The sequence below is a fragment of the Curtobacterium sp. MCBD17_034 genome, from assembly GCF_003234515.1.
Classification (GTDB): domain Bacteria; phylum Actinomycetota; class Actinomycetes; order Actinomycetales; family Microbacteriaceae; genus Curtobacterium.
The window spans coordinates 515,318-572,760 of record NZ_QKTN01000001.1; the positions used below are offsets into that span (position 1 = coordinate 515,318).

Annotated in this window: 51 protein-coding genes, 1 tRNA gene and 3 pseudogenes (1 of these 55 cut by a window edge); 34 read left to right on the forward strand and 21 right to left on the reverse strand. The window is 68.7% G+C overall.

Annotation, left to right across the window (positions count from 1 at the left end; translation table 11 throughout):
- The 12 genes from DEI92_RS02475 to DEI92_RS02530 form a co-directional block, all read left to right on the forward strand.
- On the forward strand, positions 1-794 hold the 3' portion of the coding sequence (locus DEI92_RS02475) for a PTS transporter subunit EIIC (RefSeq protein WP_111012206.1). It extends 454 nt beyond the left edge of the window; 794 of the gene's 1,248 nt are visible here — the last part of the coding sequence; its start codon lies beyond the left edge, outside the window; the stop codon is at positions 792-794.
- A 133-nt stretch (positions 795-927) separates the two neighbouring features.
- A complete protein-coding gene (locus DEI92_RS02480; RefSeq protein WP_111012207.1) occupies positions 928-1,812 on the forward strand; it encodes a metal ABC transporter ATP-binding protein in 885 nt (294 codons plus the stop codon).
- The gene (locus DEI92_RS02485) at positions 1,809-2,741 is read left to right on the forward strand and encodes a metal ABC transporter permease (protein WP_111009721.1); all 933 of its coding nucleotides are present in this window, start codon (positions 1,809-1,811) and stop codon (positions 2,739-2,741) included. The genes DEI92_RS02480 and DEI92_RS02485 overlap by 4 nt, the downstream gene beginning before the upstream one ends.
- Positions 2,738-3,229 carry a Fur family transcriptional regulator gene (locus tag DEI92_RS02490; RefSeq protein ID WP_111012208.1) on the forward strand — a complete coding sequence of 164 codons (492 nt, stop codon included), beginning with the start codon at positions 2,738-2,740 and terminating at the stop codon, positions 3,227-3,229. The genes DEI92_RS02485 and DEI92_RS02490 overlap by 4 nt, the downstream gene beginning before the upstream one ends.
- 100 nt (positions 3,230-3,329) lie before the next feature.
- Entirely contained in the window at positions 3,330-4,061 is a 732-nt protein-coding gene (locus DEI92_RS02495) for an alpha/beta hydrolase (protein ID WP_111012209.1), read from the forward strand.
- Positions 4,062-4,128: 67 nt separating this feature from the next.
- A complete protein-coding gene (locus DEI92_RS02500; protein ID WP_111012210.1) occupies positions 4,129-5,583 on the forward strand; it encodes a lipase maturation factor family protein in 1,455 nt (484 codons plus the stop codon).
- A gap of 456 nt (positions 5,584-6,039) precedes the next feature.
- A complete protein-coding gene (rpmB, locus tag DEI92_RS02505; protein WP_111009717.1) occupies positions 6,040-6,276 on the forward strand; it encodes a 50S ribosomal protein L28 in 237 nt (78 codons plus the stop codon).
- Complete coding sequence (gene rpmG, locus DEI92_RS02510) at positions 6,276-6,446, forward strand: 50S ribosomal protein L33 (RefSeq protein WP_110823153.1); 171 nt, start codon at positions 6,276-6,278, stop codon at positions 6,444-6,446. The genes rpmB and rpmG overlap by 1 nt, the downstream gene beginning before the upstream one ends.
- Before the next feature lie 2 nt (positions 6,447-6,448).
- Positions 6,449-6,754 (forward strand): 30S ribosomal protein S14, encoded by a 306-nt coding sequence (gene rpsN / locus DEI92_RS02515; protein WP_111009716.1) that lies wholly within the window; start codon positions 6,449-6,451, stop codon positions 6,752-6,754.
- Between the two features lie 327 nt (positions 6,755-7,081).
- Positions 7,082-7,369, forward strand: coding sequence for an HU family DNA-binding protein (locus DEI92_RS02520; protein ID WP_111009715.1), 288 nt, complete (start codon positions 7,082-7,084; stop codon positions 7,367-7,369).
- 128 nt (positions 7,370-7,497) lie between these two features.
- Positions 7,498-9,462: a cytochrome c oxidase assembly protein gene (locus tag DEI92_RS02525; protein ID WP_111012211.1), complete on the forward strand. Its 1,965-nt coding sequence runs from the start codon at positions 7,498-7,500 to the stop codon at positions 9,460-9,462.
- Positions 9,459-10,754, forward strand: a complete 1,296-nt coding sequence (locus tag DEI92_RS02530) for an ATP-dependent RecD-like DNA helicase (RefSeq protein WP_111012212.1) — start codon at positions 9,459-9,461, stop codon at positions 10,752-10,754. Before DEI92_RS02525 ends, DEI92_RS02530 begins: the two co-directional genes overlap by 4 nt.
- Positions 10,755-10,911: 157 nt before the next feature.
- Here DEI92_RS02530 and DEI92_RS02535 read toward each other — a convergent pair whose 3' ends face one another.
- Positions 10,912-11,367 (reverse strand): DUF4383 domain-containing protein, encoded by a 456-nt coding sequence (locus tag DEI92_RS02535; protein ID WP_111012409.1) that lies wholly within the window; start codon positions 11,365-11,367, stop codon positions 10,912-10,914.
- Between the two features lie 169 nt (positions 11,368-11,536).
- Here DEI92_RS02535 and DEI92_RS02540 point away from each other — a divergent pair, with 169 nt between their 5' ends.
- Positions 11,537-12,439: a phosphatase PAP2 family protein gene (locus tag DEI92_RS02540; RefSeq protein ID WP_181434598.1), complete on the forward strand. Its 903-nt coding sequence runs from the start codon at positions 11,537-11,539 to the stop codon at positions 12,437-12,439.
- A 40-nt stretch (positions 12,440-12,479) separates the two neighbouring features.
- Here DEI92_RS02540 and DEI92_RS02545 read toward each other — a convergent pair whose 3' ends face one another.
- Positions 12,480-13,205 (reverse strand): SDR family oxidoreductase, encoded by a 726-nt coding sequence (locus DEI92_RS02545; protein ID WP_111012214.1) that lies wholly within the window; start codon positions 13,203-13,205, stop codon positions 12,480-12,482.
- 62 nt (positions 13,206-13,267) lie between these two features.
- On the opposite strand from DEI92_RS02545, the gene DEI92_RS02550 reads away from it, so the two are divergent.
- Positions 13,268-14,059: an SDR family NAD(P)-dependent oxidoreductase gene (locus DEI92_RS02550; RefSeq protein ID WP_111012215.1), complete on the forward strand. Its 792-nt coding sequence runs from the start codon at positions 13,268-13,270 to the stop codon at positions 14,057-14,059.
- 58 nt (positions 14,060-14,117) lie between these two features.
- On the opposite strand, the gene DEI92_RS02555 is transcribed toward DEI92_RS02550, so the two are convergent.
- From DEI92_RS02555 to DEI92_RS16420, 5 genes and pseudogenes are all read right to left on the reverse strand, one after another.
- Positions 14,118-14,327 (reverse strand): hypothetical protein, encoded by a 210-nt coding sequence (locus DEI92_RS02555; RefSeq protein WP_111012216.1) that lies wholly within the window; start codon positions 14,325-14,327, stop codon positions 14,118-14,120.
- A 73-nt stretch (positions 14,328-14,400) separates the two neighbouring features.
- Entirely contained in the window at positions 14,401-14,853 is a 453-nt protein-coding gene (locus DEI92_RS02560) for a MarR family winged helix-turn-helix transcriptional regulator (RefSeq protein ID WP_111009707.1), read from the reverse strand.
- A 565-nt stretch (positions 14,854-15,418) separates the two neighbouring features.
- The gene (locus DEI92_RS16775) at positions 15,419-15,547 is read right to left on the reverse strand and encodes a zinc-ribbon domain-containing protein (RefSeq protein ID WP_258369924.1); all 129 of its coding nucleotides are present in this window, start codon (positions 15,545-15,547) and stop codon (positions 15,419-15,421) included.
- 30 nt (positions 15,548-15,577) lie between these two features.
- Positions 15,578-15,859 (reverse strand): annotated as a pseudogene (locus DEI92_RS17000) (zinc-ribbon domain-containing protein); the annotation flags it as partial.
- Entirely contained in the window at positions 15,856-16,302 is a 447-nt protein-coding gene (locus tag DEI92_RS16420; RefSeq protein WP_181434635.1) for a hypothetical protein, read from the reverse strand. The pseudogene DEI92_RS17000 and the gene DEI92_RS16420, both read right to left, overlap by 4 nt.
- Before the next feature lie 1,553 nt (positions 16,303-17,855).
- On the opposite strand from DEI92_RS16420, the pseudogene DEI92_RS02575 reads away from it, so the two are divergent.
- Positions 17,856-18,851: pseudogene (locus DEI92_RS02575) on the forward strand (IS481 family transposase).
- Positions 18,852-19,015: 164 nt separating this feature from the next.
- On the opposite strand, the gene DEI92_RS16270 reads toward DEI92_RS02575, so the two are convergent.
- The 6 genes from DEI92_RS16270 to DEI92_RS02605 form a co-directional block, all read right to left on the reverse strand.
- Complete coding sequence (locus DEI92_RS16270) at positions 19,016-19,234, reverse strand: hypothetical protein (protein ID WP_146249080.1); 219 nt, start codon at positions 19,232-19,234, stop codon at positions 19,016-19,018.
- A gap of 100 nt (positions 19,235-19,334) precedes the next feature.
- The gene (locus DEI92_RS02580; protein ID WP_111012219.1) at positions 19,335-19,940 is read right to left on the reverse strand and encodes a hypothetical protein; all 606 of its coding nucleotides are present in this window, start codon (positions 19,938-19,940) and stop codon (positions 19,335-19,337) included.
- Between the two features lie 2 nt (positions 19,941-19,942).
- The gene (locus DEI92_RS02585) at positions 19,943-20,824 is read right to left on the reverse strand and encodes a hypothetical protein (RefSeq protein WP_111012220.1); all 882 of its coding nucleotides are present in this window, start codon (positions 20,822-20,824) and stop codon (positions 19,943-19,945) included.
- Between the two features lies 1 nt (position 20,825).
- The gene (locus tag DEI92_RS02590) at positions 20,826-21,434 is read right to left on the reverse strand and encodes a hypothetical protein (protein WP_146249081.1); all 609 of its coding nucleotides are present in this window, start codon (positions 21,432-21,434) and stop codon (positions 20,826-20,828) included.
- A gap of 587 nt (positions 21,435-22,021) precedes the next feature.
- Entirely contained in the window at positions 22,022-22,501 is a 480-nt protein-coding gene (locus tag DEI92_RS02595) for a hypothetical protein (protein ID WP_111012222.1), read from the reverse strand.
- Positions 22,502-22,914: 413 nt separating this feature from the next.
- Positions 22,915-23,100, reverse strand: a complete 186-nt coding sequence (locus tag DEI92_RS02605) for a hypothetical protein (protein ID WP_146249082.1) — start codon at positions 23,098-23,100, stop codon at positions 22,915-22,917.
- Between the two features lie 133 nt (positions 23,101-23,233).
- On the opposite strand from DEI92_RS02605, the gene DEI92_RS16275 reads away from it, so the two are divergent.
- The 5 genes from DEI92_RS16275 (at position 23,234) to DEI92_RS02620 (ending at position 26,409) form a co-directional block, all read left to right on the forward strand.
- Entirely contained in the window at positions 23,234-23,527 is a 294-nt protein-coding gene (locus tag DEI92_RS16275; protein WP_146249083.1) for a hypothetical protein, read from the forward strand.
- 212 nt (positions 23,528-23,739) lie between these two features.
- Positions 23,740-23,889, forward strand: coding sequence for a hypothetical protein (locus tag DEI92_RS16425; RefSeq protein WP_181434599.1), 150 nt, complete (start codon positions 23,740-23,742; stop codon positions 23,887-23,889).
- Between the two features lie 134 nt (positions 23,890-24,023).
- A complete protein-coding gene (locus DEI92_RS02610; protein WP_111012225.1) occupies positions 24,024-24,377 on the forward strand; it encodes an Lsr2 family protein in 354 nt (117 codons plus the stop codon).
- Positions 24,378-24,857: 480 nt separating this feature from the next.
- The gene (locus DEI92_RS02615) at positions 24,858-25,184 is read left to right on the forward strand and encodes an N-acetyltransferase (protein WP_258369928.1); all 327 of its coding nucleotides are present in this window, start codon (positions 24,858-24,860) and stop codon (positions 25,182-25,184) included.
- A 73-nt stretch (positions 25,185-25,257) separates the two neighbouring features.
- Positions 25,258-26,409: a TIR domain-containing protein gene (locus DEI92_RS02620; RefSeq protein ID WP_111012227.1), complete on the forward strand. Its 1,152-nt coding sequence runs from the start codon at positions 25,258-25,260 to the stop codon at positions 26,407-26,409.
- 1,092 nt (positions 26,410-27,501) lie between these two features.
- On the opposite strand, the gene DEI92_RS02630 is transcribed toward DEI92_RS02620, so the two are convergent.
- Positions 27,502-27,906, reverse strand: coding sequence for a very short patch repair endonuclease (locus tag DEI92_RS02630; RefSeq protein WP_111012229.1), 405 nt, complete (start codon positions 27,904-27,906; stop codon positions 27,502-27,504).
- Between the two features lie 84 nt (positions 27,907-27,990).
- Between DEI92_RS02630 and DEI92_RS02635 the strand changes: the two genes are divergently transcribed.
- Genes DEI92_RS02635 through DEI92_RS02655 form a run of 5 tightly spaced genes read left to right on the forward strand, consistent with a single transcriptional unit; the run spans position 27,991 to position 40,417 of the window.
- Positions 27,991-32,754 carry a sacsin N-terminal ATP-binding-like domain-containing protein gene (locus DEI92_RS02635; protein WP_111012230.1) on the forward strand — a complete coding sequence of 1,588 codons (4,764 nt, stop codon included), beginning with the start codon at positions 27,991-27,993 and terminating at the stop codon, positions 32,752-32,754.
- Entirely contained in the window at positions 32,751-34,268 is a 1,518-nt protein-coding gene (locus DEI92_RS02640) for an NERD domain-containing protein (protein ID WP_111012231.1), read from the forward strand. The genes DEI92_RS02635 and DEI92_RS02640 overlap by 4 nt, the downstream gene beginning before the upstream one ends.
- Complete coding sequence (locus DEI92_RS02645) at positions 34,265-37,456, forward strand: helicase-related protein (protein WP_111012232.1); 3,192 nt, start codon at positions 34,265-34,267, stop codon at positions 37,454-37,456. The genes DEI92_RS02640 and DEI92_RS02645 overlap by 4 nt, the downstream gene beginning before the upstream one ends.
- Positions 37,437-39,269, forward strand: a complete 1,833-nt coding sequence (gene drmB, locus DEI92_RS02650; RefSeq protein WP_111012410.1) for a DUF1998 domain-containing protein — start codon at positions 37,437-37,439, stop codon at positions 39,267-39,269. The genes DEI92_RS02645 and drmB overlap by 20 nt, the downstream gene beginning before the upstream one ends.
- 53 nt (positions 39,270-39,322) lie before the next feature.
- Entirely contained in the window at positions 39,323-40,417 is a 1,095-nt protein-coding gene (locus DEI92_RS02655; RefSeq protein ID WP_111012233.1) for a DNA cytosine methyltransferase, read from the forward strand.
- Between the two features lie 579 nt (positions 40,418-40,996).
- Here DEI92_RS02655 and DEI92_RS02660 read toward each other — a convergent pair.
- Positions 40,997-41,070, reverse strand: a tRNA-Gly gene (locus DEI92_RS02660).
- Between the two features lie 279 nt (positions 41,071-41,349).
- On the opposite strand from DEI92_RS02660, the gene DEI92_RS02665 reads away from it, so the two are divergent.
- Both DEI92_RS02665 and DEI92_RS02670 read left to right on the forward strand, forming a co-directional pair.
- The gene (locus DEI92_RS02665; protein ID WP_111012234.1) at positions 41,350-42,402 is read left to right on the forward strand and encodes a DUF6177 family protein; all 1,053 of its coding nucleotides are present in this window, start codon (positions 41,350-41,352) and stop codon (positions 42,400-42,402) included.
- Positions 42,392-42,739 (forward strand): hypothetical protein, encoded by a 348-nt coding sequence (locus tag DEI92_RS02670; protein ID WP_146242778.1) that lies wholly within the window; start codon positions 42,392-42,394, stop codon positions 42,737-42,739. The genes DEI92_RS02665 and DEI92_RS02670 overlap by 11 nt, the downstream gene beginning before the upstream one ends.
- Before the next feature lie 55 nt (positions 42,740-42,794).
- On the opposite strand, the gene DEI92_RS02675 is transcribed toward DEI92_RS02670, so the two are convergent.
- Positions 42,795-44,936, reverse strand: a complete 2,142-nt coding sequence (locus DEI92_RS02675) for a cytochrome c oxidase assembly protein (RefSeq protein WP_111012236.1) — start codon at positions 44,934-44,936, stop codon at positions 42,795-42,797.
- 203 nt (positions 44,937-45,139) lie between these two features.
- On the opposite strand from DEI92_RS02675, the gene dcd reads away from it, so the two are divergent.
- Positions 45,140-45,727, forward strand: a complete 588-nt coding sequence (dcd, locus tag DEI92_RS02680; protein WP_111009702.1) for a dCTP deaminase — start codon at positions 45,140-45,142, stop codon at positions 45,725-45,727.
- Between the two features lie 146 nt (positions 45,728-45,873).
- Here dcd and DEI92_RS02685 read toward each other — a convergent pair whose 3' ends face one another.
- The 5 genes from DEI92_RS02685 to idi all read right to left on the reverse strand — a co-directional run bounded on the left by DEI92_RS02685 (position 45,874) and on the right by idi (position 51,988).
- Positions 45,874-46,971, reverse strand: coding sequence for a sugar-binding protein (locus DEI92_RS02685; RefSeq protein ID WP_111012237.1), 1,098 nt, complete (start codon positions 46,969-46,971; stop codon positions 45,874-45,876).
- Between the two features lie 133 nt (positions 46,972-47,104).
- Positions 47,105-48,397, reverse strand: coding sequence for a multiple monosaccharide ABC transporter permease (gene mmsB, locus DEI92_RS02690; RefSeq protein ID WP_111012238.1), 1,293 nt, complete (start codon positions 48,395-48,397; stop codon positions 47,105-47,107).
- A complete protein-coding gene (gene mmsA, locus DEI92_RS02695; protein WP_111012411.1) occupies positions 48,394-49,917 on the reverse strand; it encodes a multiple monosaccharide ABC transporter ATP-binding protein in 1,524 nt (507 codons plus the stop codon). Before mmsA ends, mmsB begins: the two co-directional genes overlap by 4 nt.
- 323 nt (positions 49,918-50,240) lie before the next feature.
- The gene (locus DEI92_RS02700; protein WP_111009699.1) at positions 50,241-51,260 is read right to left on the reverse strand and encodes a LacI family DNA-binding transcriptional regulator; all 1,020 of its coding nucleotides are present in this window, start codon (positions 51,258-51,260) and stop codon (positions 50,241-50,243) included.
- A 194-nt stretch (positions 51,261-51,454) separates the two neighbouring features.
- Positions 51,455-51,988 (reverse strand): isopentenyl-diphosphate Delta-isomerase, encoded by a 534-nt coding sequence (gene idi, locus DEI92_RS02705; protein WP_111012239.1) that lies wholly within the window; start codon positions 51,986-51,988, stop codon positions 51,455-51,457.
- Between the two features lie 195 nt (positions 51,989-52,183).
- Between idi and DEI92_RS16780 the strand changes: the two are divergent.
- From DEI92_RS16780 to DEI92_RS02735, 6 genes and pseudogenes are all read left to right on the forward strand, one after another.
- A pseudogene (locus tag DEI92_RS16780) lies at positions 52,184-52,825 on the forward strand (polyprenyl synthetase family protein); the annotation flags it as partial.
- A 274-nt stretch (positions 52,826-53,099) separates the two neighbouring features.
- Positions 53,100-54,005 (forward strand): phytoene/squalene synthase family protein, encoded by a 906-nt coding sequence (locus DEI92_RS02715; protein WP_111012413.1) that lies wholly within the window; start codon positions 53,100-53,102, stop codon positions 54,003-54,005.
- A complete protein-coding gene (gene crtI, locus DEI92_RS02720; RefSeq protein WP_111012412.1) occupies positions 54,002-55,630 on the forward strand; it encodes a phytoene desaturase family protein in 1,629 nt (542 codons plus the stop codon). Before DEI92_RS02715 ends, crtI begins: the two co-directional genes overlap by 4 nt.
- Positions 55,630-55,995: a lycopene cyclase domain-containing protein gene (locus tag DEI92_RS02725; RefSeq protein WP_111012240.1), complete on the forward strand. Its 366-nt coding sequence runs from the start codon at positions 55,630-55,632 to the stop codon at positions 55,993-55,995. The genes crtI and DEI92_RS02725 overlap by 1 nt, the downstream gene beginning before the upstream one ends.
- 64 nt (positions 55,996-56,059) lie before the next feature.
- Positions 56,060-56,431: a lycopene cyclase domain-containing protein gene (locus DEI92_RS02730; protein ID WP_111012241.1), complete on the forward strand. Its 372-nt coding sequence runs from the start codon at positions 56,060-56,062 to the stop codon at positions 56,429-56,431.
- Positions 56,428-57,354, forward strand: coding sequence for a prenyltransferase (locus DEI92_RS02735; protein WP_111009693.1), 927 nt, complete (start codon positions 56,428-56,430; stop codon positions 57,352-57,354). Before DEI92_RS02730 ends, DEI92_RS02735 begins: the two co-directional genes overlap by 4 nt.
- The last annotated feature ends 89 nt before the right edge of the window (positions 57,355-57,443 follow it).

Below are 57,443 nucleotides of genomic sequence, written 5' to 3' on the forward strand. Positions count from 1 at the left end.
AGCGGTTCCACCGGACGAAGCTGCCCGACTTCATCGGGTTCTTCTCCGGCCGACGCCTGGTCCCGATCCTCAGCGCGTTCGCCGGGCTGTTCATCGGCGTGGCGATGGCGTTCCTCTACATCCCGTTCGACGCCGTGATCACCTGGATCGGCAACGCGGTCGCGTCCAACTCGGTCGTCGGCGGCGGGATCTACGGCGCGGCGAACCGCCTGCTCATCCCGACGGGCCTCCACCAGATCCTCAACTCGGTCGTCTGGTTCATCATCGGCGACTACCACGGCGCGCACGGCGACCTCAACCGCTTCTTCGCGGGCGACCCGCACGCCGGCATCTTCATGACCGGGTTCTTCCCGATCATGATGTTCGGTCTCCCGGGCGCGGCCCTGGCGATCTGGCGTCACGCGAAGCCGCAGAACCGCAAGGTCGTCGGCGGCATCATGCTCTCGGCCGCGCTCACCTCGTTCGTCACGGGCATCACCGAGCCGCTCGAGTACTCCTTCATGTTCGTGGCCTGGCCGCTCTACGTCGTGCACGCGGTCCTGACCGGCACGTCGCTCGCACTCGTCAACGCGCTCGGGATCCACGACGGCTTCACGTTCTCCGCGGGCGCGATCGACTACGTGCTCAACTTCGGCAAGGCGCAGGGTGCGATCTGGCTCATCCCGATCGGCATCGCCTACGGCGTCATCTACTACTTCGTCTTCAGCTTCGTCATCAAACGCTGGAACCTCCGGACCCCGGGGCGCGAGGACGACGCGGCGGCCGAGTCGGCCGAGGCGGCCACCACGCCCTGACGTGGCGCGACGGACGGGAGGCGCGGTGCCGGTCGGTACCGCGCCTCCCGTCCGTGGTTTTGACGATCATTCTCAACAGGTCTAGCGTCGAGGGGCGGCAGCGCACGGGCGTTCGCCGCGAGGAAGGACCGCCGTGACCCCGCGCGCACCCCACGAGGACGAGCAGGACGCCGTCCTGTCCCTGCGTGGCGCCGGGCTCGCGTACGGGTCACGGCACCTCTGGCACGACCTCGACCTCGACGTCCGGCCGGGTGAATTCCTCGCGGTCCTCGGACCGAACGGCGCCGGCAAGACGAGCCTGCTGCGCACCGTGCTCGGGCAGCAGACGCTCACGACCGGCTCGATCCGGTTCCTCGGCGAACCCGTCACCCGCGGACACCGGCGCATCGGGTACGTCCCCCAGCAGCGGCTCATGGAGTCGGGCACGCCGCTGCGGACCCGGGACCTGGTGGCGCTCGGGGTGACCGGGCACCGGTGGGGCCTCCGCCCGGCCCGCGCGGCGGAACGCGCCCGCATCGACGCGATCCTCGACGAGGTCGGCGCCGCCGCGTTCGCCGACGTCCCGGTCGCCGAGCTGTCCGGCGGCGAGCAGCAGCGCGCCCGGGTCGGCCAGGCGATCGCCGCGGATCCCGCGCTCCTGCTCTGCGACGAACCCCTCATCTCGCTGGACCTCCGGCACCAGCGCGAGGTGACCGCGCTCATCGACCGGCAGCGTCGCCAGCGGGACGCCGCCGTGCTGTTCGTGACGCACGACGTCAACCCGATCCTCGACGTCGTCGACCGCGTGCTCTACATCGCGCGCGGCCGCTTCCGGATCGGCGCGCCCGACGAGGTCCTCCGCGCCGACGTCCTGTCCGACCTGTACGGCACGCCGGTCGACGTCGTCCGGACCATGGGGCGGATCGTCATCGTCGGTTCGAACGACCCGCACGACCACCTCGGTGAGCACCACCACCACGAGGGCGATCACGACCTCCGGATCGCCGACGACGCGACGGAAGGACCGGCGCGCCGATGATCCTCGCCACCGACCTGCACCAGCTGCTCTCGACCGTGTTCTCGTTCCAGGACTTCGGCGCGCTGCTCGGCCTCGTACGGAACTCGATCCTCGCCGGCGCGGTACTCGGGATCGTCGGGGGGCTCATCGGGCCGTTCGTCGTGGCCCGCAACCTGCCGTTCGCCGTGCACGGCATCAGCGAGCTGTCGTTCGCCGGGGCGTCCGCCGCACTGCTCATGGGCGTCGACGTCGTCGCGGGGTCGCTCGTCGGGTCCGTGCTCGCCGCGGTCGTCATCGGCCTGCTCGGCTCCCGGGCCCGCGAGCGCAACTCGATCATCGCGGTGCTCATGCCGTTCGGCCTCGGCCTCGGGATCCTGTGCCTCGCGCTGTACCGGGGCCGCGCGGCGAACAAGTTCGGGCTGCTCACCGGGCAGATCGTGGCCGTCGACGACCCCCAGCTCGGCATCCTGCTCGTCGTCGCGGCGATCGTCGTCGTGACGCTCCTCGTCATCTGGCGACCGTTGCACTTCGCCAGCGTCGACCCCGACGTGGCCGCGGCCGCGGGACTGCCGGTCCGGACCCTCGCCCTCCTGTTCATGCTCGTCCTCGGGCTGGCGACCGCGGTGTCCGTGCAGGTCGTCGGGGCCCTGCTCGTGCTCTCGCTGCTCGTCACCCCCGCCGCGGCGGCCCTCCGCGTGACCGTGCACCCTGTGCTCGTGCCCGTCCTGTCGATGGTGTTCGCGGTGACGAGTGTCGTCGGCGGCATCCTGCTCGCCCTCGGCGGAGGCCTGCCGATCAGCCCGTACGTGACCACGATCTCGTTCGCCATCTGGGTCGTCTGTCGGATCGTCGGTGGTCGGCGGGACGCTCGGGGGCGGGACCGCATCGCCCGCCGAGCGGCACGCGAGGACCCAGTGACCACGACGACCCCAGCGGAGGTGGGTGCATGACCCCGACGGACGCGACGGACGCGACGGACGCGACGGACGCGACGGACGCGACGGACGCGACGGACGCCCTGCCCGCGGCGGACACCGCCGACGCGACCCCGCACAAGCGCACGACCCGGCAGCGCGGGGCGGTGCGCGAGGCCCTCGACGCCACCGAGGGCTTCGTGAGCGCCCAGGGTCTGCACGCCCGGCTCCGCGACACCGGGTCGACGATCGGCCTCGCGACCGTCTACCGCGCGCTCGGCGGTCTGGCCGACGAGGGCGCCGCGGACGTCCTGCAGCAGGACGGCGAGACCCTGTACCGCGCCTGCACGCCGGGCACGCACCACCACCACCTCATCTGCCGCACGTGCGGCACCACCGTCGAGATCGAGGCGGACGAGGTCGAGTCGTGGGCGCAGCGCGTCGCCGCGGAGCACGGGTTCACCCGCGCGAACCACGTCGTCGACGTGTTCGGCGAGTGCGCGTCCTGCAGCGCGCGGCGCTGACACGGGGCGGCGCACCGCACCACGGGCCGGCCGGGAGGCACCGCGCGGGCCCGGCACACGCCCTCCCCGTCCGTCCCGGGTCGGCGTTAGGCTGCGGCGCATGTACGTGATCCTGGTGCCGGGGATGTGGCTCGACGCGAGCGCGTGGGACGACGTCGCCCCGGTCCTCCGCGCCGCCGGGCACGAGGTCGAGGCCCTGACGCTCCCCGGGATGCACCCGGGCGACGACCCCGCGTCGGTCGGGTTCGAGGACCAGGTCCAGGCCGTCGTGGACCGCGTCGACGCGGCGAGCCGCACGACCTCGGGTGCCGAGTCGATCGCCCTCGTCGGGCACTCGGCCTCGGGCGCCGTGGTCGGCGTCGCCGTCGACCGCCGGGCGGCGCGCATCCGTGCCGCGGTGTACGTCGACGCGATCCCGTTCCCCGAGGGCGACTGGGACAACGACGAGTTCCCGGTGGTCGACGGCGTCGTGCCGTTCCCGGAGCGCTCGGCGTTCGGCGACGCCATGGTCCGCGACACCACCGACGAGCAGTGGGCGGCACTGCAGGCGCGGGCGATCCCCGTGCCCGCGGGGGCGACCCGACAGCACTTCCGGCTGACGGACGAGGCACGCCGCCGGGTCCCGACGACGGTCATCACGAGCGAGATGAGCCCGGACGAGCTCACCGCGGGGATCACGGCGCACGCGGACTGGGCGACCGAGCTCGCGGCGACCGAGGACCTCCGCATCGTCGGCCTCGACACCGGGCACTGGGCGATGTCCACCCGGCCGGCGGAGCTCGGGGCGCTCATCGTCGAGGCGCTCGCGCCGCGGCCGACGCAGGGGGTCTGACCCCGCGTTCGCCGGCGCTGGGCCGAGCCGGACCGGTCCCGACCCGGACGCGCGTAGCCTCCCGGCCATGGACGTGAGCACGCTGACCACGTGGGCCGGCGCGACCGACTACGACCTGGCGCGCCAGGTGCTGCAGCGTGGTGTCGCGGCGGTCTACGCCATCGCGTTCCTGTCCACGCTCGCGCAGTTCCCGGCGTTGCTCGGTGAGCACGGCCTCCTGCCCGTGCCCCGGTACATGCGGCTCCGGTACGCGCAGCAGCAGCCGATCGTGTGGCGGTGGATCCCGTACACCGACCGGCGGTTGCGGATGCTCGCGGGAGCGGGCGTCGTGCTCGCGCTGTCGGTCGTCGCCGGGTTGCCGCAGCTCGGGCCCGCCTGGGTGCCCGCGGTCGTGTTCCTGCTCATGTGGCTCGGGTACATGTCGATCGTCGACGTCGGCCAGACGTTCTACGGCTTCGGATGGGAGTCGTTGCTCCTCGAGGCCGGGTTCACGGTCGCGTTCCTCGGCTCGGACGACGTCGCCCCGTCGGTGATCGTCCTGTTCGCGATCCGTTGGCTCGTGTTCCGGCTCGAGTTCGGTGCGGGGATGATCAAGATGCGGGGCGACGCGTCGTGGCGGGACCTGACCGCGCTGTACTACCACCACGAGACGCAGCCGATGCCGAACCCCATGAGCCGCACCGCGCACCTGCTGCCGAAGCCCGTGCACCGGTTCGAGACGCTCGGCAGTCACGTCGTGCAGCTCGTCGTGCCGTTCTTCCTGTTCGCACCCCAGCCGGTCGCGAGCATCGCCGCGGCGCTCGTCGTCATCACGCAGCTCTGGCTCGTGGTGAGCGGCAACTTCGCGTGGCTCAACGTCCTCACGATGCTGCTGGCGTTCGCCGCCATCGACGACCGGGCGTTCGGTGCGGTGATCCCCGCAGTGGACGCTGCCGCAGGGCCGACCGCGACGCCCGTGTGGTTCGTCGTGCTCACCGTGCTCGTCGGGCTGCTCCTGCTCTGGCTGTCGTGGCCGCCGGCGAAGAACCTGGTGTCGAAGCGGCAGCTCATGAACGCGAGCTTCAACCGCTGGCACCTCGTCAACGCGTACGGGGCGTTCGGCAGCGTGACGCAGCAGCGGTCCGAGGTCATCGTCGAGGGCACCGAGGCCGAGGTCCCGCAGGAGGGCGACTGGGTCCCGTACGAGTTCAAGGGGAAACCGGGGGACCCGCGCCGGCGCCCGCGGCAGTTCGCGCCGTACCACCTGCGGCTCGACTGGCTCATGTGGTTCCTGGCGCTCGGCGCCGACGACGGCTGGTTCCGGGTGTTCGTCGTGCGCCTGCTCGAGGCGGACCGGCCGACGCTCCGCCTGCTCCGGGTGGACCCCTTCGACGGGCGGCGTCCACGGTGGATTCGCGCGCGGATGTTCCTGTACCGGTTCGCGACGCGCGAGGAGCGCCGTGCGACGGGCCTGTACTGGGTGCGGCAGGAGCAGTTCACCCTCGTGCGGCCGACGGGGATGGCGCCCCAGCGCGAGCGGTGACCCCGGGTGCGGTCCGGCCCCGCCTCCGGCCCGGGCCCCGGCCGGCCGCCGGCCCCGGTCGGGCCTCGGCTCGCGAGCGTGCAAGACGGGCCGCTCACGTTCCTCCCGTACGGCGAGTCGTGCTCTCTCGGCGGACGCGAGCGGCGCGTCGTGCGGTCTCGGCGCGGGCGCGAGCGGTGGCCGCGTGCGGCCGGCCGGGAGGCGCGGCTTGCGACGCGCCCGGGCCTCACGTAGGCTTGTCGCTTGGTCCGTCGCGTCCGCGCGGCGAACTGTTGTTCTGCCCTCCGACCATCGCAGCAGCCGTGGTCGCGCGGATCCGCTCCCTCGGGAACGGACGGGGCGGTGCGCACACCCCCCTCGCTCCTGTCGATCGGTCGACACGAGCGCGTGCGCGCCAGGCAAGTGACCTTGGGTGTGGCCGATCCGGCCGCACGGTAACCATCTCAGGAGGAGACCATGGCAGCAGTCTGCCAGGTGACCGGCGCCGTTCCCGGCTTCGGGCACAACATCTCACACTCGCACCGCCGGACGAAGCGCCGCTTCGACCCGAACGTGCAGAAGAAGACGTACTTCGTGCCGTCGCTCCGGCGCAACGTCACGCTCACCGTCAGCGCGAAGGGCATCAAGGTGATCGACGCCCGCGGCATCGAGTCCGTGGTCAAGGACATCCTGGCCCGTGGGGAGAAGATCTGATGGCCAAGCGCGGTCAGGACATCCGTCCGATCATCAAGCTCCGTTCCACGGCGGGCACCGGGTTCACCTACGTGACCAAGAAGAACCGCCGGAACAACCCCGACCGCCTCGTGCTCAAGAAGTACGACCCGGTCATCCGCAAGCACGTCGACTTCCGCGAGGAGCGCTAAGCATGGCCAAGAAGAGCAAGATCGCCAAGAACGACCAGCGCGCGGTCATCATCGAGCGCTACGCCGAGCGTCGTCTCGAGCTGAAGAAGGCCCTCGTGGACCCGAACGGCACCGACGAGAGCCGCGAGGCCGCCCGCGTCGGCCTGCAGAAGCTCCCGCGCGACGCCTCGCCGGTCCGCTACCGCAACCGCGACGCCATCGACGGTCGCCCCCGCGGCAACATCCGCGAGTTCGGCATCAGCCGTGTCCGCTTCCGCTCCATGGCGCACCGCGGCGAGCTCCCCGGCATCACCAAGTCGTCCTGGTGACGCCGACCCGCTGACACCGCGGGTCACCACGAACGAACGCTCCTCGTCCCTCGGGTCGGGGAGCGTTCGTCGTTCCCTGGGTGATGCGGTCGACCCTGGGTGATGCGGTCGACCGCGGGTGATGCGATGGGCCGTGCGCTCGGTCACATGGGTCACAGCAGCCCCAGCAGTCCCGAGGAACCGCGAGAATCCGGGCGAGTTGGCCGGGATGCGCCCGGGTGGCTGGTAGGTTCGCCTACGGTTCCACGGGCCCTCGGCCTCGTGGTCACCCCGCTCGGGTGCGGCATGCGCCCGGTCTGTACCGCTGAGAGTCCGAGGAGGACATCCATGGCTGACAAGTCCCTCAACCGCACCGAGCTCGTCGCCGCGATCGCGACCGAGTCGGGCCAGAGCCAGGCCGCCGTCAACGGCGTCGTCGACGCGCTCTTCTCCGTCGTGTCGAAGTCGCTCAGCGAGGGCGCCAAGATCTCGATCCCCGGGTGGATCGCGTTCGAGAAGACCCACCGCGCCGCCCGCACGGGCCGCAACCCGCAGACGGGCGAGGCGCTCGAGATCGCCGCGAGCGACAGCGTCAAGGTGAGCGCGGGCAGCAAGCTCAAGGCCGCCGTCAAGTAACGACGGCGAATTGACGACGGGGACGGCGCGTTGCGCCGTCCCCGTCGTCGTTCCCGGCCTGTCGTGCGTTCCACGACCGCGATCCACAGTCGGTCGGGGTCGCCGGGGCATCGCCGTAGGCTGGACGGGTGACTCGTCTCGCCCGGATCGCCGCGCCCGCGGTGCTGCTCCTCGTGGCGTTCGTGTCCGTGCTCGTGGCACTCGTCATCGGTGGTGCGGCGGACGCCCCGCTCGTGTCGGATCCCGGTGCCGCCGTCCGGTTCGGTCTGCCGATCGCCAAGACCGTGGTGGACCTGGCGGCCGCCGCGACCATCGGCGGCCTCGGGCTCGCCACCGTCGCGCTGTCCCGCACGGCACCGGAGTGGAACCGAGCACTCGACGTCGCCGCCGCCTCCGCCGGCGTGTGGACGGTCGCCGCCGCGGTCACCACGTTCTTCTCGTTCCTCAGCGTCGTGGACGTCCCGGTCACGCTCGACCAGCAGTTCGGCCAGTCCCTCAGCGTGTTCCTGACCGGCACGGATCTCGGGTTGGCGTGGATCGTCACGGTCCTCGTCGCCGCCGTGGTCACGGTCCTCTGCTTCGCGGTCCGCTCCCGCGGGCTCGTGGCCCTCGTCGCCGGCGTCGCGATGGTCGGCCTGGTCCCGATGGCCGAGCAGGGGCACGCCGCGGGCACGGCCAGCCACGACGCAGCCGTCACGGCACTCGGACTGCACCTCGTCGGCGCGGCGCTCTGGGTCGGCGGGCTGCTCTCCCTGGCGCTCCTCCGCGGCGTCCTCCCCGCCGAGCGGCTGCCGCTCGTCACCGCGCGGTACTCGAGCATCGCGCTCGGGTGCTTCGTGCTCGTGGCCGCCTCGGGGTACGCCTCCGCATCGATCCGCGTCGGGAGCTGGGGGGCGTTGCTCACCCCGTACGGCGTCCTCGTGCTCGTCAAGACCGCGGCGCTCCTGGGCATCGGTGTGCTCGGCGCACTGCAGCGTCGTCGGACCGTCGTCGCGCTCGCGGCCGACCCCGCCCGGCGGCGCCCCTTCTGGACGCTCGTGGTCGCCGAGCTCGCGGTGATGGGCGTCGCGTCGGGCTTCGCGGCGGCGCTCGCCCGCACTGCGCCCCCGGTCGACCAGGTCGCCCTGAGCACGACCAGCGACCCCACGCCCGCCGAACTGCTCACCGACGATCGTCTGCCCGCCGCGCCCGGCGGGTGGACGTGGCTCACCGGCGGCTCGCTCGACCTGTTCTGGGTCATGGCCGTCGTGCTGCTCGCCGCGGTGTACGCGGCCGGGGTCATCCGCCTCCGGCGTCAGGGTCGGCGGTGGCCGGTGCTGCGGACCGTGTCGGCGATCGCGACGGTGCTCGTGCTGCTCGCCGCGACGAACGGCGCGCTGCACCGGTACGACCGGTTCCTCGTGTCGTCGGCGCTCGCCGAGCACGTCCTCCTCGGGCTCCTCGTGCCGGTGCTCGCCTGGGGTGCCGGTCCGGTCCTCCTGATCCGGGCCGCGGTGCACCCACGGCAGGACGGCAGCACCGGCGTCCGCGAGTGGACCGGGATCCTCGTCGACAACGTGGTCGTCCGCTACCTGGCGCAGCCGTTCCCCGCGGCCGTGCTCCTCGGCGCGCTCTGGTGGGCGTACGTCGACACCGACGCCCTGCGGTGGGCGGCCGACGACGGCATCACCCGCACGGTGACCGACGTCGTGTTCCTCGCGGTGGGGCTCGTCGCCGTGCCGACGCTCCTGACGCCGGTGGCGGTCGGGGCTCGACGCCCGAGCACCGGCGCGGCACTGGTCCGGATCGGCAGCGGGGCGCTCGTCGCGGCGTCGATGGTGGTGCTCGGCTCGGTGCTCCGAGGCCCGCTCGGCCTGGTCCAGGCGTCCTGGTTCGGCGCGATGGGCCGGACGTGGGGTCCCGATCCCGTGGTCGACCAGGCGCGGGGCGGACTCGTGCTCGTCGTGGCCGGCATCGCCTTCCTCGTGCTCGTCGTCGTGGTGGTCCTCGTGCGGTCCCGACGCTCCTCGTCCGAGGGTGAGCCGACCGCCCGGTCCACGGGTCCGACGGCCCGGGTCGACGCGGGTGTGACGACAGCGGTGGCCCGGTCATGAGTCCCGAGCTGACGCCGGAGCAGCGGGCGGTCTTCGAGTACATCGAGTCCACCCGTGACCACGTCTTCATCACCGGCCGGGCGGGCACCGGCAAGTCGACCCTCCTGCACCACCTGTCGTGGAACACCGCCAAGCAGGTGGTCATCTGCGCGCCCACGGGTGTCGCGGCGCTCAACGTCGGCGGTCAGACGATCCACTCGCTGTTCCGGCTGCCGATCGGGCTCATCGCGGACGCCGACCTCGAGCAGAACAGCGAGGTCCGCAAGCTGCTCAACACGATCGACACCGTCGTCATCGACGAGATCTCGATGGTCAACGCAGACCTGCTCGACGCCATCGACCGCTCCCTCCGCAAGGCACGCCAGCGCTCCCGCGAGCCCTTCGGCGGCGTGCAGGTCGTCATGTTCGGAGACCCCTACCAGTTGCCACCGGTGCCGGGGGACGCCGACGAGCGGGCGTACTTCGCCGACCACTACCGGTCGATGTGGTTCTTCGACGCCAAGGTGTGGCTCGAGACCGAGCTGCACATCGTCGAGCTGGCCCGCATCCACCGGCAGCGTGACGACGCGTTCGCGGCGATGCTCACGGCCGTGCGCCACGGGCGGGTCACGGCGGACGTCGCGAACGCGCTCAACACCGCGGGAGCGCGACCGGCTCCGGACGGCGTGATCACCCTCGCGACCCGGAACGACACCGTCGCGCGGATCAACAAGACCGCGCTCGACCGACTACCCGGCCGCGTGAAGACCGCCAAGGCCGAGGTGAGCGGGGACTTCGGCGGCCGGAACCACCCCGCCGACGAGGCGCTCGAGCTGAAGCCCGGCGCACACGTCATGTTCCTGCGGAACGACGCCGACCAGCGGTGGGTGAACGGGACGATCGGCGTCGTCACGAAGATCCGCGACACCGTCTGGGTCGAGGTCGACGACGAGGAGTTCGAGGTCCAGCCGAGCGTGTGGGAGAAGGTCAAGTACTCGTACTCGGCGGCGACGAAGGAGCTCAAGAAGGACGTCGTCGGCAAGTTCCAGCAGTTCCCGCTCCGCCTCGCCTGGGCCGTCACGATCCACAAGTCGCAGGGCAAGACGTACGACCGTGCCGTCGTCGACCTCGGGAACCGGGTGTTCAGCGCGGGGCAGGCGTACGTCGCGCTGAGCCGGATCACCTCGCTCGACGGGCTCTACATGACACGGGACCTCCGGCCCCGCGACATCATCGTCGACAACGACGTGCGGCGGTTCATGTCCGAGGCGCCGCGGATCGTCGCGACCGCGTTGCCGGCGCCGCCCCGGTGAGCTCGCGCGTCCGCGGACGCGGTGGCTGCGCGACGACGCGGAGACCGGGCGAATGACGGGGGAGCCGGGGAGTGCCTCCCATGCGGCGCGCCGCGCGGACAGGACGACGCCCCCGGGATGTCCCGGGGGCGTCGTCGGTGCCGTGGAGCGGGAGCGCTCAGGCGCCGGCGCGGTTGAGGCCGCGGATCGCCCGCAAGTTCTGCTTGTCCGCACCGATCGCGGTGAGCACGAGGATCGCGCCGACGATGACGTGGAACACGTTGTCGGTGGTGTTCGCCGCCAGGACGTTCGCGCTCGTGTTCATGAACACGAACCCGTAGACGCCGATCACGAGGACGATGACGCCGACGAGCAGGTTCATGCCCCGCGCCGACGGGAGCGTCCCCATGCCGGCGATGAGGAGGGCGGCCGCGAGCGCCGTCCAGATGAACGCCAGGGCGGGGTTCACGAGGAACGCGCCCCAGAGGTAGCCGCCTTCGTTGCCGAGGAAGTGGTGACCGCCGTTGCCCGCGAAGAAGAAGCCGAGGACGCCCCAGATGGCGAACATCGAGCCCGCCGTCATGGCGAGCGCCCGGTTCGGTGAGGACGCGAAGCTCGGCTGGACGATGGACATCTCGTTCTCCTCTCCTCGGACGTCGTGGTCGTCCTCGGGATCGTGGGTCAGTGCCGCCCAGATGCGCGCCGAGCGCGACGGTCGATGGTCGCTCTCAGCCTCCGGCGGGCGGGGAAACGGTATCGTGTCCCGCCCCGACCGGCCCAATCGGAGCGCCGCCACGATGCGGATGCCCACGCCGACGACCACCGCCCCGATCAAGAGGAGTCCCGTGACCTTCACGCCCGACCGCACCGGCGAGGTGTCACGTCGGGGACGGTGGTTCCTGCTCGCTGCCGTGGGTTTCGTGGTCGTGCCTCTCGTCTACGCGGCCGCCGTGCTGACCCCGATCGGTCAGCGCCTCGAGGACGCTGCGTTGAGCGGGGTCCGTGACACGGACCTGTTCGGGTCCGACACCGCGCTCAACGTCATCTCGGTCCCGGTGATCCTGCTGCTCGTCGTCGTGATCGTCGCCGTCGGTCTGGGCCGACGGCGGCTCGGCGTGGGCATCGGAGCCGGGGTCGTGGTGCTCGCGTCCGCGGGGACGTCGACCTTGCTCAAGCGTATCGCCGCGCGCCCTGAGATCGCCGGGTCGACGACCCCGAACTCGTTCCCGTCGGGTCACGCCACGATCGCGCTCGCGGCGTCGTTCGCGGTGCTCATGGTGACCCCCCGGCGGTTCCGGCCCGTGGTGCTGCTCGTCGGCGCCGCCTACGCGGTGATCGTGGCGAACCAGACCGTCGTCTACGGCTGGCACCGCATGAGCGACATCGTCGGCGCGTGTGGGGTCGCGCTCTTCTGGCTCGGGATCGTCCGGGCGGTCGGACCGCGGGTCGACCTCGGCCTGCGGGGCGACCGCGACGCTCCGCGGGGGCCACGCGTCCTCGTCACCGGAGCGCTCCTGGCGGCCCTCGGCATCGCCGTGCTCATCGGCGCCGTCGCCGCGGTCGTGTTCGTGGTGAGCGACGCGGCGGACGGTCCGTCACTGCTCGTCGCGGGCCGGATGGCGGCGTCGGGGAGCGTCGTGCTCACGATGCTCGCGGTGTGGCTCGCCGACGGCATGCACCACGCCGGTGGGGGTGGTCGGCGCTGACGAGCGGTCTGGCCGGAGTGCGTGAGGCGGTCGCCGCGGTTCAGCGCTGCGAGACGGGCGAGATGACGAGCTCGTCGACGCGGACGTGTCCGGGAGCGTCGAGGACGAACTGCACGGCTGCGGCGACGTCCTCGGGGGTGAGCATCACCGCGCGGGCGTCGGCGTCCGGCACGACCGGACGCATCGCCAGGAAGTCCGAGTCGACGTCTCCCGGGCACAGGTGGCAGGCCCGGACGCCGTGCTCGGCCTCCTGGTTGTTCAACGTCCGGACGACGGATCCCAGGGCGGTCTTGCTCGCGCTGTAGGCCACGCCGGCCCCGGGCGAGAACTGCCATCCCGAGTACGACGACACCACGACCACGACGCCGGCCGCCCGCCGCAGCTCCGGCAGCGCGAGGTCGACCGCCGCCACCACCGCCGTGAGGTTCGTGTCGACGATCTGTGTGAAGCGGGCGAGGTCCTGGTCTGCCCATCGTCGGGCTGGGTCGTTGAGACCGGCGGCGAGGACGAGACCGTCGATGCGGCCCAGACGATCGACGAGCTCGGCGTGGGCGGCGGCCAGGGCCCGCCGGTCCGTCACGTCGACCGGCAGGGCGATCGCGTCCCCACCGTCGGACCGGACCTCGGCCACCACCGCGTCCAGGGCCTCCCGGCGACGGCCGCTCACCGCGACGCGCCACCCTGCGGCCGCAGCCATCCGCGCCGCCGCGCGCCCCATCCCGGTCCCGCCGCCCGTGATCCACAGCACCCGTGCGTCATCGCTCATCGTCCGTCCTCCTGTCGTCAGTATGCTCGGCGGCACGACGCGGACGGGTGGAGGCAGCGAGGATGCTGATCGAGTTCAACGACCAGGTGGTCGTGGTGAGCGGTGCGGGCCGGGGGATCGGACGCACCATCGCGGAGCGGTTCCTCGCCGAGGGTGCGACGGTGTTCGCGCTCGACCTGGCGTTCGGTGCGGCGGGCGACGGAGCTGCTCCGACGCCGGCCGACCGGTTCGTCGAGCTCGTGTGCGACGTCAGCGATCCGGCCTCGGTCCGCTCCGCGGTCGCGACGATCGTCGAGCGCGCCGGACGGATCGACGTGCTCGTGAACAACGCCGGCATCAACGTCGAGGGCACCATCGACACGCTCGACCCCGACCGCTGGCGGCGGTGCTTCGACGTCAACGTGGGCGGGGTGTTCCTGATGAGCCAAGCGGTGATCCCGACCATGCGGGCGCAGCGGTCCGGACGCATCGTCAACGCGGCGTCGTTCGCGGCGATCGTGCCGAGCGTCGGGAGCGCCGCCTACGCGGCCTCGAAGGCGGCGGTCGTGCAGTTCACGCGGGTCCTGGCGGGTGAACTCGGGCCGTGGGGCGTCACGGTGAACGCCTACGCCCCGGGCATGGTGCCGACGGCGATGAACGGCTTCGCCGACATGGACCACGCGGCGCAGGCGCGACTGCTCGACACGCTGTCGCTCCGCCGCTGGGAGACCGCCGACGACGTGGCCGACGTGGTCTGCTTCCTCGCGAGTCGAGCTGCCGGGTACGTCACCGGCGCGCTCATCGACGTGAGCGGCGGCAAGTTCGCGACACAGATCCCGGCGAAGGCCTACGAGATCGCGGCGCTGCCGGACTGACGCGCTCCCTGCCCGGGCGACGGCGCTGTCCCGCTCCGCGCGGTGGGCTCGCTCCGGGTCAGGGGCAGTGCAGCGTCGACGAGGCCCGCTGCCCTTCGCGGCGTTCGACACGGTGCTGTGAGAGGGGCGCGCCGCAGAGCGGGCACGCGCGGTCCACCGTGCGGTCGTCGGGGCCCTCGGGACGCCCGGCGCCGATCTGCGACGGCCCCATCTTCTCGATGAGCGTCGTGTTCCAGCGCGTGTACCAGCGTCCGAATCGACCCGCCATCGCTCCTCCAGTTCGTTCGTACCCTAATGATCAGTGTACGACGCTGTTCTGCCTCCTGACCACGAGCGACGGGTCAGGAGGCGTCGTCGACGACCGACAGGAGGGCCGTCAGGTCGTCCTTCAGGGCCTCCAGACGGGCGACCGGCCACCCGAGCCGCTCGGCGACGGCGAGCGGCACCGCCCGCGCCCGCTCGCGCAGAGCGCGACCCGCGGTCGTCAACGACACCTGTAGCTGGCGCTCGTCGCTCGGGCTGCGGTCACGACGGACGTAGCCGGATGCCTCGAGCCGCTTGAGGAGGGGGCTGAGCGTCGCCGAGTCGAGGTGCAGCTCACGCGCGATCGCCCGGACCGACCTGGGGGAGTCCTCCCACAGCGCGAGCATCACGAGGTACTGCGGATGCGTGAGACCCATCGGCTCGAGGAGCGGCCGGTACAGCCCGATCACGGCCCGGGACGTCGCCGCGAGCGCGAAGCAGAGCTGACGGTCGAGGGCGAGCGGGTCCACGGTCTCCGGCGCAGCGGTCATGGCTCGATCCTACGTTCGTGCCCTCATGGTTCGTGCGCTGCCGCCCTCGAACTGGGGCGCGCTGCGACGTTGTCCGCCGTCCGGACGACACCTACGCTCGGAGGAGTACCCGCTGCACCCGGACGGACCGGACCGCGCCCGTGCCCGGTCCGAGCGGTGTATCCCTCCCGGTCCCTGCTCCTGTCGACGCGCTACCCGTCCCGTCGAGCGGACGCAGTGGACCGGGACCCCGAAGGCGTCGTGTTCCACGCGTGTCGCCGCCTCCACCATGCCGGTGCCCGCGGTCGCGGCCGCGCTGTCGCTTCTCAACCTAGGTGAGACTTCTTCTCAGCAGCGAGACCGCGAAGAGCTTGAGGACGCCGTTTTCGGGCGTCGCAGATCCTTCTCACCTGACGTGAGACCTTCGGGTGCGAGTGCCCGCATGACGAAAATGACGGCGAAGCCGTTGGGCTTCGCCGTCGTTTCGTGTCGTTCAGTTGTGAGCCAAGATGCGGTCGCCGGGTTCGCAGTTCGTGCAGCCACGTGACTTTCTTCGGTTAGGGGCGCTTTGTTGCTTGACGTGCCCCTAGGCGCACTTCCACCAGTAGCGGTCGGTGCCGGCGAACATCAGCTCCGGCCGCTTGGCTCCATTGAAGTCGGGGCGGAACTCGGTCACGAGGAGCGGGTCGGTGGTCGCGAGGTCGTTGACGCGCAAGACCAGCTGGCGGCTGGAGCAGAGCGAGCATCCGTAGCACCGGACCTTCCGATCGATGCGTTGTCGGTACCAGCGCGCAGCTTCGGTGGTGCAGAGCCAGTACACCTCTTCGTTCGCGCCGTGGGAGTAGTCCTCGGGCCGCTCTTGGTTGTTCCGGGTGGGGTGCCACTGTGCGGCGATGTCCGAGTGGGTGTCGGCAAGGCTCGTTCGGGTGCACCGCAGCAGCGCGCGCCGGCACGGCTCGCAGCTGCCCCTTGGCTTCGGTTGTAGAGGGACATTGTGTAGTGGTGACCGCAGTCGGGGCAGCGTCATTCCGGCTTGTTTCCGCTGTCGGCGCACATCTTGGTTGCGGGGTGGCCCGCCTCGTCGGCGGGGTCGAGTTCCGCGGCGAGTTGGGGGTGGGTGGTGGTTCGGTTCGATGCCGTTGCCCAATACAGGTGTCCGTTGCGGGGGTATCGCCAGGCGAGCTTGCGACGTGCGGCGGCTTGGATGGTCTGCGCGGTGGTGGCGCCGTTGAGGACGGGATCGAGTTCCTTCGCTAAGTTGGGATGGGTCGTGGCCAGGTCGTTGTAGCCGGGAGCGACCGCGCCGTTGGAGCAGATTGGGCACCGTCCCTGGCTGGAGTGTTGGTGTCCGTGGTCGCAGATGACCAGGCCGCCGCGGCCGAATCGGTAGCTGCTGCTGCTCTTGCTAGCGGGGGGGGGGCGGCACCGCTTCCGGCCGCTTGTCTGCGGGGGAGCGTCCGTGCCTGCCACGGGTGCTCGTCCTGGTGTTGGGTTCCTGCTTTGTGAACGGATTCGAGCGTGACCCGTTGCGAGAACGTGGTGGACCAGTACTGCATCACTTCCCCAGCACGAGCAATCCCTTCACGAGCTCGGGGTCTTCCGGCGCCTCGGGTTCGAGCACTGGAAGCCCGCACTCTGCAGCGTCCGGCGCCGGGCTACCGACAAGGCGGTCGTCTTCCTCGCTCAGCGTTCGAGACGAAAGACCATCGGGAGCCTGACATGTTCCGCCCGTATTCCTCTGGTTTCGGACCTTCCCCGGTCGTTTTGCCCTCGTTAAGGAGTGGCGCGAACGCTGAGGGTGTCGCGCGCCTTCTTTAGGCGTCGGTCCGCGAACCCAATCGACCAGATCGCGGCCAACAGGATTACCGCCGAAAGCATGAGTTGGAGCGTATCGTCGCCAAGCCAGCGACGCCAGTCACCGGAGCTGAAAAGCCATAACAGACTGCTGAACGGGATTAGAATAAGGCCTAGCACCAACGTCATCAGTTCCAGATGACGGAGAGCCCCGATGGGGACTGCCGCAACGCCGAGTGCACCTTGATTGCCGCTTACCAAGCACCAATCCCATACCAGAGACAGGCCAGTTGCCGCCGCACCCGCAATTCGACTTGTGGGGCCCCCGACGGTAACCAGGAAGAGGAGCCGACGGGGCCAGTCGAGTTGGCTTCCGTACGCCCAGAGAACGATTATCTCGTCTAGGTTGCGAAAGACCAAGAATGTACAGCCGATCGCGACAGCTTGTGCGAACATCGCCGCCCAGACCGCTCCGAGCCGTGTACTCGTCGCGGCGCGAGTCATCGATCCGACGGCTCGACCAGCTCGAACTACCTCCCTGGTGGCATCAACCCAGCTCTTTATCCAGACGACCACCAGCGCCGGTATGACAAGCGCCGCTGGGACGCCTAACCCATAGACGAGCAATTGCGCGAGGAGATCCTCGGGCCCGGGCAGGCTTGGTAACATGGGGCCTCCGGTCGCACTTCGGGCGTGGTCAGAGTGACACGATCATGCACGAAAGCCTCGCGTGGCACCAGGGGTACGAGACGATGCTGATCACGGGGTTTCGCGCCGCTGGCGAACGCCCGGCAGCCTGGAAGGGGCCGGTAGAGCCGAACGCGGCGGCTCTAGAAGGGTGGGCGTCAATATGCGTGGCACCCACATGGGGACCCGGAACAGGTGATACGGATAGCAAGCCTGCCTCCCACTCTGAATCGGCCCCCGAATGAAGAGCAGGAGTAGGCGAACTGCACCGGGCGTGCAGCAGTTTCCCACGATGGCCGTCGTACACCTGGTGAGCGCGATCTGTAACTGTGACGCCTCCGCTCGGTTCGCTACCGCCGGCCGAGGCTGAGGGCGTGTCACCCAGCTTGCAACTTTCCACGCTTCAGCGAAGGCCGGGCTCATGTCGCTGCCAGCGTTGAGAGCACGCGTAGTAGACAGCCTCGGGCCGCTTGCGTGGGCGCTTGCGAGCCGGAGAAGCTGATCGCGCTCAATCTCGCGCTTCACGAGCCCAGGAGGCCTTCGTGTCCCACGCTAACGCTGCTCTGACCCCGCGCGCCCGGCTTCGCCTTGCCCGGTTGATCGTCGATGACGGTTGGCCCGTCTCGGCCGCGGCGAAGATGTTCATGGTCTCGCCCGTCACGGCACGGAAGTGGGCGGCCCGGTTCCGTGCCGAAGGCCCTGCTGGGATGACGGACCGGACCGGTCGTCCGCGAAGGATGCCGACGAAGACGCCGACCGCGGTGGTGCGCCGGATAGTGTCGTTGCGGTGGCGAGACCGGCTCGGACCGGTCCAGATCGGCGGGCTGCTGGACATGCCCGCCTCGAGCGTTCATGCGGTCTTGGTCCGCTGCCACCTCAACCGGCTCTCGCACATCGACCGGGTCACGGGCGAGCCGATCCGCCGGTACGAACACGACGCCCCCGGCGCACTGCTCCACGTCGATGTCACGAAGTTCGCCAACATCCCCGACGGCGGCGGCTGGCGATACGTCGGCTGACAGCAGGGCTACCGGAACGCGTCCGCGACCGCGAATCGCACCGGGAGACGGGGGCGCGAGTACCGGCCGGTGATCGGGACTGGATACATCCACACCGTCATCGACGACCATTCCCGGGTCGCCTACGCCGAGATCTGCACCGACGAGACCGCCGCCACCGTGATCGGCGTGCTCCGACGCGCTATCGCCTGGTACGCGAACCACGGCGTGCGTGTGCGCCGCGTGCTCTCCGACAACGGCTCCGCCTACCGGTCCCACGCCTGGCGGGATGCCTGCACCGAGCTGGGTATCGTGCACAAACGCACCCGCCCCTACCGACCACAGACCAACGGGAAGATCGAGCGGTTCCACCGCAGCCTCGCCGACGGCTGGGCCTACGCGCGGAAGTACGAATCGAACACCGAACGCAGCGAAGCGCTACCGGGCTGGATCCACTTCTACAATCACCACCGGCAACATTCCGCCATCCGGGCAACCCCGATCAACAGGCTCAACAACCTGTCTGGACATCACAGCTAGTCGAGTTCCCGCGTTCCGCACCACTCGGTAGCGCTCACCCTGGGTCCTCCCGCACCTGCACCCCTCGCCGCCTCTGCCAATCGCGATGCCGATAATCGAGGTCAGCATGTTCGCCCCACCGGCGACCAGGGAACCGAACGTCAGGAACAGCACCAGGAACGCGATCAAGATGCCGACGACCTCCCCGGAGCCGAACGTGGCGTAGGTGACTCGTAGAGCTCGCCGCCGACCTCGGCGTGGAAGGTGGTCCGCTGCTGCTCGGCGAAGTGCTTCTCGTTGACGATGGAGAGTGCCTTGGTGGACGCGGTGCTGTTCCCGGCTCCTCCGGCGGCGCTGGCGTTCAGCCCTGAGGCGGGGACGGCTGTCAGGGCGGCGATGATCATCAATCATGCGGAGTGAGCCGAATTCTTCCGGAACAGTCAACCTAGCCTCAATTGCTCCCAGAAAACCTTTGGGATTTCTGCTTTGCGCAGGTGTCCGGCCTCATGAATCGGACGATAACCTGGCGAATATGGAGCCGAGCAGCACCCGTGGGTCCGCTGTGACCAAGTCTGCGCCGCTACGACCGGCCTCCCCTGCCGAGACCTGGGTCGGCGACGTGTACACCATCACCGTCGCGCCGGGATAGGACGACGCCACCTGGCGGACGAAGTCGGCCACCGGCGTGCCGTCCTGACGACCCCAGTTCGTGATCACGACGTCGTATCGCAGGCTCCTGAGGTACTTCAACGCACTGTCCGGGTGCGTCGTCTTCGTGATGGCCAGTCCCAGCCGTTCGAAGGCGATGCTCTCGTGGAGATTATTGTCCGGGTGGTCGTCCACCCACAGAATGCGACCGAGGCGGACGGAGGCGGGCACCTTCACAGCGGCGGTGTCGAGGGTCTGACCGCGCTCAGCCGCGGCAGCGCTCACATCATCGCCGACCGCCTCACGCGTCCTCGACCCGACGTTCACCTGCACGTCGACAAGCTTCGCGACCGAGATCTTGAGGCCGCTCGCACGTCCGCGCGCAACCGCCCCCCAAGTGATCGCCCCGACGACGACAATGACCAGCACCCCGAGGATCAGCGTGACCACTTCGGTGCTCATGCCTACCGTCCTTTCTTCCTTAGCTCAATCACTTCAATTGCCACGTCGATCGGAAAACGCGCCCATCCGGACAGCTCCGAAGCCGCCTGGCGGAGCTTGCCCGCGAATCCATCGACGCGATCGACTCCGAGAGCGACGAGCGCGACGATATCGAGGTCGGGGATCTCGATGGGCGCGCTCGCATTCCTCCACAAATAGTCGTTGGAGGCTGCCAGGTTCGCCGCGTCGTCAAAACGGCGGGACATCGCGACGAGCGCGCGCAGCAGGACGGACTCGCGATCGTGGTCCATGAGGGCGAGGCCGGCCCGGACGTACGTTCGCACGGGAGCGCCAAGCGCTCCCATCGGGGCGGTCCCCGACCCCATGGCCGGGAAGGCCGCGATCGCTGCAAGTTCCTCACGGAGGTCATCCGCGAGCTCGGGTGTCGCCGCCGCCGCGACGAAGAGGTAGGCCTGCTGCTGTGGAGAGGCGAGCTCGCGCCGCTCGGACCGGTCCGCCTCGGCGGGAACGCTCGCCACCGCGGCGCCAAGCTGGCGGACCACGTCCCTGTCAGGTCGTGGCGGGCCGTCCGCATCGACTGTCCGGCAGGCCGCTCCAAGGAAGTCGCCGTAGGGGAAGCCGAGCCGGGAGAACGAGCGGGCGGCAGTCGCCAAAAGGTCAATCCCGTCATCGGTGCCCAGAGACAACGACCACTGCGCGGCCTCCCGATATGCCGTCGCCGCATCCAGGCCGTTCGCTCTACTGGTAGCCGTATCCGGCTCGCTGGTCATGACCTCGCGGAGATAGTCCTCCTCGGCCAGCTGGGCGTAAGCAGTCAAGAATGCCGCCCGGGCGGAGGCGCGCTCCGGGTCGACCCCCTGATCTCTGAGGTCTGCCGCGGTCATGTCAGATCATCTCGCGCAAGTTGGACAGGCTGTCGGGCGCGATGAACGACCCGTTCGGATGGATCCACTCGCGCCAGAGGACGTTGTTTGACCGGTCCCAGTTCCACTTCTCGCATGAGTGAATTTGTGTCACAGGGACGTTGATCTTGGCCACGATCTCGCCTTCAGTTTGAAAGGCGGAGTACCGGCGATAGGAGTTGAGGTCGCGCACCTCCTCGGCCACGCTCTCTACCTCGACGGCCGGTCGCGGCGCCAGCACCAGCCAGCACACAAACAGGTACGCGGATGATTTGGCGCCGAACTGGCTCCCGAACCAGAGGGCCGTCTTGCGGGCGCGATGCGCGAAGTTGGTGGCCGCGGTCGACTGCCGCTCCACGGTGCCGGCTGAGAGCGAGATGAAGGGCGTGATCTCCCGGAACGGCCGGCCCGTCGCGGGATCGGGGTCGTCGAAGTGGTTGATGTGCCGGTCGAGCGCGGTGAGTGTTAACTGGCCGCGAACATCGGAGGGGGCAATCGAGCCGCTGTCGCGCCACCAATTGGAAACGAGGCCCTCACCGCTGTCGATGAGCCCCCGTGCCGTGTCATCGTCGGAAAGGCTGAGACCCTTCACGCACCACTGAACGATCAAACTTGCCACCCCTCCGACCGGCGCGAGGCCCGGGCGCTTCCCCCGCTCGCCCGCCAGGCTAGCGCGAGGGGCGGAGGAACGGGAATTAGGAACGCGAATCGTCCCCTGTGGATCAGAAGTCGAGCACCAGGAAGAACGACCACGCTCCCGCGCGAAGGCGTGGTCAGGACCCGAGGTTGAACACGTTTAACGAACCCCACGTCTGCCTAATCTACGACCGCGCCTTCACCCGGTGGCCGGAACGCGCCCCTGAAGTCCGCTGCCAGTCATACGGCGCAATCACCGACTAGGGGCTTTGACTACGACGCCCATTAGGATGGTGCGTCGTGCCCCCACCAAGGAGCTCGACATGGCGCTTTTCGACCGCCTGGCCAACATAGAGGAGCACGGACTCGGGACGCGTCGTCCGCAAGATGAGGGGCCATTGGTACCCTCCCCGAGACGCGATCCCGACCACCCCGATCAAGTTCGTGGTGCTGTCGTGAGAGTGACGGAGGCTCGTACCTCATGTCTACACCTGAAGATTAAAAGGAGCGGCGGCCAACTCTGACGGCTGTAGCCAGATCAGTCTAGGCGTCGTCTGCGTTTCCCTGTTCAAGACTCATCTTTCCGCCGACCACTGCGAGGATCGCGATGCCAGCGGCGATGCCAATGCCGATGGTCAAACGCTCCAAGAGCTTGACCTTTGCGCCCTTGGTCTCAGCTTCCTTCTGCGACTGAAGTTCAACAGTGCGCCCAATCTCTCGCGTCAATTCGAGTCGCTGTTCAAACGTAATGTCAGGGAGTTCAAGAATTCTGTCGAGCGAGCGTCGCCATTGCTCAAACGCCTCACGCAGAGCATGGTCGCCCTCGTCAAAGGACTTCATCGTCGTGGTGTAGCCCTCAGCCAGCGAGTTGATGGCGTCCGCGGCAAGCTTGCGGAACTCCGGGAGCTGCTCGATCAGCTTGATTCGTACCTCATCCGATACCTGCTGAACCTCGGGCGAACCGTCCGAAGTCCGTGAGCGCGAGGTTCTTGAGCGCGGCGAATCTCGCTGGAGAGACGCCACTCTTTGCCTGCTCTGAGCCCGATTGTTCGTCGTACGCCATGATTCCCCAAATCTTTGATGCCAGCTTAGCGGGGAGGGTCGACATAACGGGGGTCTGCCGGCTCGTTGTCTCCGATCACGAGGTCGCCTTCGACAACCTGTTCTTAGCGCGGGGGGAGGGGCACCGGCTCCTCGGTACCGAGTTCGATCCGCCGCTGAGCGTTTGGCCGTGGTTGCAAACCCCGAACCGCTGGCATCGGGTTCAAGCGTGGGCGGTGGCGGCCAGCGACTACGCGGTGCTCGTGCAGTTCGGCCGCAGCCAGGCGTTGCGGCAGGTGTAGGTGTGGCACCGAGGTGTGAGGCATCGACAGGAGCAGCGCTGAGGCGCCATGGTCGACGAGCGACCCTGCTTTCCGTCGGTCGCGTCGAGGCGGTCACCGAGGCGGCAGCATCTGGAGGTGTCGTTTTGGGATGTGGAGCAGTGCGGTGTTGCCGGGTGCGCCGAGCTTTTTGAGGATCACGAACCGCATCTCGAATCGCTCCCCGGTGCTTGCGGTGATCGTCTCGGTCGTGTCCAGGTGCAGGTGGTGGTGGCCGGAGATGACGAGCTTCGGCTCCACCTGCGGAACGCCACGATGGAACATCGCCTGCCCACGTTGGGCGTATTGCAGGGCTGCTGGGTCCCATCGATGTTCGGTTGCGGCGAGTGCTGCGGTCAGGGCGGCAGGGTAGGGCGGCAGGGTAGGGCGCGTCGTGGCCGAGGAACACGTCGACCGGTTCCGTGCCGAGCGCTTCGAGGTCCTGCTCCGTGACCTGTTCCGCCAGCCACCAGTTGGGGAGGCTGTCGTCGAAGAGCTGCTGCCCGCGGTGCGCGACGTCGATGCTGTTCGCGCCGCCGAGGGCGGCAACGACGGAGCTGTCAGCGGTGGTGGTGCGCCAGTCGCGGGGGAGGAACCCTATCCGCGCTTCGAACCAGCGGACACCGGCCGCGTCGGCATCGAGGCGGTTGATCGGGTCGCTGAGCGTTGTCGGTGTTGGTCATGCTGATACCTCCTTGTTGTTGTCGGTACCGGTATGCGCGGAAGCAGCGCGACAAAGCGGCACCGCGGGTGACGACGGGAGAACTCCGCTCGGGGAAGCCGACGCGCACCGGTCGGCCACGTGCTCACCTGCCCAGGCCCAGTAGCCCTGCTCGCGGGCCGCTCGTTCGGGAAGACGCGGTCTTGAGACAAGGCTCGCGAGCGCAGGCGGTAGGAACCATGACGGCACGCTACGAGCAGCGGGTGCCGCCGAAGGCGCACGAACGCAGTGCGAGTCCAGGAACAGGAAAACCGGTGGTCAGGTTCTACGATGCGGCGTTGCGCCGAGCAGATCACGACCAGCAGCTGATCAACGCGAAAGAATATTGATCGGCGAGGCGCAACTTTCGCCGGAGAGCGATTGCGGGAGGTTGGCAGCGGGCAAAGCGCTTCCGTCTGGTTACCGGAATACCGGTGTACCGTTTCTCCGGGGGCAACACGCACACTGTTACGAAGGAGCCTTCATGGCACAGAAAGTCACCACCGTTCTCGTCGACGACCTCGACAACGAAACCATCGCCGCAGGCGAAGGCCGCACCGTCTCGTTCGGATACGACGGCGCGAACTATGAAATCGATTTGAGTAACGCCCACGCGGACGAGTTGCGCGAAGCGCTATCGGACTACATCGCCGCCGCGCGCAAGGTCGGCTCCGGAAACCGCACGTTCCGCACGTCAAAGCCCACGGCGAGCAAGAGCAGCAGCGACAAGAGCGACCTCGGCGCCATCCGCGAATGGGCAAGCACGAACGGCTACAAGGTCTCCGAGCGCGGCCGCATCTCCGGCGAAGTCCGCGACGCATACGACGCCGCGCACTGACACGACGGACACGAACCTCGAGACCAACCCTAGGTGCGACTCATCCTCGCTGGTCAGACGAAGGGCCTGCTGAGCATGCGCTCGGCAGGCTCTTCTGTCTTGCCCCTCCACGACACCGGGAGCCTTACCCGAACGTGCCGGGTTGGGCCGTTTCGAGCGGCATCAGACAAATCAGCGAGCAGCCGAGCGTCGAGTTCGTCCCGGTCGTGGACCTCCTACTGACCCATGCCGCTCATCTCGCAGCCAACGGTTCGACCGATGAGCGTTCGCGCTCACGAGCAGCAGCCGCGCGCCGTGGTGATACCAGCGGCAGCCGACGATGATGCGGAGAGCACTGAACGCGTCAACCTCGCACCATGGCGGGAGACCTACGGTCACTTCGTACACGACCCAGATGCCAACCCTTGGTTCGACGACGAGCGGCGTATCGAGACGTGACGTTCGAACCTCGAGCAGGCCACATTGCTTACTGCGGTCGCGGTGGACCAGTCGGGCGTCGTCGGGTTCGCCGCCGTTCAAACCATTGCGGAGCTCCACGCTGTCCGCCCCGAAGAGCTCACCATGCTCTACGTCCTCGCGCGTGCGCACGGAGGCGGAGCTGGTCAGGCGCTTCTAAACGCCACGCTCGGTGGACGACCGGCATCGCTCTGGGTCGCCGCCAACAACCCACGCGCTCGTGCGTTCTACCGACGGAACGTCTTCACACCTGATGGCGCCCGTCCAGCTTCGACCCCCTCGAACAACCGTGCGACTCGTCTGCTGATCGAGCGGTCATGGCGCACCGCGGGTTCACCGCGTCGGGCCTAAGCCTCACCCCGTCTGACTCGCGCGCGAGTCGACGACTGGTCGGCGCGTCGGTGGCACCCCATAACCTGAGCACATGACAAGTTCTGCGCCAACCGCAACCCCCACGGCCAGCGGTTTCTGGTCCTACGTCCACGCCGACGACGAGGCGTCTCACGGCCGGATTGCGCAACTTGCGCGTGACATCGTGACAGAATATGAGGCGCAAACGACTGAGAAAATCCAACTGTTCTTGGACCGCGACGACCTGAAATGGGGCGATGCGTGGCGCAGCGTTATTGACGAGGCCCTCGCATCCGTGGCCTTCTTCGTTCCTGTCGTCACTCCGCGGTTCTTCACGAGTGTGGAGTGCCGCCGGGAACTTAAGCAGTTTGCCGCTCGCGCCGAGGCTCTCGGCGTGAAGCAACTCATCATGCCAATCCTTTGGATCGATGTTCCAAACCTCCACGACCCGGCGAAGCGTGACGACGTGATGGACATGGTCGTCGACTTCCAATGGGAGCCCCTGACGAACCTCCGCCATGCGACCCGAGACTCGCCTGAGTACACAAAGGCCGTTGAGAAGCTGGCAGGCCAAATCGTGTCCGTTAACGCTGCTGTGGACAAGCTGGACCTCGCCGACCTCGCGACCTCGGCCGAGGAGGACGAGGACGAGGCTCCTGACGACATGGAGCGGCTCGCCGAGATGGAAGAGGCGATGCCAAACTGGATCGACGCGATGTCCTACCTGACGGAGGACGTCAAGGCGTTCGGCGCGGTAGCGGAGGCGGGCGCGGCGGACCTCAACTCGGGGTCACCCCAGACGAAGAGCTTCGCTGGTCGGCTGACGATGGTGCGGCAAATGGCGCAGCAGCTACAAGTACCAGCAGACGCGGCGGAAGCCCACGGTGGCGACTTCGCCGCGAGGCTCGCATCAGTTGATCGAGGGGTGCAGATTCTGATCGCCCGAGCAGATGAAGCGGCCGACGGAGACGCCGAGGCACGGGAGGGTCTTGCAAGTTTCTTCGCCAGCCTGAAGGGTCTCGACCGCGAGGCCCAGGAGGCGGTAATTGGCGTGTCCGGCTTACTCGAATCGGTGCGGCCGATCACCAAGACGTCGCGTGACATGAAGAAGCCCGTGCAGGCTCTGCAGAATGGCCTGGTGCACGTGCAAGAAGGAGTCGCAGTCATTCACGGATGGATCGAGCAGATCGACCGACTCGCTTGGGATCTGCCAGACCCTGAGTGACGCCGATGGGGAGGATGCTCAAAGCATCCTCCCCATTTCTTGACCCGATCTCTTCAAGTTGTCTAGCCGACTATCGGCGGGTCGGCTGGCGGCGGCGAGTCCGGACCTTTCGATCCCCAGCCCGACTGCGCGACGACGGCCTGCAGGTCGATCTGCAGCTTGCCGAGCAGCGACACCGCCTCATCCGTCTCCGTCGTGTCCGGCGTTGGTTCCCGCCTCCCGCAAAGCATCGATGGCTGTGGAAGGCCGACCTGTTCCCTGGTAATTCGGATTCGGAACGCTGGGTTGGAACGACAGTAAAGATGAACCCTTCCGACCTCAAGGGGGCACTAGGCCTCCGCGTCGGGCTGGTGCCTGCGTCGCAGGGGAGGTCGGACATGCTTCGTCGGGACGAAATGCGAAACCTCATGATCTGCCCTGTTCCTTACGACGGCGCCTTCGTCGAGACCTTCTACATGGCCTGGGAGGTCGTAGCCGCCTTCATCGCTGCTAACGCCGAAATGCCGAAGGAGGTCGCGCTGCCGCGGCCAGCGGCCCGACAGGTTGCTCGATACCTCGTGGATCGGAGGGAACACCCGTTCTGGATGTCATCGAAGCACTTGAGTCACTGAGCAAGCGTGAGCTGATCAAGTCAGAGGTGTCAGCAGCAAACGTTGTGCAGTCTGGGGGCAGGGCGACCGCGGCGACCGTGGGCTATGTCCTCGCACCGAGCCCGACAGGCCTGACCGCGGTGTAAACACCACGAGAGCACCTTTGCGTCCGTCGGCGGGGGGGGGGATCCCTTCCTGGGCACAGCACCGCATCTCGTCTGCGATCCTCCGACGCTTCGTTCGTGCCTGCTGCGCTTCCACTCGTGGGCCTCAGCGCTACGACTCGTGTTGGGCCGGCCGGGGATCCCTTCCTCCGCGCCGGGAGTCTGTGGCGATAGATCGTTGATCTCGTGGTCTGGGAGCGCATTCCCTTCCAGCGGCCCGCTCCTCAGACTGCATTGGACTGCTCTGGTCGGCGCAACGCCAAGCCGCCGAGCGTGGTCCATGAATCCCGCCTACACCTAGGAGGCGGCCCAGTACGCTCTTGTTGCGGCGGGTGTGCTTAGTTCGATCGGACCACTTTGCTGATCGCTTCCGCCACGGCGGCCGAAGCCTCGTGCTCCCAGAAGCGGAGCACGGTCCAGCCCGCCGACTCGAGCGAAGCAGTCGTTTCCAGATCGCGCTCGATGTTCCGGTCGAGCTTCGGCCCCCAATAGTCGGCGTTCGCCTTCGGCCGGGTCGCGTGGATCGGGCAGCCGTGCCAGAAGCAGCCGTCGATGAAGACGGCGATGCGCTTCCGCGTGAAGACGATATCCGCACGACGGCGACTGCCGAGCGGCGCGAAGTCGACACGGTAACGGAGCCCGGCGGCGTGCAGCAGTCGGCGAACTGCGAGCTCAGGTGCAGTGTCACGCCCGCGGTTCCTTTGCATGGAGTGGCGCGAGCCTTTACTGGTGGCCCATGACATGCCAATAGGCTATGACGGAGCGAAACGTCGGTAGTTGCCGATATTGTCGACTTCAAGCTCTGGGGTGAGATCAGGAAGGTACCGATGACGACAGCGGCATGGGTGCCGGACGGTTCGCTCGTCGCCGAGATCGACGACCAGTTCGCGAGCGCGATCGCCGCGTACGCCGCGAAGCCGACGCTGATCACGGAGCATGCCAACCACGAGGAGTCGATCCGCACCGGCGGATACGCGAACCGCACGCTTCTCGAGCTCGTCCAGAACGCGGCGGATGCGATGGCCGGCACGACCGGGGATTCCGCGCTTGGACGGGTCGAGATCGTGCTCGATCCTGCGTCGAAGGTGCTGTATTGCGCCAACTCGGGCCGGCCGTTCTCGAAGACCGGGCTCGTCGCAATCACGCACGCTCATCTCAGCGGGAAGCGCGGCGACGAGATCGGACGGTTCGGCCTCGGGTTCAAGTCGGTGCTGGCCGTCAGCGACTCTCCGCAGGTCTTGAGCCGCTCGGTCTCGCTCGAGTTCAACTCGTCCAAGGCGCAGGCGGCGATCAAGGGGATCGGCTCCGCCGATCGGCGTCTCCCTGTTCTTCGCACGGCGACCCTGCTGGACGCGGAGGAGCTATTCGGCGTCGACCCCATCGCGCGCGACCTCGCGTCCTGGGCGACCACGATCATCCGGCTGCCGGGCGTTGAGAACATCGACCGACTCCGCCGCGAGATGGAGACGTTCTCCTCCGAGTTCCTACTTTTCGTCAGCGCCGTGCGCGAAGTCCGGCTCTCGGTGCTCGGCGACAAAGGCTTCGCCACCAGCCACGTGTCCAGGGACGTCGGGGGCGGTCGATTCAAGATCGAGCGCCCGGACGCGACGGGCGACGAATGGCTCGTGAGCGACCGCATGCACGCCCCGAGCGCAGCGGCTCGGCGAGAGGTGGGTGAGGCCGTTTCGCGCGACGAGATCAAGGTCAGCATCGCGATGCCTGTCAGGCCTCGGCGCGCCAATCCGGAGACCGGCGACGCCGGTACTCAGATCGGTCAGTTTTGGAGCTATTTCCCGCTGCAGGACCGGACATCGGCCACGGCGTTCTTCAACGCCCCGTGGAGCGTGAACGATGACCGCACCACCCTGCTGCGTAACGGCTACAACCGCGAGATTCTTACGACGCTCGCCGAGATGTTCGTCGAACTTCTTCCGCAAGTCAGCACGACGGAGGACCCGGCTGCCCAGCTCGACTACCTTCCGGCGCGCGGTCGTGAGGCCATCTACTTTGGCGACGAGGTGCTCTGTGCGCTCGTGCCACCGCTGGCCGTCGCGGACTCGTTGATCCCGGACGGGACCGGCGTGCTCCGCGCTCCCGAGGAGCTGAAGCCGCTGGATCTGACCTGCGAGTGGAAGATTCCGGAGATCGCCCACGAGGCATGGACCGCGTCGCCGAACACCGGCAAGGACGTCCCGCACTGGCGGTGCTACAGCTCCACTCAACGCGTTGCACGTCTTCGTCAGCTCTTCGCGGTGAGCGTCGATCCCGATAGGTTCGACGAGGACGGGCGCGACATGAAGCGCGCACTGGAGGTCGTGCCGAAGCGTGGCATCCAGTCCTGGCTCCGCGAGTGGGCCGAGGGCAAGGACGTCGAGTCCGCGGCGAACGCCCTGAAGGTCGTCATCGGGAATCGCGGTGCCGAGGAGGCCGAGAGGGCGCGGGTCATCCCCACGACCGACCGGCTGCGCTCGCTCGCGGATCGCTCGCTGGTGTTCCTGTCGAAGGCGGACGACCTCGACATCGAGGGCGCGGTCTTCGTCCTGCCGGAGTTCCTGGCGTACCCGGGCATGGAGAAGGCGCTCCGCGACGCGGGCTTTCGCGATTTGGACCCGGTCGCGATCCTCACGGCCCGACTAGCCAAACTGACGACTGCAGCCAGTCCCGAGGAGCAGGAGAAGTTCTGGGACGCGGCCCTCGGCGTCAGCACCAGGGACGCCCTCTCCGCGGTTCGCGCTCATCAGAACGCGCAGGTGCGCGTGCCGACACGTGACGGCGGCTGGCACTGGCCTCAGCAGGTCCTCGATATCGACGGCGACCTGCCCGCGGCCGACGCAGGTCTGCTGCTCGACCGTCAGCGGTGCGTCCCGGCGCTCGCTCACGACTTGGGCGTCGTCAACGCGCCCGTTAGCGAGTACTCGTTCGAGGATGAGGCCGCGGCGGACGAGTATCAGGACTGGGTGATTGCGGACCTCAACAGCCGACTGACGCCGGGCGACCGCCCGATCGAGCGGATCACCCTCTATCCGAGCCAGGGTCACTCCGCCGGACCGTTTTCGGCCTTGCTCCTGCTGCAGCAGGCCGGGGCGCCGGATCAGCTGCGCGAGTCGTGGACCCGGGGGCTCCTCGAGTTCGGCGATGCGCCGTGGGACTGCGAGGACAAGGCAGCCGGCGTTTCGTACCGCGTGAAGTCGCCGGTCCGCTGGGCTGCGGAACGAGCAGGTCTGCTCCGCACGACGCGCGGGTTCAGGCCGATCAACGACGCGGTCGCGCCGTCCCTGGTGGAGTATCGCGATCTGCTCCCGCTCTACGAAGGGCCGCGGGCCGTCGTCGAGGCGCTCCGTCTGCCGCAGGAGCTGGCGCTGATCCCGGCGGTCGTCCTGCGGGATGCGCTCGCCGTCGATCTGCTCCCGCCGCAGTTCCACGACGAGCTGCTCGTCCGGTTCATCCTGGAGACCGTGCCGCTCGCTTACCCGGAGAGTCGGCCTCCTTGTGTACCGGCGCGGGTCGGACGAGTGCTCGAATCCCGACCGACCGGCACCGTGTACGTGGCGACCGATGACGAGCAGCGCGACTATCTGGCGCAGCACCAGCGGCCGCATCTGAAGGCGTCGGAGTCCCAGGCGGAACGGCTTGTCGCAGAGGTCGGGTGCAAGCGCTTCGAAGACAGCTTCGCGTTCTCCATCCGGATCGACGGGCAGCAGGACGCCGAGCGCCTGCTCGATGTGTTCACCGGACTCCGCGGCTGGCCCAGCAGGGACGACCTGGGCAGTGCGGCGTTGTCGAGGGCCGAGTCGGTCGCGAAGTGGGTCACAACGGAGGACGGGGTCGAGCCCCAGTCGCTCGACTCGTATCGAGACGGAGTGAACCTCGTGGTCGTGACGGCGCTTGACGAGAAGGCGACGCTGCGGGCGGCGAATGAGGCATTCGATCTCGGCCTCAACAACGCCGACGTCGAGCGCGTGCTCAAGGTCGGACTCGAACATCACCTCGAGCTGATCCGACAGGACGCGTTGGCCGCATCGACCGATACCGCTCGTCTCGAGGTCTATTTCGGCGAGGACGACTTGCGAGAGAAGCTCCCGAAGGGTCTCTGGCAGGGGCTCGAGGCCCAGGGTCTCGTCTCGAAGACGACCTCGGTGGCTGAGCTGTGCCTCTCCGTGTACGGCAAGGATACGGTCCGCGAGCTCGCCGATCTGTTCCGTCGGGAGGGCTTCCCGGACGTCCCGCACCAGTGGGCTGGCGGAGCCGCGACGATCACCTGGCTCAGGAAGATGGGTTTCGGCTCGGAGTTCGCTGGGCAGCGCACGCAGCGTCAAGACGCGGAGTTCGTCGTTCCTGGGGCGACGATTCTGCCCGCGCTCCACGACTACCAGGCACGCATCAGCACGGAGCTCCGGTCGACGCTGCTCGAAGTGGGAGAGGGAAGCCGCAGGGCCAAGGCGATGGTCGAGCTGCCCACCGGCGCCGGAAAGACTCGTGTCGCGACGCAGACCATCCTCCAGCTGTTCATCGATGGGACTCTCCGCGGACCCGTAATCTGGATCGCGCAGTCGCAGGAACTGTGCGAGCAGGCGGTGCAGACTTTCAGCGAGGTTTGGCGCGGACTCTGTACCGCGCAACGGGTCGATCTGCCGCTGACCGTCGGTAGACTCTGGGAGAGCAACGATGTCCAGGAGCCGGACACCGACCTCAGCGTCGTGGTCGCGACGGACGCGAAACTCGAAGTGATTCGTGGGAGCGCCGAATACGAGTGGCTGAGCAGGGCCGCGGCGGTGTTCATCGACGAAGGGCACGTCGCGGGCACCTCGACCAGGTACACGCGCATCCTCTCGTGGCTGGGCGTCGACGGCCGGAGCTTCGCGCGACCGCTGATCGGCCTGTCGGCAACCCCGTTCAAGGGGACATCGGCTCAAGCCACGGATCAGCTCGCCGCTCGATTCGGACGGAGGAAGCTCGCCGCCTTCGAGGACAACCCTTACCAGGAGCTCGTCGCGCTCGGGGTGCTCGCGCGAGTGAAGCACGACGTTCTGCAAGGCGCGAAGGTGCGGCTGTCGAACGACGAAGCCCTCGAGGCGATGAGGACCAACCGTGTCAGCGTTCAGGTGCTCGATCGCGTCGCCGCCGATCACGCGCGAATGGGCGTCCTCGTCGAGAGCATCAAGAACCTGGAAGCCGAGCGCGGTCGATCCGTTCTCGTGTTCACGCCGAACGTCCTGTCCGCCCAGGTGCTCGCCGCCACACTGCGATACCGCGGCATCGAAGCAGCGTCCGTGAGTGGGCAGACCGGCCGACAGGAACGGCGCGACGTGATCAAGCGATTCAAGGACGGTGAGATCCAGGTGCTCGCCAACTGTGACCTCCTTACGCAAGGCTTCGACGCGCCCGGCGTGACAGCGCTGTACATCGCGCGCCCGACGTTCAGCCCGAACGCCTACATCCAGATGGCCGGGCGCGGTCTCCGCGGGCCGAAGAACGGCGGCAAGGAGGAATGCCTGATCGTCGACATGGCCGACAACTTCGGCAGCGATGACATCAACCGCCTGCTCGGGTTCCGCGAGTACGAAGAGTTGTGGCAGGAGCAGCAGTCGTGATACTGAGCCCCGACCTGCGGGACATCGAGCGCACCGCGCAGAGCGACGCCGAGCGCAAGCTTGCCCGGCTACTCCAGGCCGTGGAGAGTGCTGAGGCGGTCGCGTTCTATTCGGTCAAGCTGCGGACGGCTCCGGGTAAACAGATGGCCGAGGCCGACTTTGTCATCCTCTGGAAAGGGGTTGCGATCATAGCGGAGGTCAAGGGCGGCGGCGTGAAGAAGTTCGGAGGCGCCTGGTACACCATCGACAGAAACGGCGACAATCACAAGCTGAAGTTGTCGCCCATCGACCAGGCGCGGGATGCGATGTTCGCACTTCGCAACATCCTCAAAGAGGACGGACTCGGCTGGTTCCCCTCGGAGGCGATCGCCGTCACGCCGGACATCGACCACCCGCCGACGGATGTTGCGTGGAAGGCGACGCATTGGCTGGCGAAGGAGTCGATGACCGTCGACGCGCTCTCCTCCGCGCTCGACGCAGTGGCCCGTTCGGCGCCCGCTGCCCCCAGGGGTGCGCCCACGGCCCGTGTCGATGAGCTGCGGGAGGACCTCTTCGGCGAGTTCTCGCGAGTCCCCGTCATAGATGCCCAACGCGGAGCCGTGATCGACGAGCAGAACATCGCGACCGCCGATCAGGCGCGGGTGCTCGCCGGCCTGGCAAAGAACCAGCGCATCCTCGTGCTCGGCGGCGCGGGGACCGGGAAGTCGGTGGTCCTCGCCGAGGCTGCGAAGCAGGAGGCAGCGGCGGGACGGTCTGTACTCGTGACGTTCAGGTCGCCGGGGCTTCGTACGTTCTTCGAGCCCCGGCTCGCGGGTCGGGCGATCGAGGTATGCGAGTTCGACGCGATCGATCTCAATTCCCGGTTCGATGTGCTGCTGGTCGACGAGGCCCAGGATCTGATGTATGTCGACGCGATGGATGTGCTCGACGGGGTTCTCGCAGGCGGCCGGGAGCGGGGCCGCTGGAGGATGTTCCTGGACCAGAACAATCAGGCTCACGTCGACGGCCGCTTCGATGAGGACGTGTTCGAGATTGTCCGCACCGAAGGCATCGAGTACGAGCTGAGCAAGAACGTCCGCAACACCCGGGCGATCGTCCACATGGTCCAGGAGTACCTGGGGGCCGATGTCGGCGACCCGGGGATCGTCAACGGCGAGCGCATCCAGTGGGAGACCGTGCCGGAGGGCGAGTCACGTGCGCAGGCGGTCCGGATCGCGAAGTCATTCAAGAGGGACGGCGTCAAGGCGGCGGACATCTGGTTGCTTCCGGCCTCCGCTGCCGAGTCGCTGGATGAAGTCGTCGACGGAATCCGAGTCCTCAGCCCGAGGGTCGCGAAGGGACTCGAGGCGGAGCATGTCATCGTCTGCGAGCTTCCGACGGAATACTCGGATGCTGCGCTCGCGGCACTGTATGTCGCGGTGACGCGTGCTCGCGTGACCCTTCGCGTCGTCTGCACCGATGCTGATCGTCGACGGCTGCAGATGGTGTTGCACAGGGCGGGGGCGAAGGCATGACGCTCACAGCGGCTCAAGCACGCGCCCTTGAGCATATGCGAGCGGCCTACGTCGGACCCGAGCAGGGCGAGGACGAGGTGCTCATCGAGAATCGCCCGTCGCTGCAATACGCGGTCGGCATGCTCTTCCCCGCGGATGACGAGGTCGTGGCTCAGCACAGGGTCGCCGCATGCGAGAGCGATCCGCAGCAGCTCGTCATGGCTGACGTCGAAGAAGGTGATGTCGAGGAGGACGACGCGACGAGTCCGCTCGCCGAGGACTGGCGACCGTCATCTGCCGCCATCTCCTTCGTCACCGACTCCGAATCCGTGCTCTGCGACTTTTCCGCCGGCACCTATGCGCTGATCGAGGATGACGGGCCGCAACGATGGCAGCGCGCCGGTCACGAGTTCCGCAACATCGAGCTTGTGCGAGACAAGGCGCAGCTGCAGCAACTGTCCGCCAGCGATGTCCCGTTCGAGATCGGCACCCGCTGGCGGCACTACGGTGCCTCGAACTGGCTCGTCACCCTCCACGTCCGACTTCGCACGAAGACGACGGGCGAGGACCGGAGCGATATTCCGCTCATGCTCTTCCAGGTCGATCTGTCCGCCCGCCCGGCTGATGGTGCTCGAATCCTCGAGTACGACGTGTCACGAGCGATAGACGTCGACCCGGAGGCCGCCGAACTGCGTCTGCGGTACCGGAGCCGCAAGGTCTTCGCCGTCGGGCACGGCATGGCCGCCGACTGGGAGACCGACGAGACTGGTGAATGCATCGAGATCAGACTCGACCCGGTGCCGCACTTCGTCGTACCGGCGATCGAGCAGACCGGCGGCGACAAGCTCGCCGGTCGCGCCCGACCTGCGCTCGATCTCGCGTTCCTCGCGGCGCTCGACTCGGAGCCGGCGCCGGTGCTGGAAGCGTTGGGGTCGTTCGTGGAATCCTTCTCCGCGTGGGTCGCGGATCAGCGCGCGCAGGCATCGGATCTCGGTGCGGACGCCGAGTCGATCGCCGAACGCGCGGGAATCACGGCCACCCGAATGCGGCAAGGGATCGATGTGCTCGCGGACCCGAAGTCGGCCGCGCTCCGAACCGCCTTCGCACTCGCCATGTCGGCGATGCGCCTGCAGATGCGTCAAGCAGCCCTCGGTCGCGGCGAGAAGGACCCGGCGCCTTCGTGGCGTCCGTTCCAGCTCGGCTTCCTCCTGGTGTCGCTCGCCTCGACCGTCGACGACACCCACCCTGACCGATCGCTGGTCGATCTGATCTGGTTCCCGACCGGCGGCGGCAAGACCGAGGCGTATCTGGCGCTCGCCGCCATCGTGATCTTCCTGCGTCGGCTCGAGCACGGCCCGGCCGGTGGTGGGACGGCGGTGATCACCCGATACACCCTGCGCCTGCTCACTTCCCAGCAGTTCCAGCGGGCCGCGTCCCTGATCTGCGCGATGGAGCTGCTCCGCGCGACGGATCCAAGGGTGAAGGGGATGTCGAGGTTCTCGATCGGACTCTGGGTCGGCAACAAGGCGACGCCGGGGACCCGTGCCGACGCGAAATATGCTCTCGACCGGCTTTACAAGGCTCAACACCCGCAGGACGCGAACGAGTTCCAGATCACGGAGTGCCCCTGGTGTCTGACCGAACTCGTCCCAATCAAGAAGGACGACGCGCGCCGGCTGTATGGAGCGCGCCAGGTCGGCAACGACGTCGCCTTCCGGTGCGTGGACCCGGCCTGCGAGTTCGCTCACCGAGATCTCCCGATGCACGTCGTCGACGAGATGCTCTACGAAGAGCCACCGACCTTCCTGCTGGCCACGGTCGACAAGTTCGCCCGGCTTCAGTTCAAGGACTCCGCCGGGCGGCTCCTCGGCATCGGCACACCGTTTCGGCAGCCGTCGCTCATCATTCAGGACGAGCTGCACCTGCTGTCCGGTCCGCTCGGCACAACCGTCGCCGTCTTCGACGCGGTCATCCAACTCCTGCTGAGCAGTGCCGACTCCACGCCGAAGATCATCGCCTCGACCGCCACAATTCGCGCCTCCGGCTCTCAAGTGAAGGGTCTGTACGGTCGGGAGGTGGCACTCTATCCGCCCGCGGGGATCGACGGCGACACCACGTTCTTCGCCAGCCCGGTGGCCAGCGGCGAGGGTCGCCTGTACGCCGGGTTGATGCCGCAGAGCGTGTCGCAGGCCACTGCCCTCGTCGCCGCGGCTTCTCCGCTCCTCGAACTGCCGCGTGTCCTCGTCGGCACGGATGGCATCCGCGATCGTATGGACCCCTACTGGACCTTTGTGCTGTACCACAACAGCCTCCGGGAGCTGGGGCGCACGGGGGCACTGCTCCTCGACGACGTCAACGGCCGACTGGGGACTCGTGCGGACCGGCTCGGGCTCGAACTGAGAACAGTGCACGCAGACCGCGTGCTCGAGCTGACGAGCCGCCGCGGGCCGGAAGAGCTGCCGAAGGACCTCCGACAGCTCCGCCTCAGCGCAGACCAATCCGACGATGCGGTCGACGCGGTGCTGTCGTCCAACATGCTGTCGGTCGGAATCGACGTTCAGCGCCTCGCCCTGATGCTGATGGTCGGACAGCCGAAGACGACGGCGGAGTACATCCAGGCGACGAGCCGAGTCGGCCGTGGATTTGTCAACGGCATTGTCGTGACTCTGTTCCGATCTAACCGCGCTCGTGACCGGTCTCACTTCGAAACCTTTCGGGGGTACCACGACGCGCTGTACCGGAGCGTCGAGCCGACGAGCGTCACGCCCTGGTCGCTCTCTTCGCGTGATCGCTCGCTGGCCGGTGCGCTCATTGCGCTGCTTCGGCACGCTGTGCCGGTGCTCTCCGGCGACGCTGACGCCGGCGCCTTTGATCTCTCCGACGCCCGCTTCCGTACCACGGTGGAGGGGCTGATCGAGCGATTCCGCGATCTGGTCGGGAAGTCCGAGGAGGACGAACAGTCCGCAGTCGACGACCAGGTCTGGCAGCTGCTCCGGAATTGGGACCGGAAGGCGGGGGAGGCTCGCGACGCCGGCGAACGACTCCGATACGAGCATCGCCAGGCTGGGGGCCGGGCGCTGGTGAAGCGCTTTGGGCAGGCAGGCGATGAATGGCTGGTCGCCGACTCGATGCGCTCCGTCGAGCCGAATGTTGCGGTCGAGGTGCAGGAGCCCGAGCGGGAGGTGCGACGTGCAGAAGATCCGGCATGATCTCCGCCTGTCGGAGACGGTGTCCCCGTTCGGCGTCGGTGCGATCGTCGACATCCAAGGGGAGTCGCTCATCGCGCCGGACGCCTCGTGGTGGAACCGTAAGGCCGCGCCGGAGATCAACTGCGACCGCCTCGTCGACCAGCTCGTGCAGCCCGGACGGCCCCGTCCGCTGCTTCGCCAAGCCCCGTCTCATGCCGAGAGAGCCGGACAAGAGACCGCGAGCCTGCCCTACTGGCGATTTCCGGCATGGCGCTTCTGCGAGCGATGCCTCAAGCTGTCCAAGCTGACCACTATCGACAAGGGGCGTTTCCGGAATCGGTGCGACTGCGGAGGCGCGCTCGTGCCGATGCGGTACGTCGCAGTCTGCAAGACGGGCAGTCACGTCCAGGACGTGCCCTGGTTCATGTGGGCTCACCGCGGGCACGACAAGGGCGTGACAGAGGAGGTCCGCGTTTGTCGTGCGTACAAGGAGCTCCGATTCGTGCGTTCGAACACGAGCGGCGAGGGGCTGGCCTCTCTTCGAGTCGCCTGCGATGGGTGCAAGCGTTCGCGACCGCTGTCCGAACTCGTGGGCGAGGGGGCGCTTCACCGCGACGGCATCCGATGCGAGGGGCGTCAGCCGTGGGAGCCGGAGGATTCGGTGGTCGAACCGTGCGATGCAGACCTCGTCGCGGTCCAGCGCGGCGCGACCGGCAACTACATCGCCGATCGCGTCTCCGCGCTCGACATCCCCGAGGAGAAGTCGGCGTCGGAGGAGCTGATCGATAAGGTCCGGGCGCACGACTACTTCCAGCGACTGATGGACGACAACGGCGGGCCGAAGTCCGAGATGATCGCGGGCTGGATCGCGGAGGAGCTTGACGTCGGCGTCGAGACGGTCTTGGCGGTGGCGTTGGGCGGCGAGCAATCCGAAGAGACCGGGATGCACGTGCTCAAGGACGGCGAATGGGCCGCCTTCGTGAAGAAGATCGTCGCCGGCAAAGATCGGGAACTCAGCCACTTCGTCGTCGACGGGTGGTCCGGTGGGTCGATCACGTCCGCACCGTTCGAGCTTCGAGGTGTGATCTCCGGGATCGGACAGGTGCATCGGGTCCGCGAGGTGCGCGCACTGAAGGGGTTCCGCAGGCACAGCCCAACGGCGGCTTTCGTCAGCGCAGACCTGGGGCAGGACCCGAAGCAGCGCCCCGTGTATCCGTCGCTGGAGCTGTTCGGCGAGGGGATCTTCCTGCGGTTCGACGAGGACGCGCTGCGGGCATGGGAGTCCCTCCCGGATGTGCAGGCTCGCGCACACATCCTCATGGATCGGCGTGAGCGGCTGGAATGGGCCCGCTCGCGTCTCGACGTCCCGGAACCACGCTTCATCGCGCTGCACACCATCGCCCATCTGCTGATCCGTCGCCTCGCGTTCGCGAGCGGCTATTCGTCGGCGGCGCTGCAGGAGCGGGTTTACGCGAGCACGGAACGGTCCGACAACACGGCGGGCATCCTCATCTACACGGCGGCTGGCGACGCGCAGGGCACCCTCGGAGGTCTCGTCCGCTTGGGTACCCCGGACCTGTTGATCCCGCTACTCGTCGCGGCGCTCGACGATGCCGACGTATGCTCGAACGACCCTGTGTGCATCGAGAGTGATCGGCAGGGTTCCTCCCAGCTCAACCTCTCTGCCTGTCATGGTTGCGCGCTCGTGAGCGAAACGTCCTGCGAGACTGGCAATCGTCTGCTCGACCGCCAGCTCGTGCTCGGCGGTAGCGAGGTCACAGGACTGCTCGGGGGGGTGCTGCCCGCCGTCCGCGCGTCAATGGGAGCGGACTGATGCCTGCGCTGGCGCGCCGGCCCGGGCCGGGCCAGCGAACTGCTTACAATGACATGGTGACCCGAGACATCACAGTCCTGGACCTATTCGCCGGGGCCGGGGGCCTCACGGCGGGTGTTCATGCTGCGTCAGATCGGTTCACAACGGTCGGCGCCGTCGAGTGGGATCAGGCCGCCGCCGCTTCTTATGAGGCGACTTACGGCAAGGGCGTCGTCTTCGCCGGCGATATCAAGGAGTGGCTCAAGGGCGACGTGCCGCGCGCAGATGTCATCATTGGCGGCCCGCCCTGCCAGGGTTTCTCGAGCCTAGGTAAGCAGGACGTCGAGGATGAGCGGAACTTCCTCTGGCGCGAGTACGCCCAGACGATTCGCCGAGCCATGCCGAAGTACTTCGTTGTCGAAAACGTCGCCGAGTTCAAGAAATCTCCGCAGTTTCACCTGTTCCAGGAGGCCACCGCGAAGGGCGGCATGCTGGCCGATTTTGCCTTCGAGGCCAAGGTCTACAACGCGGCCGACTTCGGTGCTGCTCAGACCCGCCGACGGACCGTCATCATCGGCTATCACCGTGACCTCGGTTTCCCGGGCGAGCTCGAGGCGACGCATTCTGCTGACCCCGAGAGCGATTTGCCTGGATGGGTCACGGTGAAGGACGTGCTCCGAGATGTGCCGCGGAAGCCCGACCGCGATCCGGTGTTCGACGCGTTCCGTACCGAGTTCAAAGGCAAGGAGTACGCCGGGGACTTTGCTGTCCGCGACCTCCACTGGAGCCGGAACTACACGCAGCTGTCGAAAGATCGGTTCGCCGTGATCCCGGCGGGCGGGAACCGCCGCGACCTCGAAGCGTACCCGCACCTCATGGCGCCCTGCTGGATTAAGCACAAGACGGGCTCCGGCGATGTAATGGGGCGGCTTCACTGGGACCGTCCGTCCGTCACCATCCGCACTGAGTTCTTCAAGCCGGAGAAGGGGCGGTACATTCACCCCGAGGAGCATCGCGCGATCACGCACTATGAGGCAGCGCTGCTTCAAGGGTTCGGTTTGCAGCACCGCTTCGTTGGCTCCCGTACCGATATCGCTCGACAGATCGGGAATGCGGTGCCGATCCCGCTCGGTACGGCGATCGGGCGACTGCTCGCCAGCGTTCTCTGACCGTACGGACAGAATGCTAGAACACCTCGAGATATCGTGAGCCTCGGACTTGCCATCGAGGCGGGTGACCCGAGGGTCCGGGCAACAGTGGCCATCGGAGCCACATCCCACTCCGGGGGGAAACGAACCGCGGGGCCCTGGCGCCGGCTACGCCGCTCGCCCGCGCCATCGCGGAGGCAGTAGCCCGCGGTCGCGAGACTTGGTCACCCTTCCCTGCGCGGTGGAGAGTGCAACGCCGTTGGACTGTACCAATGTCGCGCTCGGGTTGCGGTTACCTCCCTGGCCAGGCGGCCGTGCTGGAGGGCGGCCAACTCGTAGAAGTCGGCGGCCTTCTTCGGGTCGCCAAGTGGCTTGAGCAGGTCGCGCTCGCTGACCTTGCGGCCAGAGGCGAGGACGATCTGCCGCTGGCGATCGTCTCGGTGCGTTTCATTCCGATCAAGGCCGTGCCAGGGGATGGGCGATGCCGTCCTGCATGGCGTCGGCAAGGTCGCCCTGATGCGCGTTTCAAGGGCTGGAGCGTCAACTACTTTGAGAGAAGTCTCACTTGCGTTGAGAAGCGACAGTCGACACGGGGTGCTGTGGAGCGAGTGACGGGAATCGAACCCGCGCTACCAGCTTGGGAAGCTGGAGTTCTACCATTGAACTACACTCGCGTCGCCCGGAGGCTCGAACCAGCTTAGCGGATGCGCGCGGCACCCGCGCGCACGAGGTGGGCGGGGCCTCCCGGTCGATCGCCGCACGTCGGCACGCGGAGCGGGGCGCCCGTGCCAGCCGGGAGGCTCGGGCCGCCTCCGGCACGTCCCTCCAGGATCCCTGGGAGCGGCCGTGCTCCACGGACACGCCGAGCGTCCGTGTGTACCGTCCACGGTGCCGAGCGATTCCCTGCGCTCGGTGCCCATCGGCCCGTGAGCAGCACTCGGGAGGCGAAGCGGATGGTCAGACACCCACTCATCGACGACGTCGTCGGACCGGCGATCGTGGTCGAGTCGAGTGCCCCGGTGGTCTGGCTCACCGACGCCCTCGCGTCGTTGCTCGCCCGAGCCGCGACGAGCGAACGCCTCGTCGTGCTCCGGACCGAGGCCGACGCCGCGATCACACCCGCGCTCCGGCACGCCCTCGGTGCCCACGGTGCGGCATGGGCCGTCACGGACCGCGACGGCTCCCTGCGCGACGGCCGCACCGGGGTCCGTGCGACCTCCATCGACGACTTCGTGCTCCGCGGCCCGGAACTGTCCGGGACACCGTCGCCCGAGCACCCGGTCGCCCCGCACGCCGTCCCGCAGGTGAGCATCGACCTGACGCTCCGACACCACCCCGACCGCGAGATCAACGTCGGCGGTGCGCTCGAGGCGCTCTGCGACGCGGCGGACAGCTGCCCGGAGCGATGGGGAACCGCCGAGCCGCTCACCGTGCCGTGGGACCGCTGGGTCGTCACCCAGTACGCCAAGCACCGCGCCCCGGACGTCAGCACCTCGTACGCGATCGGGGACGGCATGGCGGCCACCATGACCGCGCACATGACGAACGGCTTCGTGGTCGAGACGCTCTCGGCCATGGTCACCGAGCCGGACGGCGGAGTGGACGCCGTGCTCGACGCCGTTCGCGAGGTCGCGAACGACGTCGTCCCGGTGTTCGGCGTCGTCATGCGGCGCCACGGCGATGCTGACCATATGGTCCGCGCGGTGTCGTACGGCGAACCCGAGCCCGCCGCGGTCGTCGTCGGCCCCGAGGCGACGGCGTTCCTCGACCGCAGCGGCCACTGGCCGCCTGCCGACACCCGCATCGAGACCTTCGGGTCGGACGACCACGAGGGTCTCCTCGTCCGGTTCGACTCCGGCTGGGATGCGCTCGAGGCGTTCCTCGACCGCATGGACGAGGACCGCTTCCTGACGCTCGTCGGCGGCGGTCCGCTCGAGCCCGCGCAGGCCGAGGGCGCCCTCGACGAGCACGATGCACGGACGCTCGGGGGCGCCGGTGCCCCGTGACGTCACCCTGCTCTCCCGCAAGCCCGTCGACCTGCGGGAGGTGGCGGAAGCGATCGTCGCGCACGCTGACGGTTGGGGCGTGCGCGCTCTCGACGACGGCTCCGTGCTCCAGGTCTGCCGTGACGCCGATCACCCCGTGATCAGCGTCCTCGGTGTGCACCGGGTCGACGCCGCGAGCGAGGTGGAGCGCATCCTGCCCGACGCGCCCCCGCTGCCCGTACCGCTGTGGTGGGTCGACGCCGTTGCGCCCTACGGGCCGGACGGGGAGGCCGGGGTCGCCGCCGCCGAGGAGGCCGCCCGAGCGCTCGACGCGGTCTGCATCGTCCACGGGAGCTGACGCCCCCCCGGCCGCTGGTTCCCCCGCTCGGCGCAGCGGAAGGCGGCCGGGGGTGCTACCGCTGGTCCCCAGCGCCAGGAGCCCGACGGCCGTTCATCGCCGCGAGCCGCTCGTTGTACGCGTTGAGTTCGGCGTCGCCGTCACGGTCCGCCTGCCGGTCGAGGCGCTTGGCGGTGCGCTCGTCCGACTGGATCCAGCCCCGGACGACGAGCAGTGCGACGAGCACCATCGGGATCTCCGAGGCGCCCCAGGCGATCCCCCCGCCGGTGTGCTGGTCGGCGAGGAGCGCGGCGTCGTTCGTCTGCCCGAGCGCGTGGTACCAGTCGAGCGCGTACACGTCCGAGCTCGTCATGACCGCGACCCCGAAGAAGGCGTGGAAGGCGAGCGTGGCCAGCAGCGCGATGATCAGGATGGGGTACGGCGGACGCTTCGGCCCCGGGTCGACCCCGATGAAGACCCAGAAGAACAGGTACCCGCTCAGGATGAAGTGCACGACCATCACGACGTGCCACTCGTGGGACTGCATGGCGTACTGGAACGCGGGCGTGAAGTAGAAGACGATGAGCGAGCCCGCGAAGAGGGTCCCCGCCACGGCGGGCTGCCCGAGGAAGTGCATGTAGCGGGAGTGCACGAACAGCATGAGCCACTCGCGCGAGCCCCGGCTGCCGTCGTTCCGCACGGGCAGGGTCCGCAGCGCCAGGAGCACGGGGCCGCCGAGCACGAGCGGGAGCGGCACGAACATCATGAGACCCATGTGCTGGATCATGTGGCTCGAGAAGTGGATCATCCCGTAGACCGCGGGCCCACCGCTCGTGAACCAGATGAACAGGACACATCCGAGCAGCCACGCCACCGTCCGGTGGACGGGCCACTTGTCGCCGCGACGTCGGAGCTTGCGGACCGCGAGCAGGTACCAGACGCCCATCGTCACCGCGACGGCGAGCCACGCCCAGTCGATCTGCCACTGGGTCAGGAACGTGTGCAGGGTCTGTGCGGGCGGGTACGGGAACCCGATCAGGCCGCTGCGGGCGTCGTCGCCCACGACCGGCGTCTGCGGCACCGGCGGCTGGCTCCGCGACAGACCGACCGAGACGCCCATGGCGATCGCCATGAACACGATCTCGGCCAGGGCGAACCGCACGAACAGGCGGCGGTCGGACGGGTCCCGCAGGAGGCCCGGCACCAGTCGGCGACGCTGCACCACGCCCGCGATCCCGAGCAGGACGAGGATCGTCGCCTTGATCGTGATGAGCCAGCCGTAGGGCGTCGTCACCAGGTCGCCCGGGCCGGTGATCCGGAGCGACGCGTTGATGATCCCCGAGAACGCGACGGCACCGAAGCACCAGCCCGCGAGCGTCGAGTAGCGGGCGACGACGCGGCCCGTCGCGCCCTTCGTGCCCGTGCGCAGGAGCACCACCGCGACCAGACCGCCGACCCAGACACACACGCCGACCAGGTGGATCGCGAGCGAGTTGACCGCGTTCGCGTGCTGCAACGACCCCGCCGAGTGCCCGGAGAGCGCGAGCGGCAGCAAGGCGAACAGCGCGAAGCACGTGGCGACGGCGAGCGTCGTGACGCGGGTGGCGAACGCGGCGATCGCCGTGGCGATGAGGACTGCCGCCGCCGAGACCACGAGGGACTCGCCGATCTCGACCTGGAACGCGAACACCAGGAAGTTCCGCGCGTACACGGGGCTCGTCAACGGCACGCTGAGGGTGGTCGCGGCCGTGAGGAGCACCCCGACGACCGCGGCGAGGAACCAGACGGACCCGGACACGGCGGCCCACCGTGCGGCGCGGTGCTGGATCCGCGACATCTGCTTCGGGTCCTTGCGCTGGGCCGGCAGCGCGAACGCGGCGACGATGAGCAGCCCGACGGTGAGTGCGGCCATGCCGTCGTGCACGGCGCGGGCGATCGGCAGGCTGACGGCGACGAAGTTCCCGGCGTCGACCAGTGACCGGTCGCCCGTCAGCGCCCCCGTGAACGCCATCGACCCGACCGCACAGGCCACCGCGAGCGGCACTGCGATGGCGAGGACCGTCGCGACGGTGGACGCGCGGGCCGGGGCGGGCTCGGTGTCCGGTGCTGGGCCTCCCGGCAGTGCGCCGTCGGTGTCGGAACCGGCGCTGCGCGAGGGGTCGACGCGGTCGTCGGCAGCGGTGGGGGCACCCTCGGTGGGGGAGGAGGTGACGGTCATGCCTGGTCTCGACGGCCTGTTCTCATCAGCGGATGCGCAGCGGGGCCGGGAGGGCCGGGGTGCGCGGACGGTCAATCGTACGTCCGCCTCCCGACACGCCCGCTGAGTCTCCACAGGCCGGGCGCTGCGGCCCCACTCAGTGCACGACGGTCGCGGGCGGAGGCGGCTGGCACCGTCCGGACCGCGCGCAATACGATCGACCCGTGCTGCTCTCCGACCGCGACATCACCGCTCAGCTCGACGCCGGACGGATCGGCCTCGACCCGTACGACCCGTCGCTCGTGCAGCCCTCGAGCATCGACGTCCGGCTCGACAAGTTCTTCCGGCTGTTCGACAACCACAAGTACCCGCACATCGACCCATCGGTCGACCAGCCGGACCTGACGCGGCTCGTCGAGACCACCGGGGACGACCCCTTCGTCCTGCACCCGGGCGAGTTCGTGCTCGGGTCGACGTTCGAGGTCGTGACGCTGCCCGACGACATCGCGGCGCGACTCGAGGGGAAGAGCTCGCTCGGACGCCTCGGGCTGCTGACGCACTCGACCGCGGGGTTCATCGATCCCGGGTTCTCCGGGCACGTCACGCTCGAGCTGAGCAACGTCGCGACGCTGCCGATCATGCTGTGGCCGGGGATGAAGATCGGGCAGCTCTGCTTCTTCCAGCTCTCCAGCCCGGCGGAGAAGCCCTACGGCTCGGCCGAGTACCAGTCGCGGTACCAGGGGCAGCGGGGTCCGACGGCGTCCCGCTCGGCGCTCAACTTCCACCGGACGGACGTGTCGGGGGAGCGGTAGCGCGCCGGGTCCTCGCCCCCCCGCCGCTCCCGCAGACGCGCGGGTCGTGCCCACCGCCGGGAGGCCCATCCCGGCCCGGAACGACGAGGACCCCGCCCGCGACTGGGTCGCGGACGGGGTCCTGTGTGCGTCGGTGACGCGGCGGGTCAGCCCTGCTTGGCGAGCTGCTCGAGCGTCGGGTTGTTCTTGTACGCCTGGACCGCGTTCTCCTTGGTCACGAGGACCGGGGTGAGCTCGATCGCGGGCACCGTCTTGACGCCGTTGTTGTTGTTGGCCTTGTCGAGGACCGTCTTGGGCTTCTTGCCCTGGCTGAGGGTCTTGACCAGGTCGACGGCCGTGTTGGCCTCGAGCGTCGTGTCCTTGTAGATCGTCGAGTACTGCGTGCCGTTCATGATGAGCGGGATCGACGCGGTCTCCGAGTCCTGGCCCGTGACGATCGGGTTCGGCATACCGGCGGCCTTGGTGGCCGTCAGGATCGCGCGGCCCAGGGTGTCGTTCGGCGACAGGACGCCGTCGAGCTTGGTGCCGCCCGAGTAGTAGTGCGTGATCAGGTTCGTCATGCGCGACTGGGCGTTCTGGGCGAGCCAGCCGTCCGTCTCGACGTTCTGGAACTTGGTCTGACCCGAGACGACCTTGAGCGTGCCGTCCTTGATCTTCGGGGTGAGGACGCTCATCGCACCGTTGTAGAACACCGTCGCGTTGGCGTCGGTGGACGCACCGGCGAAGATCTCGACGTTGTACGGGCCGTTGCCCTTGCTCTTCTTCAGGCCGTCGAGCAGGGCGTGCGCCTGCAGCTGACCGACCTTGTAGTTGTTGAACGCGACGTAGTAGTCGACGTTCTTCGTGTTGAGCAGGTTGCGGTCCCACGCGATGACGGTCGCGCCGGAGGTCTTGGCGGCCTTGACCTGCGAGCCGAGCTGCGAGCCGTCCTGCGCGCCGATGATGATCGCCTTGTCGCCCTTGGTGACCATGCCGGAGACCTGGCTCTGCTGGTCGGACACGGTGTTCGTGGCGGCGGCGTACTGGATGTCGGCCTTGAAGCCGGCGGCCACGATCGCCTTCTTGAAGGCGGCGCCCGCGAGCACCCAGTTCTGCGACGTCTTGGCGGGGAGCGCGACGCCGATGGTGTCGCCCTTCTTGATGTCCGAACCGCTCGCGCTCGAGCCACCGCGGGCCGAGCAACCGGTGAGGGCGAGACCGGCGACGAGCACGACGCTCGCACCGACCATGAACTTCTTGCGCATGTGATTGCTTTCTCTTCGTTGAGGTAGGGGAGGGACGGTGCCGACCCTCCCGGGTCGTGTCGACGGCGGAGGCCGTCGTCGGGTGCCGGCGGCGGTGGTGACCGCCGCCGGCGGGTTCAGGGGATGGATGGGGTCAGTGGGAGAGGACCTTGTCCGGCTGGTCCTGGATCGACTGCGGCTGCTGGTCCGCGATGGTCGTCTCCTGGGTCTCCTGCCGCCGGAACTGGCGCATCATGCCGCCGATGAGCGACGGACGGCCCTGCGACTTCGAGTAGACGTCGAAGGCGACGGCCACCAGGAGCACGAGACCGCGGATGATCTGCGTCATGTTGGACTCGATGCCGAGCAGCGACAAGCCGTTCGTCAGGAGGGCCATGACCAGACCACCGACGATGGAGCCGGAGACGGTACCGATACCACCGGAGACCGCGGCACCACCGACGAACACGGCGGCGATGGCGTCGAGCTCCCAGCCGGTGCCGTCGTTCGGGCCCGAGGCGTTCGAGTAGGCGGTGAACACCATGCCGGCGACGGCCGCGAGGAGCGACATGTTCGCCATGACGAAGAAGTTCACCTTGCGGGCGCTCACGCCGGACAGGACCGCGGCGTTCGCGTTGCCACCGACGGCGTAGACCTGACGACCGAAGATCGTGTTGCGGGTCACGAAGCCGTAGATGATGACCAGCACGCCGAGGATGATCGCGACGACCGGGACCGAGGTGCCGACGTTGCCGGACGCGAACAGGTAGGTCGCGAACAGGGTCACGGCCACGAGCACGCCGGTCCGGACGAACGACACCCACACCGGGGGGACCTCGGCCTGCATCTTCTTGCGACGCTGGCGACCGCGGACCTCCATGTAGATGAGCGCGAGCGCGGTCACGATGCCGAGGATCAGGGTGCCGTTGCTGAAGCCGAAGTCCGGGCCGAAGTCCGGGATGAAGCCGGCGCCGATGGTCTGGAAGTCGTTCGGCACGGGGACCGACGTCGAGTTGCCGATGATCTGGTTCGCGCCACGGAAGATCAGCTGACCGGCGAGTGTCACGATGAACGCCGGGACGCGGACGAACGCGACCCAGAAGCCCTGCCACGCGCCGACCGCCGCACCCACGGCGAGACCGAGGATGATCGCGAGCCACCACGGGAAGTGCCAGACCGCCATGGACTGCGCCACGATGATGCCGACGAACGCCGCGACCGACCCGACGGACAGGTCGATGTGACCGGCGATGATCACCATGACCATGCCGAGCGCCAGGATCAGGATGTACGAGTACTGGAGGAAGACGTTGATGATGTTCGTCGGGTCCAGCGTGAGCCCGTGGGTGAAGATCTCGAAGATGATCACGATCGCGACGAGCGCGATGATCATGCCGTACTGGCCGACGCTGTTGCCCTTGCCGAAGAGCAGTCTGAGGTTGTTCATTTCGTGAGTGCGCCCTTCCGCGCGGAGGTCATGCTTCGCATGAGGGTTTCGGGGTCCGCCTCACCGGCGGGGAGGTCGTTGGTGATCGCACCCTCGAAGATCGTGTAGATGCGGTCCGAGAGGCCGAGGAGCTCCGGGAGCTCCGAGGAGATGAGGATGATCCCCTTCCCCTCGGCCGCGAGCTGCTGGATGATCCCGTAGATCTCGAACTTCGCGCCGACGTCGATGCCGCGGGTGGGCTCGTCGAGGATGAGCAGGTCGGGGTCGGTGAACATCCACTTCGACAGGACGACCTTCTGCTGGTTCCCACCGGAGAGCTTGCCGACGCCCTCCTCGACCGTGGGTACCTTGGTGCGGAGCATCTTGCGGTACTTCTCGGCGACGTCGTACTCCTCGAGGGAGTCGACGACGCCGCCCTTCGAGATCTTCTTGAGGTCGGCCGCGACGGTCGAGCGCTTGACCGTGTCGAGCAGGTTGAGCCCGAGCGCCTTGCGGTCCTCGGACACGTAGCCGATGCCGTTGTCGATCGCCTGCTGGACGTTGTTGACCTTGATCTCGCGGCCGTCCTTGATGATCTGGCCGCTGACGAAGGTGCCGTACGAGTGGCCGAAGATGCTCATCGCCAGCTCCGTGCGGCCCGCGCCCATGAGGCCCGCGAAGCCGACGATCTCGCCGCGGCGCACGTGGAAGTTCGAGCCCTTGCAGACGAGGCGCGTGGGGTCGACCGGGTGCTGGACCGTCCAGTCGCGGACCTCGAAGAAGACGTCGCCGATCTTCGGGGTGCGGTCCGGGAACCGGCTCTCGAGCGAGCGGCCCACCATCCCGCGGATGATGCGGTCCTCGTTGACGCCGTCCGCCTGGACGTCGAGCGTCTCGATGGACTTGCCGTCACGGATGATCGTGATGCTGTCCGCGATCTGCTCGATCTCGTTGAGCTTGTGGCTGATGATGATCGAGCTGACGCCGCGGGACTTGAGGCCGACGATGAGGTCGAGCAGGTGCTGCGAGTCGTTCTCGTTCAGGGCCGCCGTCGGCTCGTCGAGGATGAGGAGTTTGACGTTCTTGTGCAGCGCCTTGGCGATCTCGACGAGCTGCTGCTTGCCGACACCGAGGTTCTTGATCTGCGTGTCCGGGTTGTCGTCGAGGCCGACGCGGGCCAGGAGCTCCTCGGCGCGGAGCTGCGCCGCGGTCCAGTCGATGACGCCGAAGCGGCTCGGCTCGCTGCCGAGGAACAGGTTCTCGGTGATCGACAGCTCCGGGATGAGCGCGAGCTCCTGGTGGATGATGACGATGCCGGCCTGCTCGGACTGCTTGATGTTCGCGAACCGGACCTCCTCGCCTTCGTAGACGATGTCGCCGGTGTAGGTCCCGTAGGGGTACACGCCGGACAGGACCTTCATCAGGGTCGACTTGCCCGCGCCGTTCTCGCCGCAGATCGCGTGGATCTCGCCGGCCCGCACGGTCAAGCTGACCTCGGAGAGGGCCTTGACGCCGGGGAACTCCTTGGTGATGGACCGCATCTCGAGGATCGTCTCGTTCGCGGTGATCGACCGGGTCTCGGTGCCGGTTTCGAACTGGCCGGAGCCGGTTCCGATCGGGTGTGACGCCACAGTGCATCTCCTTCTGCCGAGGTGTCGGCAGTCCTTCTGGTGATCGCGCCAGCGGAGGTCACAGCAGCACTGTGTCGGACTCCGTTGTCGCGTCCGGGTCGTCCGCCATGTGAACGGTCACATCGAGCGGAACGGGGGCAATATTACGCACAGGTTCCGGGCGGCTGTCAATTCCCCGGGGTCGCGGTTTGGTAACGCGGTCCGGAGGCCCCTGGAACGGGGGTCAGGGGCGGTCACGACCGGCTCCGGGGCGAGCCGGTGGAGCCGCGGACGACGAGTCGGGGCACGATGTCGACGGGCCGGAGGTCGCCCTCGACCGGGAGCAGGAGGTCGACGCAACGGCGCCCGAGCTCGGCGAAGTCGACGGACACCGTGGTGAGCGGCGGCCAGAAGTGCTGGGCTTCGGGGATGTCGTCGTAGCCCACCACGGACAGGTCGCCGGGGACGTCGAGCCCGTAGGAGCGGGCGGCGTGCATGACGCCGAGGGCCATGGCGTCGTTCGAGCAGAAGATGGCCGTGCAGTCGCGCCAGCGCAGGAGTTCGCGGCCCGCGTGGTACCCGAAGTCGGCGGTCCAGTCCCCGAGGATCGGCGGCTGCACGGGCATGTCGCGGTCGGACATCTCGCGCAGGAACCCCTGCATGCGCGCGTCCGCCTCGATCCAGTCCCGTGGGCCGGCGATGTGCCGCACGTACTGGTGCCCGAGGTCGAGCAGGTGCGCCGTGGCGAGCCGCGCCCCCGTCATCTGGTCCACCCAGAGCGCGGTCGGGTCCTCGCCGATGCTCGATCGCAGCGTGACGTACGGCGTCTGCATGCCGGACTCGGCGATCACGTCGAACACCCGCGTCTGCGGCGCGATGACGACGATGCCCTCGACGTCCTGGTCGAGGAGGTGACCGAGGCCCTGGCGGATCGACGCGTCGTCCGGGGCCGCGATGTTCGCGGTCGTCACGAAGTACCCGCGTCGGACCGCGGCGTCCTCGATCGCCTGGAGGGTCAGCGTCGGCCCGTAGTGGGAGCGCTGCGAGGTGAGGACCCCGATGGTGCGGGAGCGACTGGTGACCAGGGCGCGGGCGGCCCGGTTCGGCCGGTACTGCAGCTGCTCCATGGCGGCGACGACCTTGTCCCGGGTCGCCTCGCGGATCGCGTCGGAGTTGTTGAGGACGCGGGAGACCGTCTGGTGCGACACCCCAGCGACCCGAGCGACGTCCCGGATGCTGGGCGCACGCGACTTCTCTGTCTTCGCCGACGCCATTGCCTTCTCATTCCACCCCGATGTGCACGTTCACATCGCGAGCCACATCATTATGCACGTTCCGCTGGCGGTCGCCGCATCGAGTTCGCGCAGGCACCCGGGAGGCGGCCCAGCCGCAGGGTCCCGCAGTGGAGGGGACGCCTCCCGGGCCGCCGTCCGGACCACCCGGGGACGGGGTCCACCAGGCGTCCGCCTCAGTCGAGCGCGCGCGCCGGGAGCACCGCGAGCTGCCACCCGAGCCACGGGCTGAACGCGAACGGAGCCGCGGCGACCGCGGCCCGCAGCTCGTCCTCGGAGACCCAGATCCACTCGGCGACCTCGTCCGCCGCGGGTCGTGGCACGTCGGTCGTCGTGGCACGGAACACCGGGCAGACCTCGTTCTCGACGATGCCGGACGCGTCGACGGCGCGGTACCGGAAGTCGGGGAGGACCGGGGTCACGTCCGCCACGGTGATCCCGAGTTCGCGCGCGGCACGTCGGGCGATCGCGTCCTCGAAGGACTCGTCCGGTCCGGGATGTCCACAGAACGTGTTCGTCCACACCCCGGGCCAGGTGGCCTTCGTCAGGGCCCGGCGTGTGACCAGGATGTTCCCCTCGGGATCCGACACGTGGCACGAGAACGCCAGGTGCAGCGGCGTCGCGTCGGTGTGCACGGCGAACTTGTCGGCCACACCGATGGGCGCGCCGTCGTCGTCCAGCAGGACGACGGTTTCCGGGAAAGTGCTCATCGCGATGGATAGGTTAGGCCAATGAACGACGACGCGACCGCCGTCGCCCGGGACGGACTCACGCTCGTCGACGAGTGCCTCGAGCGGTTCTTCGCACTCGCCGCGCGTCGGGCCAGCACCTACGGCCGTGCGTCCGAGGACCTCTGGCGTGTGCTCAAGCGCGCCAGCACCGGCGGCAAGCAGTTCCGTCCGCGGATGGTGCTCACCGCCTACACCGGACTCGGCGGGCGGGACCTCCATGCGGCGGCCCACGTCGGCGCGGCATACGAGCTGCTGCACACCGCGCTCGTGGTGCACGACGACGTCATCGACCGCGACTGGTCCCGGCGGGGCGTGCCGAACGTCGCCGGCAGCTACCGGGACGAGGCCACGACGGGCGGCATCCCGACGCCGGTGGCCGAGCACCGCGGCACGAGCGCGGCCGTCATCGCGGGGGACCTGGCCCTCGCGGGCGCGCCGCGGCTCATCGAGTCGAGCGGTGTCGACGGCGAGCGCCGGACGCGACTGCTCGACCTGTTGGACGAGGCCGTGTTCGCGAGCGCCGCGGGCGAGATGACCGACGTCGACCTGTCGATCGGGGTCATGCCGAGCGTGGACGAGATCCTCGCCATGGAGCGCGCGAAGACCTCGGTGTACTCGTTCGAGGCACCGCTGCAGTCCGGCGCGGTGCTCGCGGGGGCGTCGGACGCGGTGGTCGCCGCGCTCGGGGTGTTCGGGCGCGAGATCGGGGTCGCGTACCAGGTGGTCGACGACATCCTCGGGGTCTTCGGGGACGAGGCGACGACGGGCAAGACCGCGGTGGGCGACCTGCGCGAGGGCAAGCGCACCGTGCTCGTGGCCCACGCGGCGACGACCGAGCACTGGGCCGCCATCGAGCCGTTCCTCGGGAACCGGGACCTCACCGACGATCAAGCGGAGCACCTGCGCTTCCGTCTGCTCTGCAGTGGCGCACGTGACGTCGCGCAGGAGCGGGTCGAGCGCCACGCGAGCCTCGCGACGGCAGCGCTGGCGGCCTCCCGGACGACCTGCGGTGCCAGCTGGCGGCGATCGCGACCGAACTCGTGGACCGGGTCCGGTGACCCGGGGCGACGTGGCCGGCGCGGCTCCGACCGTGACCACGGGGCTCGGCCTGTACGACGCGACCGCGGCGGCCGCCTCGTCGGTCGTCATCCGCCGGTACTCGACGTCGTTCGGGCTCGCATCGCGCCTGCTGCCAGCGCACGTCCGCGAGCACATCGAACACGTGTACGCACTCGTGCGGGTGGCCGACGAGATCGTCGACGGCCCCGCGACCGAGGCCGGTCTGGACCCGACACTCGCGGGCCGCCTGCTCGACGAGCTCGAACAGGACACCGAGCGTGCGATGACGACCGGGTTCTCCGTCAACCCGGTCGTGCACGCCTTCGCCCGGACCGCCCGGACCACCGGGTTCGGGGCCGAGCTGACGCAACCGTTCTTCCGGTCCATGCGGGCCGACCTCACGCGCAGCGAACACGACGACGCCTCGTTCGTCGACTACGTGTACGGCTCCGCCGAGGTCGTCGGACTCATGTGCCTCCGCGCATTCGTGTACCGGGCGGGACGGCCGACCTTCGACGAGGCGGTGCTCGTCACGGGGGCTCGTCGGCTCGGGGCCGCGTTCCAGAAGGTCAACTTCCTGCGCGACCTGCGGGCGGACTTCCTCGAGCTCGGCCGGTCGTACTTCCCCGGGGTCGACGTCCGGTCCTTCGACGAGGCGACGAAGGCGCGGCTCGTGGCCGACGTGCAGGACGACCTCGACGCCGCCGCGCGTGCGCTCCCGCTCCTGCCCGGCCGGGCACGTCCTGCGGTGACCCTCGCGCACGCCCTGTTCCAGGAACTCAACGACCGGATCGCCGCGACCCCGGCCGAGCGGCTCGTCACGACGCGTGTCCGGGTCCCCGACCCGGTCAAGGCCGCTCTGGCCGCCCGGGTGCTCGTCGGCCGCGCCCCCGTCCCTCGCGTTCGACGCGGCAACCGGCCGGGAGGCACGGCATGAGCACCGAGACCACCGCGGCCGACCAGGCCGCCGACACCGCACCGTCCGGCCGCCGCGTCCCCGCCCGTCGCGTCGTCGTCGTGGGTGGCGGCATCAGCGGGCTCGCCGCCGCCGCACTGCTCGCGCGCGACGGCTACGCCGTGACCGTGCTCGAGCAGCGGTCCGAGCTCGGGGGGCGCGCCGGGACCTGGTCGGCCGGTGGCTTCCGGTTCGACACCGGGCCGAGCTGGTACCTCATGCCCGAGGTGTTCGACCACTTCTTCCGGCTGCTCGGGACGTCCGCGGCCGAGCAGCTCGACCTCGTCCGACTCGACCCCGGGTACCGCGTGTACAGCGAGGGCCACGACGAGCCCATCGACCTCGCCGCGACCCGCGAGGCCAACGTCGCGCTCTTCGAGTCGATCGAGCCGGGATCGGGCCGTCGGCTCGAGCGCTACCTCGACTCGGCGGCCGAGACCTACGCGATGGCCGTGCGCCGGTTCCTCTACACGAGCTTCCAGGACCTGCGGCGGCTCGCGACACCCGACGTGCTCCGTCGCGCCGGGCGGCTGCTCCGCCTGCTCACCCGGCCGTTGTCGTCCTTCGTCGAGGCCACCGTGCAGGACCGACGCCTGCAGCAGGTGCTGGGGTACCCCGCCGTGTTCCTCGGCACGAGCCCGTATGCCGCGCCGAGCATGTACCACCTGATGAGCCACCTCGACCTCGCCGACGGCGTCCTGTACCCGCAGGGCGGCATCAGCACGGTGATCGACGCGGTCGAGCGGATGGCATCTGCCGAGGGCGCGAGGATCGTGACCGGGGCCACGGTCGACCGGATCGTCGTCGAGCACGGCGCGGTGACGGGCGTGCACCACACGACGTCCGACGGCGACGCGGTCACGGCCCCGGCCGACCTCGTCGTCAGTGCGGCCGACCTGCACCACACCGAGACCGACCTGCTGCCGCCGCGGTACCGATCGCACGGCGACGCCTACTGGGAACGTGGCGACCCGGGTCCGAGTGCGGTGCTCGTCTACCTCGGCATCGACGGACCCGTCCCCGGCCTGCTGCACCACACGCTCGTCTTCACGGCGGACTGGCACGCGAACTTCGGCGCGATCTTCGGCAAGGAACGCCACGTGCCCGACCCCGCGTCGATCTACGTGTCCGCGACCTCGGAGACCGACCCCACCGCCGCGCCGGCGGGGTCGAGCAACGTGTTCGTGCTCGTCCCGTTGCCGGCCGACGTCGGGATCGGACGTGGCGGGATCGACGGTGCGGGGGATCCCGAGGTCGAGCGCATCGCGGACCGGGCGATCGCGGCGCTCGCCGAGCGTGCGGGTGTCCCCGACCTCGTCGACCGCATCCGGGTGCGCCGCACCGTGGGGCCGAGGGACTTCGCCGACGACTACAACGCGTGGAGCGGGAGCATGCTCGGGCCGGCCCACACCCTGCGGCAGAGCGCCTTCTTCCGGGCGCGGAACGCGTCGACCCGGGTCGACGGGCTCTACCACGTCGGGGCGTCGACGATCCCCGGCATCGGGCTGCCGATGTGCCTCATCAGTGCCGAGGTGCTGCTCAAACGGATCCACGGCGACACCTCGACCGAGCCGCTCCCGGAGCCGCTCGAGCGACGGCGGCCCTGATGCCCGGGCTCTACCTGGCGGGTCTCGTGGTCGCGCTCGTCGGCATGACGGTGCTCGACGCCCGGTTCCGCCTGTTCTTCTGGCGGGGCCCATGGCGGGCCGCCGCCGTCATGGGCGTCGGGATCGCGTACTTCCTCGTGTGGGATCTCGCGGGGATCGGGCTCGGTGTCTTCCACCGCGGACCGTCCTCGTGGCTCATCGGTGTCCAGGTGGCGCCGGAGGTCCCGGTCGAGGAGCTGTTCTTCCTCGCGCTGCTCTGCTACGTGACGATGGACCTCATCGGCTTCGTCCGACCCGTCGTCGAGCGCACGGCCCCGCCGTGCGTCGAACCTCCCGCCCGCCGGACGAACGGGGTGGCGCGGTGAGCGGGGTGCCGCCGCGGGTGGCCCGCGTGCTCTCGGTGCTCCCGGGCGCCGGGGTGGTGCTCCGATGACCGCGGGCGCGGCGACCTACGCCCTCCTCGACCTCGCGTTCCTCGCCGTCGTGGTCCTCGTGGCCGTGGCCGCCGCGGTCGTCGCGGTGCGTCGGGTGGCGGTCCGGCGCGGACCGGAGGCCGTCGCGCGGTGGCGTCGCACGGTCCTCCTGACCGGCCTGGTGGCGGGCGTCGTCCTGGTCGTGGCGACGGTCGTGTTCGACAACGTGATCGTCGGCACCGGCATCGTGGCGTACGACGCGCAGCGGATCAGCGGCATCCGTCTCGGCGTCGTCCCGGTCGAGGACCTGGCGTACGCGATCGCGGCGGTCCTGCTGCTGCCGTCGCTCGTCGTGCTGTTCGGGCCCCGATCGAGGTCGGAACGATGAGCGCCGCGAGTCCGACGGCCCGACCGCGCCGCGCGGGGTCGACACTCCGGGCGCTGTTCGTGTCGTCCCGGCCGGTGAGCTGGGTGAACACCGCGTACCCGTTCGCGGCCGCGTACGTGCTCGGCACCGGGGTCGGGACGCACGAGGCGGACGGCTTCCACCTCGCGGTCCTCGTGCTCGGGGTCGTGTACTTCCTCGTCCCCTACAACCTCGCGATGTACGGGATCAACGACGTGTTCGACTACGAGTCGGACCTGCGGAACCCGCGCAAGGGCGGCGTCGAGGGCGCCCTGCTCGACCGCAGTGTGCATCGGACGACCCTCGTCGCCGTCGTCGTGACGAACGTGCCGTTCCTCGTCGCACTCGTGTTGCTCGGCGGCCCGTGGAGCTGGCTCGTGCTCGCCGTCAGCGTGTTCGCCGTCGTCGCGTACTCCGCGCCGGGGTTGCGGTTCAAGGAGCGGCCGTTCCTCGACTCCCTGACCTCGAGCACGCACTTCGTGTCCCCGGCGGTGTACGGCCTGACCCTCGCGGGGGCGCACTGGACGGGCTCGCTCCTGGCCGTGTGCGTGTCGTTCTTCCTCTGGGGTGTCGCGAGCCACGCGTTCGGTGCGGTCCAGGACGTCGAGGCCGACCGCGCTGGGGGCATCGGGTCCGTCGCGACGGTCATCGGCGCCCGGGCCACGGTGCGCCTGGCGTTCGTGGCCTACGTCGTCGCGGGGCTCGTCGTGCTCGCGACGCCGTTCCCGGGGCCGTTCGCGGCGATCGTCGTCGTGCCCTACGCGCTGAACGTCCTGCCGTGGTGGTCGGTCGCCGACGCCGACGCCGACGCGGCGAACGCCGGGTGGCGCCGGTTCCTGCTCGTGAACTACCTGGCGGGGTTCCTCGTCACCATGGTGCTCATCGGCTACGCCGCGACCCGCTGAGTCGCGGCGGCGCCCCAACGCACGCGACCCCCGTCCGACTCCACCCGACCCGCGGCCCGAATCCACGCGACCCGCGCCCGACCTCACGC

Bases quoted from the DNA above. Each gene is read 5' to 3' on its own strand.
- DEI92_RS02485 (WP_111009721.1), top strand. From the start codon at position 1,809: ATGATCCTCGCCACCGACCTGCACCAGCTGCTCTCGACCGTGTTCTCG.
- DEI92_RS02490 (WP_111012208.1), top strand. From the start codon at position 2,738: ATGACCCCGACGGACGCGACGGACGCGACGGACGCGACGGACGCGACG.
- DEI92_RS02495 (WP_111012209.1), top strand. From the start codon at position 3,330: ATGTACGTGATCCTGGTGCCGGGGATGTGGCTCGACGCGAGCGCGTGG.
- DEI92_RS02500 (WP_111012210.1), top strand. From the start codon at position 4,129: ATGGACGTGAGCACGCTGACCACGTGGGCCGGCGCGACCGACTACGAC.
- rpmB (WP_111009717.1), top strand. From the start codon at position 6,040: ATGGCAGCAGTCTGCCAGGTGACCGGCGCCGTTCCCGGCTTCGGGCAC.
- rpmG (WP_110823153.1), top strand. From the start codon at position 6,276: ATGGCCAAGCGCGGTCAGGACATCCGTCCGATCATCAAGCTCCGTTCC.
- rpsN (WP_111009716.1), top strand. From the start codon at position 6,449: ATGGCCAAGAAGAGCAAGATCGCCAAGAACGACCAGCGCGCGGTCATC.
- DEI92_RS02520 (WP_111009715.1), top strand. From the start codon at position 7,082: ATGGCTGACAAGTCCCTCAACCGCACCGAGCTCGTCGCCGCGATCGCG.
- DEI92_RS02530 (WP_111012212.1), top strand. From the start codon at position 9,459: ATGAGTCCCGAGCTGACGCCGGAGCAGCGGGCGGTCTTCGAGTACATC.
- DEI92_RS02535 (WP_111012409.1), bottom strand. From the start codon at position 11,367: ATGTCCATCGTCCAGCCGAGCTTCGCGTCCTCACCGAACCGGGCGCTC.
- DEI92_RS02540 (WP_181434598.1), top strand. From the start codon at position 11,537: ATGCCCACGCCGACGACCACCGCCCCGATCAAGAGGAGTCCCGTGACC.
- DEI92_RS02545 (WP_111012214.1), bottom strand. From the start codon at position 13,205: ATGAGCGATGACGCACGGGTGCTGTGGATCACGGGCGGCGGGACCGGG.
- DEI92_RS02550 (WP_111012215.1), top strand. From the start codon at position 13,268: ATGCTGATCGAGTTCAACGACCAGGTGGTCGTGGTGAGCGGTGCGGGC.
- DEI92_RS02555 (WP_111012216.1), bottom strand. From the start codon at position 14,327: ATGGCGGGTCGATTCGGACGCTGGTACACGCGCTGGAACACGACGCTC.
- DEI92_RS02560 (WP_111009707.1), bottom strand. From the start codon at position 14,853: ATGACCGCTGCGCCGGAGACCGTGGACCCGCTCGCCCTCGACCGTCAG.
- DEI92_RS16270 (WP_146249080.1), bottom strand. From the start codon at position 19,234: ATGATCATCGCCGCCCTGACAGCCGTCCCCGCCTCAGGGCTGAACGCC.
- DEI92_RS02580 (WP_111012219.1), bottom strand. From the start codon at position 19,940: ATGAGCACCGAAGTGGTCACGCTGATCCTCGGGGTGCTGGTCATTGTC.
- DEI92_RS02585 (WP_111012220.1), bottom strand. From the start codon at position 20,824: ATGACCGCGGCAGACCTCAGAGATCAGGGGGTCGACCCGGAGCGCGCC.
- DEI92_RS16425 (WP_181434599.1), top strand. From the start codon at position 23,740: ATGACGGCACGCTACGAGCAGCGGGTGCCGCCGAAGGCGCACGAACGC.
- DEI92_RS02610 (WP_111012225.1), top strand. From the start codon at position 24,024: ATGGCACAGAAAGTCACCACCGTTCTCGTCGACGACCTCGACAACGAA.
- DEI92_RS02620 (WP_111012227.1), top strand. From the start codon at position 25,258: ATGACAAGTTCTGCGCCAACCGCAACCCCCACGGCCAGCGGTTTCTGG.
- DEI92_RS02630 (WP_111012229.1), bottom strand. From the start codon at position 27,906: ATGTCATGGGCCACCAGTAAAGGCTCGCGCCACTCCATGCAAAGGAAC.
- DEI92_RS02635 (WP_111012230.1), top strand. From the start codon at position 27,991: ATGACGACAGCGGCATGGGTGCCGGACGGTTCGCTCGTCGCCGAGATC.
- DEI92_RS02645 (WP_111012232.1), top strand. From the start codon at position 34,265: ATGACGCTCACAGCGGCTCAAGCACGCGCCCTTGAGCATATGCGAGCG.
- DEI92_RS02655 (WP_111012233.1), top strand. From the start codon at position 39,323: ATGGTGACCCGAGACATCACAGTCCTGGACCTATTCGCCGGGGCCGGG.
- DEI92_RS02665 (WP_111012234.1), top strand. From the start codon at position 41,350: ATGGTCAGACACCCACTCATCGACGACGTCGTCGGACCGGCGATCGTG.
- DEI92_RS02675 (WP_111012236.1), bottom strand. From the start codon at position 44,936: ATGACCGTCACCTCCTCCCCCACCGAGGGTGCCCCCACCGCTGCCGAC.
- DEI92_RS02685 (WP_111012237.1), bottom strand. From the start codon at position 46,971: ATGCGCAAGAAGTTCATGGTCGGTGCGAGCGTCGTGCTCGTCGCCGGT.
- mmsB (WP_111012238.1), bottom strand. From the start codon at position 48,397: ATGAACAACCTCAGACTGCTCTTCGGCAAGGGCAACAGCGTCGGCCAG.
- mmsA (WP_111012411.1), bottom strand. From the start codon at position 49,917: ATGCGGTCCATCACCAAGGAGTTCCCCGGCGTCAAGGCCCTCTCCGAG.
- DEI92_RS02700 (WP_111009699.1), bottom strand. From the start codon at position 51,260: ATGGCGTCGGCGAAGACAGAGAAGTCGCGTGCGCCCAGCATCCGGGAC.
- idi (WP_111012239.1), bottom strand. From the start codon at position 51,988: ATGAGCACTTTCCCGGAAACCGTCGTCCTGCTGGACGACGACGGCGCG.
- crtI (WP_111012412.1), top strand. From the start codon at position 54,002: ATGAGCACCGAGACCACCGCGGCCGACCAGGCCGCCGACACCGCACCG.
- DEI92_RS02725 (WP_111012240.1), top strand. From the start codon at position 55,630: ATGCCCGGGCTCTACCTGGCGGGTCTCGTGGTCGCGCTCGTCGGCATG.
- DEI92_RS02730 (WP_111012241.1), top strand. From the start codon at position 56,060: ATGACCGCGGGCGCGGCGACCTACGCCCTCCTCGACCTCGCGTTCCTC.
- DEI92_RS02735 (WP_111009693.1), top strand. From the start codon at position 56,428: ATGAGCGCCGCGAGTCCGACGGCCCGACCGCGCCGCGCGGGGTCGACA.